We start from the raw sequence: 57,671 nt of genomic DNA on the forward strand, positions 1-57,671 counted from the left end.
GAGAAATTAAATATTACAGGGGGATATTCTAATTTTCAGTCGTTTACCAATATCAAGAATCAGTTTGATTACATCAATGAAGTTTCTCAGGGAGATAATCTGGATACTTTAAACTTCCAACAAATTTCTCAAAATGCAAATCTTAATGTCAATTACATTTTAAAAGATACAGAAGCCAAGAAGCAAAACCTAAATATGGCGCTGTCTTTTCAAAATGCCGAAAACAGGCAAGATGGTCGTACAGTAGAAAATGGAGATTCTAATTTTTACAATGGTAACACATCATATACAATAGGATACCCAGAATCAGATCTTAATATTTCGGCTGCTGTAAATGTGAGTTACAGTACCATAGGTGTAGATAATAGCTTAACCTATGGTCCTATGATAACTGTAGGTAAAAAGTATTTTGATAAAAAGTTGAGAACTACAGGTTCGATAAGCTATAATCAAAGTAATAGTAATGGTGAAAAGCAAGGCGAAGTAACTAACATAAGGCTCGGGAGTAATTATACCTACAAAAAGAAACATAATTTTAACCTTAATCTACTAGCACAATTTAGAAATGCAATAACATCTAGTAGTCGGGATTTTACAGCAACATTTGGGTATAATTATACTTTTGATAAGTTTAATCCTAAGATAAGACTATCTAATTGGAAGAGAAAAGGTAAAAAAGAAAAGGTCAAAAGAAGTAAAAAGCCTAAGAATAAAGAAGTACTCCAGTTTAGATATCGGGATTCATTGTATCAAGGTACTATGGGCGAAATTGATGCAAAATTGGCTGATATTCAGAACCATTTGAGTTTTGATCATATTCCTGAGTATAAAAGACGAGAACTAACCATACTACGACTGGCTGTAGCAGATGAAAGAAAAGCAGATGAGTATAAGCCAAAAGCCATTACTTTTTTAAAAGAACTGTATAGCTACGAGGATTTCCTTGCTGGATATAACAGATTGGTTTTTGAAGTACTCATTGAGCTAAGAAAAGATATGCAACGTCTGGATTATGCTTTTGAAAAAGGTTTTGTAAAAGCAAAAATTGCTGTTGATAATCATAGCTTACATGGTAAAACCAAGGAAGAATTAGAAGCAGTAACGCCAGAGTTAAAAAAGAGGTATGTAGAGCTTCAACAAAATTCTAAAAATGCTTTAGCGAGATTGATAGGGCATCGTTGGACACTTCCGATCATAAAAAGTTATACCACCTTAAACAAAGTAGAGCATCCTGATGAGTACCTCAAAGAGATCATGGAGCAAGAAAAAGATAACATATTCCGTATGGTAGATAAGAAGGAAGGAGATCAAAAGCTTCAGTTGTATATGATTACACAAATTATTGATTTCTATCTTAAAAAATCTCTTAATTATACAAACCCCAATACATTCGAATTAAGATATATCGAAAAAAACTAACCTATGAAGAAACGATTACTTACTCTATTGATTTTATTGTATAGCTTTGGTCAAGCTATAGCACAGCAATACCCAATAACTGTTATTCCTCAGGTTAATTCACCAGCTCCAGTTAACCTATACAATTATGCGGATGCTACAACTATCAACAGTCCCATAAACGTCAAATTATTACTTAGTGATGTTACTATCTCTAATGAACAAATACGATTAAAAGTTTCTTTTGAAGGAAATGGAATTTCTTTTCAAAGCAAGGATGTGGTAATAGGAGCCCCAGTACTGTTGGTTAGCGGAGCAGAAACCTTGGAACTCAAAAACGCACAGTTGGCTCCATACTTTGAACTTCAAAATATACAAGGAATCAATGCTAATGTATATGGTAGCACCATTCCTGAAGGGAGTTATCAGTTCTGTTTTGAAGTTTTTGATTTTTCAACAGGTCATCGTTTATCATCTAAGAGTTGTTCGACTGTTTATATATTTAAAAATGAGCCCCCTATATTAAATCTTCCTTTTAAAGGAAGCAATATTGAAGTTACCGAGATTGATAATATAGTTTTTCAGTGGACACCAAGACATATTAACGTAAGCAATGTAGAATATGAATTTAGTATCGTAGAGATCTGGGACGATACTGTAGATCCACAAACGGCTTTTTTATCGGTTCCTCCAATTTTTGAAACTACGACTAGATCAACTTCGTTTGTTTATGGTCCTTCTCAACCACTGCTATTGCCAGAGAAAAGATATGCCTGGCGAGTACAGGCAAAAGCACTGCAAGGTGCCGAAGAAATAGGTTTGTTTAAAAATGAAGGAAAAAGTGAGGTCTTTTGGTTTTCTAGAACATCTCCTTGCGATATACCTATTAATGTATATGCAGAATCCAAAGGAATATCAAAAATTAATGTTTTTTGGGACGAAGACATATCAATATTCCAAGAGTATACCATAGCTTATAGAGAAGCCAATAAACCCAATGCATATTGGTTTACTAAACGTACCAATAGTGGTTGGGCTACTATATGGGATCTCAAACCAGGTACAACATATGAGTATAAAGTAAAAGGAAAATGTAAGTATCAATACGGTTCTTATTCTGAAGTTCAGGAAGTAACTACAGAACTCACAGAAGATGAAACCGCAAATTATAATTGTGGTATTGTACCCGATGCGATTGCTGTCACCAATCGAGAGCCACATCCAGGATTGCAGATCGGTAGCCGCATAACAGCAGGAGATTTTGTGATTACTATTGTAGAGATAGAAAGTCAATCCAGTGGACGAATTACAGGACGAGGATATGTGAAAATACCCTATCTGAAATATGCCAATTTTGGAGTAAAGTTCGATAATATTCTGATCAATTCAGAAAACCAATTAGCAGAAGGAGAAATCATCACATTGTATGATCCAGAGTATGGTGAAGGAGAAACAATGACAGTAGATATTAGTACTGAAGTTGTAGAAGTGATTAGTGAAGAAGAAGGAGGAATAAATCAAACACAGGTTGGTTTTCAGATAGAAAGTATTACCGTAGACGAAAATGGTGCTGTTATAGTTACTGGAGTTAATGGTGAAGAAGCAGTTCTTCCCGAAGGTAGTGATGTTGAAGTTGTAGATAGCAATGATAAAGTTTGGACAGTAAATGAAGAAGGCGATGTTCAGGATTATGGAGAAATTGCAGAAGGAGGAATTCCTAGCGGAAGTAATACAGACGGAGTAACGGATGATGACGTTTTTCAGATTTCTGCTACCAATGTATTAGTTACATTTAAAGAATCAGGATATTACCATTTTGATCAACTACCTAAAGGAGCAGAAGAAGCACTAGGCAAAGAAGGCTTGTATCCTTCAATTCCCAAAAAAGGAGGAGGAACCTACTCTCCTCCTTTTAAAGCGATATCCGACCTAAATGGTAATGATATTGTTCTTGCCAAAGCTGATTTTATAGATGATTCTGCTACCACAGAAGATATCGTTTTCAAAACTGAAAGAGGAATATTGATTCCAGCAACATGGAATGGCAATACAGCTACACTTACTTTAAAAAAGGCATTTGATGGTGCCAAAACAAAAATTCTGGCCACCGTAAAACCCAAAGAAGAAGGAGGGAAACAAACCATTGCAGGAGTACTTAATCTAGTACATTTAGGAGGTCAGGAATTTGATGATGTTAAGGTGGTATTGATACCTGTAAATGATGCTGTAATAAATCGTGAGGTAGAAACGAAGATAGAAGAGATTTATAGCAAAGCAGGTATCAAGTTTAATGTAACCACTGGAGATCGTTTGAATATGCCCGATGATGTGTGGAGATTAGGTGGTGTACCAAGTAGAATCGATGTTGGAGATAGTGAAGCATTAACAGGGTATAGCCCAGAGACATCTGCTATTAATAGATACTTTATGACCCATGGTGATTATAATAAAAAAGCCTACTACATTTTTATTACCAATATTAAAGGATCAGACTCACCATCATTACCAGAATTAGAAGGTTTTATGCCGCATAAAAACCAGTTTGGCTATGTGTTTAATAAAGCAGAAGATGATGCTATAACTGCCGCCCGCATATTAGGGCATGGGGTATTTGGTTTGGACCTTGCCTTTAAAGAGTATGGTACCGCTAAAAATGCTACTAATTTCTTAATGGATTATAGTAATGAATCAATCCTTAACCATATGGATTGGGAGAAAATCCATGACTCCGGAATTAGGATATATGAATTTAGAGAAAATGAGGTTGACATAGATTATAGTAGTACTGCATACTTCAAAGATACTGGTATTGGCGGAAATTCTGGAAAGAACAATACTTTTTCATTTTTAACGCCTACGGGAGAGTTAATAGTCGTACCAGAAGATGTTGCCAATGTACAGTTTTACTACGGGTATTATGGAGAGTCTTTGCAAGGAGATTTAAGACGATTCATGAATTTTACTCCGGGAACACTCAAAAGTTTTAAAATTGATGGAAGAACCTATGAGGCAAAAGTGCAATTTTTAGATGATGGTTCAGCAAACTTGCTAGGGTATTTCGCAGGCAAAGAAAACCCCATAAAGTTTGATAGTTCTCAATATAAAGCCGGTATGGATTCTTCTACTCCCATCATTATGTCTTATGACGGAAAAGACTTTGTATTAGCACGATTGGTAAGGACTTTTGACAAACCAATGCCCAAATACGATAGTAGTAAAACTAACAAGCTAAAGAAGATCTATGAGTTTCCAAGACCCGCAGGAGGGATTTATGCTTCGGTTAAAGTGGATAATTATAAGAGTTATGGTTCTGATAAATTTGTCATTACTGATAATATAGCTAAAAAAACGTACAAAGAATATATTTACAATTCGGGTAGCGCTGATGTTTTTATTCGTAACAAGATAGCAGAGTTAAAAGCGGCATTTCCTGTATTGGTAGATAACGCCACCAGCAAATTATTTGATAAGTGGAATAAAAATGAAATATGTAGTAACCCTCTATATAGCACAGCTAAAACATACAAATTTATAAAGTTTTTATCAGATAAGTATTGTGATTGTGATACAGGGTATGTTGACCCTATGGCATCCAATCTTTGTACAGATAAACCAGGAGTACAGATTCCGGATACCAAAATAGAATTCCTCCTAGAATATTTGGCTTTTTTACAACAGACAATGGATCAGGAAATTCCATCTGTATATAATGCATTACAAGAGATCAGAAATAATGTGGATGTTGTAGATACGATGGATAATCGCGAGTTGGTTAAAATGTTAAACTTCGCTACAGCAGAAGATATTAAAACACTAGAATCAAAGCATGTTATCAGGATATTATCCAGAATGGCACATGAGGGGATTTTTGAAATGGGCGATCTATCTCAGCATAGTGAAGAAGGTGTTTTAAGACTTATAGAAAACATAAATCCAAAAAATTCCTCAGACGTAATTCAAGGTTTAGAGGCTCCAAATATTTATAACCCAAAAAAATATCTATACAAGCAAATTTTTCATAAGGTTGATGATAAAGTATTAGGCTTCCTTAGTGGTGATAACAATAGGGTTAGACTTATTAATGCGTTTGCTATACTAGCATTACAAGCCACAGAACTTCATCAGGAAAGGTTGCGATCTGTATTTAAAAATATAGACGGCAGAACATTTATATTAGAATATCAAAATATAATTAAGAGAGCCGCGATTACTGCTATTGAGGCCAATCCATTAAATCCGACACAATATAATAGGTACTTTAAAGAATGGAGTGAACCATATAATGATATTGATGTTAGATATGACTCAGAAACAGGAACTTTTGTAGGAATACAACAGGAAAAAAGAGGGTTGTATTTTCCAGAAGAGGTATTTCGTACCAAAGAACCAATGCGACCCTTTGATTTTGTCTTTTTTGTAAATAAATCAAACATAGATGTAGTTAAAGGATTGGAAGGTAATAGTGCAGAAAAGAGTTTAGCTCCAGCCATTGTACTTATGTTTGCTGATGTGTCTGCAACAAACCAGACAGTAGCTCACAGTATTGTTGCAGCCCTAGATGGACTTACTATTGCTAGTGGAGTCGGTGCCTTGGCAAAAGGAGCCAGAGGAATTCAGAAAGCCGTTACAATATTAGATTTAAGTGCAAGTATGGCCAGCTTAACTGGTACTGCACTAAGTGATACCGATGTTCTGAGTCCAGAACTAGCCCAAAAAATTAGTGATTACACCTTATTATATTCCGTAATACGTATTGGAATAGATGGAGGGATGTACATAAGTAAATTAAATACCTCGCCAACATTACAAGGTGTGTATGACAATAGGGGAGCTTTTCCTGATCCTCCACCTGTGTCAGGGGTTTTGGACGATCTTGATAGGTTAAAAATTGATGAAAAAATAGCACTTGCAAGCAACGAAATAACCTACAGATATATTGACTACTATCTAAAAAAAGGAAGGTCTTTATCCAAAATAAACAGTTTAAAAGAAAGAATAACTAAAGCTATTTCTGACTTAGAAAGCCTGAGAGGAAAAAAAGTTCCTGCAAACTGGAAAGATGATTTACCTTATAATATTGTACAGGATTTAAATAAAAGCAAAAAACTGGAAACGCTTTTTAAACAAGCTACCACAACACAAAGACATAACTATATAAAGGCATGGGGAGTATTGGGTATGTCACCTCAAATACGAGTGAAATCGGAAAACCTAGAGGTTTTAGTAAGGGTGAGTACCAGATTTCAATATCAAAATACAAACTCATTTGATGGTCTTCGAAAATTGTTGGCAGAAGGTGCTCCTGCCAGCAAACAAAAGATTATTGATGGCTTGAATAAGATGGATAAAATGTTTGATGCTGATACTCCTGTTGTCTTTGGCGGAACAAAAAATGGACAAGTCAAAGCATCTTATAAGACCAGTGATGGGTCTAAGGTAGAGATAGCCAGAATTAATAAGGATGGTAAGTTGCTAAAAAACGTAGTATTAGGTCAAACACAAGGTACAACCGTAGTTGGTAAGTATAGAGGAATGGAAATTCTAAGAAATACCGATGGCATTATTGGATTTAAAATAACAAGTGCTCGGGATATGCAAATCCGACTCAAAAAATTCCCTGACCTGCGACTCAGCTTTACCAAATTGGATAAAGCTCTAAAATCACAGTTTATAGAAGATTTTGCCAGTGCTACCGATGATACTTTCAAAACACTTAAAAATGAAAATCTACTCGATGCTTGGAAAAACAATGTACGTAGCAAGAACCTTGAGGTATTACGAAACTCTATTGCCAAAGGAACTTTAAGAAACGAATATGATTCTAAAGTAACAGGCTTGGCAAATTTAAAAGAAAGATTGCTACAAGAAGGGAAAAAAATAGAAGAAGTAGCCAAAACAGTATTTGAAAAAAGAAGGACATTAACCATAGAATATAAACATATAACACCAGATGATTTTCTGGAATGGATTTTTAAAAGAAATGACATCACCTATGTTCAAACCGGTAAAGGAGATAAGTGGGGGGCAACATTTGATGGATTAAAAAAGTCCATATCACGTAAAAAAGATATTGATTTGAATAATGCAACTCCATCACAACTAGATGAAATATACGAGGCAATAGCAAATGGAGCTTCAAAAACTTCAGGAGCTACCAAACAACAGTTAGGGGATAACTTTTACAATTTCTTCGAAAAAGCAAAAAATCAAAACCAAATAAGTACAGAAGAGTTTGATGCCTTTGTAAAGGTTCTTCATAAATACAGAATGAGATAGAAATGAAACGAGCCATAACAAGAATTTTTGATACGCACAAGAATGATTATTTGGTGAGTTCTATGTGCCATCTAAAATAATATAGGATAAACACATGAAACAACTAAACAGGTTTTTAAACACAAAAAAGGTAATCTATTTCAGAGCATTGAAAGAGCTTATCACAGAAAATGAACAAACACTATCAACCGATAGAGGAGTAGAGAATGTGGTTGGGATATATGATATTTTGGAAGGTTCATTATATGCCATATTGAGTTTAGAAAATAGAAACTACCTCTTTCTAAAAGATGAAATGGTAGAAATCACAGAATCTATACATGTAGAATGCCACGAAAATTGGTCTGTAAATGACCCTAGTCTTTTTGAAGTGTTTCATGAAGGATTCAGCCTGGTAAAAGTAGAATATATGAATGAACATGAAGGAGTCTTATTACCATGTGATACAGATGAAAATTGGGAAGAAGTAAATTTTGGCTATGAATTAGCCATATTGGTTAACAAGGCAAAAAGTAACCCAGAAGTTGCTCTGTTCCCAAACACAGAAACCACAGATGTATAACCTGGATTATAAACAGGAGAAACTATAAAAATAATGTCACACAGTTGTTAAGATAATTTAGTCCCAGCTTATGAATAAAATACTACAATTAACACTATTCGTATGTCTTTGTTTGCATACAACAAATATGTTAGCAAGAGACATATCTTTTTCTATGGTTAATGAAACCAATGATAAAAAGGAAGAGAAAACAGAGCCCGTAAAAGATAGTCTATATACAGATGTTACTACTGTTGATAACAAACAAATATCTAAAAAATACCAGGCAAAAGTACTTAGAGACTTTAAATCATTGAATCAATTTGATATCCCAGTAAACCCCAGTAAAAAAACATTTGGATTATTAGAAACCAAAGAAGGATTTCAGTTTAATGGAATTAACGCCACTCAGGATAAAAAATGGCTTGAAATGGCTCAAAATGTCTTTAAAACAATTGACGAAACCGAGAATTACATCAAAGAATTAACCAGTGAAGATTTAAGTGAATTGCCAGTTGCTATTAAGCCAAAAACAATTAGCAATGTAACCTATACAGTAGGAATAGCAAAAGCAGTTTTTAAACCATCATTTACAGAATTGACTGTTTTTCTTAAGGTAGAGTTTCCAGAAAGTACATCTCCGTCAAACGATACTACAACTACCAAAGAAGAAAATAATGTATTGATTCTTGGAGCTTCAAATATTAAACTCTCACATGAAGGAGGAATTATCGGGGCTGCCAAATTGAATTTGATTTCGCAATTCACTACCAATATTAATAGTGGTGCTATACTTCTTACGTTAAATGGAGGTTTTAACGAACCTGGTACTTACGCTACGATCGATTGTTTTGGATTTAAGGAGTTTGGGATAGATGCCAATATTAAATTTACTAATGGATTAGTATTTCCGGTAGATAAAGATGGTAAAAAGAAGACAGGATATGTAGAAAGTGACTTTAAGATTGTCGCTAGTGACTGGAACGATATGGTGGTTAATATTACGCTTCCTGAGTTCGGAATCACAGGATTAGAAGGAACCACATTTAGACCTGGTGAAGCAGTATTTGATTTTAGTGATTTACGTAACGATGAAGCGACACCAACAGCTTACTTAGATAAGCACTATAGTGAGCGTACTAATTTATGGCGAGGAGTATACATTAATACATTAGAAGTCGTATTGCCCAAAGCTTTTGAAAAAAAGAATGATGATAAGCGTATTGCTTTTGGAGCTACTGATTTGATTATAGATGCACAAGGAGTTACCGGTAAATTTACCGGAGATAATATATTTACCTTAGAAGAAGGGACGGCCTCTGGATGGGATTTTTCATTAGATCATTTTTTACTAGACATAGAAGTAAACAAATTAAAAGCAGGAGAATTTGCCGGAGAAATTGTACTACCTGTGTCAAAAGTAGATAAGGTAAAGTATAGTGCAATCATTCAACCAGATGAATATAGTCTTACTGTAGAGAGTACCAAAGATATAAGCTTTGATGTGTGGAATGCCAATGTTACGCTGACCAAAGACTCTTATATAGAAATGAAGGTCAAGGATGATAAATTTAGACCTAAAGCAAACCTTAACGGCTCAGTGAGTATTGTATCCGGCTTGGGTAAAGAACAAAATGCTTCTCCAGATGTTCAAAAAAGTACAGTCGATTTCAAAGGAATAGTATTCGAAGAAATGGTATTGCAAACAGAATCTCCAAAATTTTCTGTAGGCTATTTTGGATATCAGGGTGATATGAAATTAGCAGACTTTCCTATTACAGTCAATGAAATAGGGCTTAAAACACCTTCGGGAAATCAAGCAGACCTTGTTTTTGATTTTAGTATTAACCTGACATCCGAAACGGATGGAGGTAATGGAGGAGGAGCCAAACTAGCCATCAAAAGTGTTTTAGATGAAACCGAAGGTCGAGATCACTGGAAATATGATGGAATTGACTTGGAGAAAATAGCCTTACAGATGGATATCACAGGTTTGGAACTTAAAGGAGCCCTCATGATTTTTGAGGATGATGCGACTTATGGAACCGGGTTTGCAGGAACGGTAGGGGCTAAGCTTACCGCTGGGATGAGTCTGGAGGTAGAAGCAAAAGCATTGTTTGGGCGAACTCCGGATTTTAGATATTGGTTTGTAGATGCCAGTACAACATTACCGCAAGGTATTCCTATCTATCCGGGGTTTGCATTAAACAAATTCGGAGGCGGATTTCATAACCGGATGAAGATGGCAGGAATGACCAATGATGCAAACGCAGCGTATAGTCAGGTGGGAGCTTCATTATCTGGAGTTGTTTATGAACCAAGTAAAGAGAGTGGTTTTGGGATGAAAGCCTCTGTAGGAATAACCACTCAAAATTCAGAAGAACTATTCCATGCAACCCTCGAATTGGGGATGGTATTTCTTAAGTCAGGAGGACTACAAGACGTTTATTTTAAGGGACATGGCGAAATGCTAACCGGTCTACCTACAGATTTTTATGATCAAATAGAAGATCAACTAGGATATTTGGCTGATGGTGCTGATATACCTAAACCAAGTTCTGATGCGTCCATGAGTGCTGATGTTTTTATAAGATATGATTTTGTAAACGATGTCTTTCACGCCAACTCAGAGGTATATGTCAATTTTGGACCACTAAAAGGTCGAGGACCCAATGGTCGTGCCGGATGGATGGATTTTTATGCCGGACAAGGACAATGGCATATTTTGGTAGGAACCCCCACTGATCCACTAGGGGTAACAATAGATATAGGTGGGGTAAATGTAAATAGTAAGAGCTATTTTATGACAGGAGATAATATTCCCGGGAGCCCGTCACCACCGGATATAGTGGCAAACATACTAGGAACTGATACATCAAAACTAGAGTATGCCCGAGATCTTAATATGCTCGATTCGGGTAAAGGGTTGGCGTTTGGTGCCGATTGGAGTATGAGTACAGGTGATCTGCGCTTCCTTATTTTTTATGCAAAATTCAATGCAGGAATAGGTTTTGATATTATGCTCAAAGATTATGGAGAAGCCCAATGTAAGGGTTCTTCTGAGCAGATAGGATTAAATGGTTGGTATGCCAATGGGCAATCCTATGCCTATCTGCAAGGAGATGTAGGGATGAGGTTTAAATTATTCGGAAAGAAAAAGAAAATTACAATCTTCTCAGGAGGAGGAGCCCTGCTTATGCAAACCAAATTACCAAACCCCTCATGGCTTAGTGGACATCTGGGAGGAAGCTATAATGTGTTAGGAGGATTAATAAAAGGGCGATTCAACTTTAAAGTAGAACTGGGAGAAAAATGTGAAATCATTAATGAAGGAGCACTAGAAGGAATTACTGTAATAGGTGATATGTCACCAAAAGAAGGAACTACCGATGTAGATGTATTTGTAGCACCACAAGTACCTTTTAATTTACAAATCAATAAAGTATTCGAATTGCGTAGTGGAACAGAGGATCGTAAGTATCGAATACTCATGGATAAGTTTGAAGTCACAAAAAATGGGCAGCCCATAGCTGGTAAAATCGAGTGGAATACTAATAATGATATTGCGACTTTTTATTCTCATGAGATATTACCCCCTAACACAAGCCTTAAAGCCTATGTTCAAGTACATTTTGAAGAATATGTAGGAGGGAAATGGGAAACTATAAAAGACCAGGGAAAGATAACTACAGAATCCAAAGAAGTGAACTTTACTACTGGAACCGCTCCAGAATCTATACCTCTAAGCAATATTGCTTTTATGTACCCTATGGTAAATCAAAAAAACTTTTTTACCAAAGAGTATAACAAAGGATACATTAATCTAAAACGTGGGCAATCATATCTGTTTGATGGTACAAATGATTGGGGTAAGACAATGACCATGAGTACCAATACCGGAATATCATTAGATACTTCGTTTGGTTATAATACAGCCAATAAACAAGTTACATTCAATATCCCTGAAGGAATAGCTACACAAACCAATTATAATGTAAAAATAAAGTTGGTACCCCAAGAAGATAATGGTTCTGATAATGTAACAGAGAGCTATACCACACAAAAAATTGGTGGTGATGAATCAGGTAATGAAGTAGAGATAAAATCAAGAGCAGCAGAAGAAGTGGTTATAAAAGGAGAAGAAAGAGCACTACTAGCTTTTGATTTTAGTACCAGTCAATATACCACTTTTGATAAGAAGATAAGAGCTATGAAAGGCAACAAAGATTTGTATAAACATGTTACCTATCCTTATGGTCTTACGCTATTAACCGCAATAGACCCATTAGAACCTTTTGATCTGGCAGAATTAGCAGGTAATAAATACTCTGGTAACAAACCATTAATTGTGGCTAGGGCTATTATGGACAATTCGTATTACCAAAATGAAATCTATCCATTACTATATCAAAATTATCCTATAGGTGGTACAATCTCAGTCAGTAGAGATACAGATAAGATAAGTGTTCCTCCGGTAGAAGGAGTAGAGCCCATGTCATGGTATCTTACTTATTTAGAAAATGGTTACACTGGTGAAACTAGCTTGTATAATCCTTACCGATATAACCTTGCTCAGTATTTCTATCAGGATTATGAAGATTTGAGATACCAATTAGTGAGCTCTAATCTACTCTGGGAGACTATGCCTCAATACAGGAAATTGATTATAGAATCTTTTCCAGTAATACGAAAAGGAAAGTACAAAACCAAACTGCGGTATGTACTACCAGGACAGGTAACCAACGGAGGAGATCAGACCATAAAATTCACCAATCCTATCTACGAATAATGAATAAATTACTAACATACATATATACAGTAGGACTGGTTGTTTTTTTACTTCCTTATCAGGGAAGAGCGCAAGACCCTATAGGAGATGAAGAGCCAGCAGTAAAGGTTATCGGTACTGCTACCAAAGATGCCATCATGCTTCGATGGTCAGCCAATACCCCCTTGGGTTGGAAACATGCCAATACCTACGGATACATCATTGAGAGAAGAACAATAGCTATAGGCGATGAAATAGTAAAAGAACCTATTATCAAAAAACTTACTTCAAATCCTATAGTTCCCAGACCGATGATGGATTGGGAGGATTTTGTGACAAACAATGATAATGCTGCTATTGCTGCCCAAGCCATCTATGGCGAGGATTTTAATGTATCCTTAGAAGAAGGAGGCAATGATATTATGAGTATCGTTAATCAGGCAAAAGCCCTAGAGCAACGTTTTTCTTTTACACTATTTGCATCAGATCAGGATTATGAGGTAGCAAAGTATGCCGGATTAGCTTATGTTGATACAGATGTAAAACCGGGTGAGCGATATTTGTATAAGGTATATACAGCCATCCCTCAGGAAAAAATGGAAGTAAAATTCGGAGGGGTATACCTTGGGTTAAGTGATTATCGCCCATTACCCGAGCCACAAGATTTTGTTGGGATCTCTGGAGATAAAAACATCATGTTAAGTTGGAATTTCAAATTATTAAAACGAGAATATACCAACTACATTATAGAACGATCCGAGGATAATGGAAGTACCTACCATCCCTTGAGTGATAGACCAGTTGTCAACCTAAACGAGCGCAAGAAGAATCCTTCGGATCGTATGTTTTATATCGATAGTCTATCACAAAACAATAAAGAATACCATTACCGTATAAAAGGAGTATCACCCTTTGGAGAGGTGGGTCCTGCATCAAATGTAGTCAAGGCAAAAGGAGTAAAAGCATTACAACACAATCCTTCTATTACTCAAGCCAGATTGATGGATGATAACAGTAGTGCAGTAATTAGCTGGGAGTTCCCTGAAGAAGGATTAGCATCTGTGGCTTATTTTGAGTTAAACAGATCAGATCAGATTAAAGAGAACTATCAGGTAGTGGTGGCTAATATCCCCAAAGACACCAGACAGCTAGAATTCAAGAATCTGGATGCAATCAATTATTTTACCATAACAGCAGTTGGAGTCGACGGCACAAAACGTATTTCTTTCCCAAAGATGATACAGCCGTCTGATAGTACTCCACCGGCAGATCCAATTGGGCTACGGGGGGTGATTGACTCTACAGGAGTCGTCCAGCTCAATTGGACTGCCAATACTGAGGCAGATTTTTTAGGCTATCGTGTTTTTAGAGCCAATATGGAGAACGAAGAATACACCCAGATTACTTTTAAGCCCATACCCGATAGTAAAATTATAGATACCATTAATATTGAAACACTTAATAGCAAGATTTACTACAAAGTACAAGCCTTTGATAAGCGATATAACCCCTCTGATTTTTCAGAAGTATTAATGCTTAAAAAACCAGATATAGTTCCCCCAACAAAACCTGTTTTTAAATCTTTTAAAGCAGATCAGGGAGTAGTAGAATTATCCTGGATTACTAGCAGTAGCATTGATGCCATAAGAACCTTAGTATATAGAAAAGAAAAAGGAAAAGAAGGCCCCTGGCAGTTGGTAACAGAAGCTGATTATCCCCAAGATGAGTTTTCAGATACCACTGCGACCCCCGGAATTACCTATCTATATACTTTGGTTACTATGGATGATTCTGGATTAGAATCAGAACCCGTGACTCCACTAACAATCAGCCTACCCGATAATAAGCAAAAACCAAAAATCGACAGGTTTACTGCAATAGTAAACCGAGAAGAAAAACAAATCGCAATCAACTGGAAATACAGATCACCTGATGTGATAGAGTTTATGATGTATAAGGCTGAAGAAGGAAAACAACCTACACTATACAAAGTGTTTGATAAGAGTCAAAGTCGATTTACAGATAAGCAGTTGATCATCAATACCAAATACACCTATTTGTTACAAGCCGTATTTGGCTCCAGAGCAAAATCTCCAATAAAAAAAATAGAAGTAGAATATTAAAGCAAAGGATATGAAAAGAATAATACTCGTTTTTATAATAGTGTTTATTTCACTTGGTGCTTATGCACAGACGTATACTATTACTATCGATGGTAAGGTAGGTAATGGTAAATCTAATTGTTTTTGGGGAGGAGATATTGGATTAAAAAAAATTGTAATTCATTTTGCGGATGGAGCCGAAGAAGAAGTTTTTTCCAAAAAAACACCTGTATTAAATAAAAATTATAGAATAGTTAGAACATACAGTGTACAAAAGAAAATAATAGAAGTTAAATTTCACACAATAGCAAGACAACAAAATTGGTTGGGTTGTAGTACATTTAATCCAAAAAAGCCAGCGTATATTTTTTCTAATTGTCATTACAAAGAATATAAAAAAAGTGATATATATCATCCTGATATTAAAGGAGAGGCGATCATATCTTTAACTCCTAATATGGAGTTGAATTTTATTAGCACAACTAATTCTATTGCATGTAGTGATAAAGAAATTGGGATTCAAGCAACTTCTGGATTCAGTTTATTGGGAGGTCTTTATAATTGGGAATTCCTTGATGTTATAGATACTCCTGCAACATGGAAACCAATTCTTAATAAGAACGGGGAAAAAACTATTTTTCTTAAACTTAGTGATTTGTACCTTGATACCAAAGATCGGAGAAAAGCCATTAATAAAAACATAAGGGTTCGACTTAACCCCAGTTGTAATAAAAATAGAGCAGTCACAAATGAACTCACGATTAAATATCTGCCAACGGCACCAAAAGTAGCCCAAAAACCGGAAATACTACCGCTTGAGTGTTCTTACAGTAAATCAGCCGGTATAAGAATGTATTTTAAAAGGCAGATTCATAATTTTGAGGCTGTAGATATTAATTTATTAAGGAAACTAGATCATGAAACGACATACGTTTCTTATGATAATAATATTAATATTCAGCAATTTGGTGTAGTATTACCAAGCTCACCTTGGTTACCACGTAAATATTCTTATAATTGGCAACCAACTTCTGGCAAAGAACTTATAGCTGGACAATACAAAATTGAAGTAACTGGATATACCAGAGGAGGAGATAGTGCTAATCCTTTTTGTGAAATGTATGAATATGAGTTTGAGGTGGAAGCTCCTGATCCTGTAGATTTTACAGCAGAAACTACCGGGCATCAAACCTGTTATGGTACTGATAATGGGAAGGTGAAAATAAAGATAACTTCTGGTGGTGCAGGAGATTATGAATATTCTTTCAATAATTGGGCTACGGCTACTTCCTTTACAGGACCAGAAAAAGAAGTAACTGGGCTGGCACCTAATACCTATAGTGTTCAGGTTAGAAAAAAGACTAATCAATGTTTGGCGTTAGATGCTCAGGGCAATCCCAAAAGGATAGGAGTCACTATTAGCGGTGCTACACAAATAACTCATAAAATAGAGTTAATCACCCATCCTGGAGCTCCCCAAAAAACTGATGGCAAAATTGTATTCTCCTCGGTTAGTGGAGGTACTCCTTTTAATAGCGTTATGGGAGATTATTATACTGCAAGGTTGATGTTGCATGGTTCTCCTTCGAGTGCTATTGATTATACCGCCTACACCAATGGTTTTGAAATACCAAATCTACCCGCAGGAAACCATATAATCAGATATACGGATAATAGTTCAGGATGTATTTCTGAAATAAAGCTACCAGAGATTAAAGCTCCTGCTCCCATTACTTTTGATATAGAGAAACAAGATCCGTCTTGTTCTGAAGCAAATGGGAAATTAAGAATTGTCAATATCAAAGGAGGTTACCCTCCATATAAATTTAAATGGAAAAGAAATGCAATACCTTATAGTGAAAGCCCTACAGTTATAGGTAGAAAAGGAAACTATGCAGTCATCGTAACCGATAAGAGATTGGGTTGGAAAGAAAAAACAAATATTGAATTTGATAATATACCCGATCCTATAAAGATCACAAATATTGAGGTAAAAAAAACCATACGATGTCATAATCGTAAAGCCGAAGTTAAAATTTCGGCAACAGGAGGATCTAAAAAATATTATTTTGGAGTCAAAGATCTTGGGGGTTGGCATTGGCAAGTCAGCAATACATTTGAGCTATACGGAAGTATAGAGGGGCGCACATATACTTTTCGAGTAAAGGACAGAAGTGAAGAGAAATGTATATCAGCTATTTCTAAGTCTATAGTGATTAAGGCTCCACCCAAAATTAGATTTAAACCTATAGAAGTTACTCACAATACTGTCTCTGGAGATAATAAAGGGGAAATTAAAATGGAAATTAAAGGAGGGGTTCCTGAGTATAAAACACTATTATGGAGAAGAAATGGAGCTCCTATTTCATATCGCGGTGAACTTACTGAAGTTGATACAGGAGTCTACACATTACATGTTAAAAAATTAATTGCAGGAACATACACATTAACAGTCATAGATGCAAATGATTGTAAGAGGGTATCACAATCTGTAGAAATCACTGATCCTATCAACCTTACGGTTTCAACGGTAGATGTTCCTTGTTTTAATGCAAATACAGGAGAAATAGTGCTAAACCCTCAGGGAGGAACACCTCCATATTCTTTTTCTATAGATAATGAGGAGACCTATATTTCTGTAGATGATCTTACTAATAACACTATAGAGGGATTAGCAGCCAGAGATTATCATGTGTGGTTACAAGATGCCAAAGGACGCAAGATAGCTAATGCAATATCCGCAACCATTACACAACCCGATAAAATTATTGTTTCTCAGGCTTCATTAGTAGACGTTACCACAGTAGATGGAACTAATGGGGGTATATCAATTGATGTTGCAGGAGGGGTAGATCCTTATAGTTTTTTATGGAGTAAACAAGATGATGTAACTTTTGTAAGCAGCGATAAGGATATCACTAATCTATCATCAGGATCATATACTGTTTCTGTTACAGATGGGAACAATTGCATGGTTCAAAAAATATTCGAGATAAGAGAACCATTACCGATTGGGGTAGATATCACCGTAACTAATCCTGTTTTATGTCATGATGATGCCTTGGGAGAGTTAAAGGCGACCGTATCTGGTGGATATCCAATAGAATCAGTGCCTTCAGATTTTGAGTACAGATGGTACAAGGTAGAAAACACAGTAGATACCGCATTGAATACGGATGTTTCTTTGAATAGTCTTAAAGAACTGGGAGCAGGTACGTATAAAGTGGTGGTTAAAGATACTCAGGGAGCCACCGCCGAGACTACCTTGAATCTTACAGAACCAGAAGACCTTAAGGTAATACTGACCACTCAAACCGATCTATCATGCTATGACGAGGCTACCGGAAGTATTGATATTACAGTGACAGGAGGTCCTAAGGATCCGGATACCGGGGTATATCTGCCTTATGCTTATAGCTGGACCAAGGTAGATGACCCCGATTTTACGGCAGCAACAGAAGATCTTACCGGGATAAAAGCAGGTAACTATAAAGTAGTGGTTGTTGATGATAACCTGTGTACAACTTCGCTAGAGGTAACGATACAACAACCGGAAGCTTCTTTATCGATTTCTAATGTTGTAGCAACAGGTCTCACAGGATACCAAACACAAAATGGTAGTATTACTCTGGATATTACAGGAGGGACAAAACCTTATAGCTATGAGTGGAGCAATCTGGATGATCCTGTATACACCGCATCAAGCGAGGATATATATGAACTAAAGAAAGGTACCTATCAACTCTCGGTAGTGGATAGTAATCAATGTTCGATCTACACTACTATAGAAATTGAAGAACCAGAAAAATTAGAAGTAAAAATAACACCATTAGCAGCAGATCAACAAATTAGATGTGCAGGAGAACAAACAAAGGTACCATTGGTTACGACGACCTCAGGGGGTGTTGGGGAGTATGTTTATCAATGGTACCATCATACAAAACCGGATATAGTGCTGTTTACCACAGCCAATACCCCTTCTACCGTAGTGGCAGGAACATATACTGTGATTGTTACAGATGATAATCAAAATACCCATAGTGATACATATACAGTAGAAGAACCAGAGGAATTAAAGTTTACTGAAACGGTAACCCATCTAAAATGTGCAACAAACACCAACGGAAAAATAGATGTCACGATTCAGGGTGGCGTGGCACCATATAGGTATTTGTGGAGTAATGGCGAAGATACACAAGATATTGATGGACTTAGCGCAGGTAACTATACCCTAAAAGTAACGGATGCAAATGATTGTAAATATGAGAAAATGATAGCAGTAACAGAACCCCAAGCATTAAATGTAGTTGGCAATATTATACGATTTTACCCTTCAACAAATGGAGCAAATGACGGTAGTATTACAGTAAATATTGAAGGAGGTACTTCTCCATATACATATGAATGGAAAGATGACAATGGGATGATCCAAAACGCTACCACTAATGTCCTCAGTAATACAGGAACAGGTAAGTATTCTTTAACAGTAATTGATAGTAATGAATGTAAGTTAGAGATTAAGGATGTAGATACATTCGAACCTCCGGCACTAGAAGTCTCAATTCAAACCGCTAGCGTAGTATTATGTGCCGGTAATACAGATTCAGGTAGTCTTAAAGCTATAGCAAAAGGAGGAAGACCTTTTAACAGTACAAAACAATATGAGTACCAATGGTATATTGCGGCTACACATACTCCAATAGGTACAGATCACTCAGTACTAGATGAGATAGAATCCGGCGACTATTATGTTGAGGTCACAGATGCTATAGGGCATACCGTTACCAGTGCAGTATACACATTAGAACAGCCCGACGCTCTGGAGATGATATTTGATGTAGATTATACCAATTGTGGAGATGGAAATGACTGGACGATCATTCCTAAGATAAAAGGAGGAACCTCTCCTTATCAGTATGCTTGGAATACAGGAGCTGTCAGTGATCGATTGGATAATGTAATGGTAGGTAGTTATAGTGTTACGATTACAGATAGCAGAGGATGTAGCCTTACCGATGAGATACATCTTACGGCTCCGGGAGCATTAGGAGTATCTCCAATATTGACCATGCCTTCTTGCTATAATGCCTGCGATGGATCCATTTTACTCGGGGTAGAAGGAGGTACATTGCCCTACACATATGAATGGAGTAACGGTGCTGTCCAAAGAGATCTTAAGGCTATCTGTCCAGGAACGTATGCAGTTTTGATTACGGATAGCAAAGGTTGTCAGATCACCCACGAGATAACTTTGGACAATACTGAAGAGTTGATTGTTGATCTGGGAGAAGATGTTACCTTATGTAAAGATCAGCGCATTGAGATCAATGCAACGATTACAGATCCTAATGCTACTTACCAATGGTCTTCATCTAATGGGTATAGCAGTACAACACCTTCTATAGAGATTAGTGATCCGGGTAGCTATCAGGTTATCGTAACCAATAGTAAAGGATGTCTGGCAGTAGATAGCATTTTTGTCGATAGGGTTACGGATGTTATTGACGCACAGTTTTGGGCTTCGACCTATGTCTATACTGGAGATACCTTTGTAATTGTAGATAATAGTGATCCTTTTCCTGATTACCTGGAATGGGTATTCCCTGAGGAAGCCATAGTAAGTTATCAGGATGGTAATTATGCAGAGTTATCTTTTGATACTCCAGGAGAGTATGAGATTACATTACAGACGTACCTTGGGTTATGTAAAGCCACTACGACCAAAAAGGTGATCATTATCGATAAGGCACTAGAGGAAGAAGATGATGATGAAAACGAAGAAGGAATTCATAGTTATATTGATTATCTAATCTATCCTAACCCAACAAAAGGGAAGTTTACAGTAGATGTGAGTTTGCCCAAATCACAAGATGTTCACCTTAGGATACATAACATTGTCAATAATCAACTGATAGATTCTCGTAGCGGTAGTGATAAGGATACGTATTCTTTTGAGTATGATATGTCATCGTTAACCTCAGGGGTATATTTTCTTTTATTAGAAACAGCTTCTGCTCGTCAGGTTAAAAAATTGATTATTGAGTAAAGATGTTTGTTATGTAAGAATAGGAGTCCAAATTGTCTATCTGAGCTTGTCGAAAATAGACAATTTGGATACTTCAACTATCAATTACGTCTGGGCTTACATTATAGTATAAAAAGCAGTTATTATGAAATTGTTACAAAAGACATATTGTGATTCTTTACGAGATCACTATGAAACTTATTTTGGAGTTAAAGGTACCAGAAGAAATTGGGTAATTAGACCCACAGGAAAACTACCTGATGATTTTTATGTACTCGAAATTGAACTGGACAGAAAGAATAAAAAATGGGTGTATCTGACTGTCGGAATGTCAATGGATAGGAAAGATGATAATTTGGTAGAGTTATTTGTGTACTCTTCAGAACAAAATGATTCAATAGTAGAATTATTAACCTTAAATGCTTCCTGTCATAGAAATTCAAAACCCTTGGGGCTTCATTACACTGTAAATATTGGGCAACCTTGGCTTAGAAATTCTAAATGTAATCATGAATTTATCTCATCACCTCATTTGGAAGAATCAAAACTTGAGATGTTTCGATTTCAGGATAAAATATTTCATTGTTACTGGCTGATTCCAATTACCAAAAAGGAAAAAGATTTCAAAGTTGAAAAGGGTTATAAATCCTTAGAACGCCTTTTTATAGATAAAGAACTGGATTTTATGAACCCTGATAGAAAGTGTTTAATTGAAAACTAATACATAAAAGTAATATATAATAGTATAAACAAGCACTGATAAACGGTCAGAACGATAGAGAGGTAATATTAGCCGACATTACTATTTCCGATCTATTGCTATTACTGACCCGCGCAAAGGGTTGGGGTTTCAGCGCACCGCTGAAGCTTCTTCCTGATGCGCTGGCTTGTTTTACTCTTGCAAGGGCGACTGCCCATGTGCCGATGGTCGATGTTTGAAATGCGAGGACGCACCTCGGTAGTGTGCTGAGAGCGTTTCTTGTGCCGATGGTCGATATTTGTAGTGCGGGGAAGCACCTCGGTAGTGTGCTGAGAGCATTTCTTGTGCCGATGGTCGATGTCTTATAATGTAATGAGGGTATCCGGTATGCAGATGATCAATATTTTTGTTACCAGATCATCTGTTTTGATGTGGAAATCAGATAAGTTGTTGGTTTTAACTTATTCAAAAAATGTATGATATGTTTTAAAAGATTGCTCAATTTCCAAAACGACGGCATTTGCTTGTTTTGAGTCATCAATATTTGAAAGCTTTTGGATCAGTTTCATATGAGGATGCAGCCATTTATGCAGTTCATCATGACTTTCACCTTTCATGGTACAGCTCTTAATTAAATCATTGTTTAGTTGTTTTAATTCTCCCGCTAATGCTTGGTGGGTATTATTATTTTTTGCCAAATAAGTACTTAAAATTTCACTCCCTTTATCAATGTGTGGTTTCATTTCTTCATTGACCTTCCATTTTTTACCATTATTTAACTTTAGATCATTTGTCGAGGTATTAGTATTACAGCTAATCAATAGTATTATACTTACTAAAATGTAGATTGTCTTTTGCATTCTTGTATGGTTTTAAAAATTTGAGATGATATTAACCTTCTACTATTTAATAAAAAGAAAATATAAGAGATGAACAAATCTAACTTATTTTTTAATGATGTTATAGTACTTGTACTCTGAATACTGTAATAATAAACCTCGATTATGCATTATAAAATCTTCTACAGCTTCAAACTGCTTCATAATATATGCTCAGTTCAAGTAATGAGACCGAATTTTTCTTCTTTACATAAACAAAGAATAGCTAATTTTCTTTTACCACATATTCAAAGTATAGAAGTTACTAGATATATCTCAAAATCAAACATAATTTTTCAGATTAAATAACCGATCTGTTAGTATATTTGAAGAAACTTTTAAAAAACAAAGTTGTTGGAAATTTCTGTAGCATATCTCGATATTCTTAAAAAAGAAGGAGATAAAGTATTGGCAATTTGCCAAAACCTCAATACTAATAAAGAATTTAATACAGCGGTATCTTCTGTGATTGATAAAAATTCAAAAGCAATAAGTTATAAAGCTGAGCATATACTATTATATGATATTCTTAAAATATTTGAAGGATATCTGGATCTAAGAAAAGATGCTTCTGAGGTACCTGTAAAAGTTAAATTTATTCTGGTATTTTTTTATGAGAAACTACAAGGCAAAGATTTAAGTACTACATATGATCTCAAAAAACTTAATGAGCTTCCGCTATCACCACAGTTTAATAAGAATGTAAATATCATTCGAAATACGTCCTTTTTTAAGCCGGTTGATGAGATGAAACAAGAATTTATCTTACCAGCTACTTTGGCAAAAATTAAAAGTGAGTATATGTTGGGTGTAAACTCATTTATAAGCAGGTATACTTCATTGATAGTCAATGCAGATGGCGTGATAACCGATAAGGAGCGAAAATTTTTGACACAAGTATCAGATAAAGTAACAAAGCCGAAGATCTTTGTAAAAAAGGCAAAATACAATGAAGTACCAGAGAATGACACTCTTGAGATAGTACTTCAGGAACTTGATGAGCTTATAGGGCTTAAAAACATCAAAGAAAATATCCAGGACCTTACGAATTTTCTAAAGGTTCAAAAAATTAGAGAAGAAAAAGGGCTAAAAACATCCAATAATTCGTTACATGCTGTTTTTATGGGACCTCCCGGAACAGGAAAAACTACTGTTGCTCGTATGTTAGGTAGAATATATAAGCATCTGGGATATTTAGAAAAAGGGCATTTAATAGAAACAGATAGGGCAGGTATGGTAGCAGGATATGTAGGGCAAACTGCGATCAAAGCAGATGAAATCATTAAATCTGCTCTTGGTGGTGTATTGTTTATAGATGAGGCATACTCACTTACTTCTGGGGGACTTAACGATTTTGGAACTGAAGCTATAGAAGTTCTCCTCAAACGTATGGAAGATCATAGAGATGATATCGTTATTGTAGTGGCAGGATATCCAGACGAAATGCAAGAATTTATACAAACAAATCCAGGTCTTCAGTCACGATTTAATAGATATTTTGAATTTGATCACTTCACTCCTGAAGCATTGCGAGATATATTTAAACTCTTTGCTAAAAAGGCTGATTTTATACTTACCGAAGATGCAGAAGAAAAACTTATGGAAATTCTGGATAGAATTCACGAAAAAAGACATAGAGGTTTTGGTAATGCAAGAACCATTCGAAACTTATTCGAAAAAATTATAGAAAGACAAGCCAATAGAATTGTTTCAATAACGCCCATTACCGAAAAAACATTAATGACATTAAGAGAAGATGACATACCCGAAATATTAAAAACAGTAAAAGAAATTATTCTTTTTGATGAAGATGAATAAACTGAGATATACTTAGGGTATAACCGGTATTAATATGTTGTAAACGTTGTGAGTAGGTGCAATAATATGTAAATGAACAGAGTTGTTATCTTTTTACGACAATTATAGTACAAAAAGATGTATTTTAGAAGTATCATAGATGGACTGTAACATTTTGCATTCGGATAACACTAATACAATAAAAGTAAGAACTAACACAAAAATCATACAAGATCATTTTGTTAAATTACATACTGTATACAATTTGATAAGGGTAAGAAAAACGATAATATTTGTAAGAATTTATTTAAATTTACCTCTTAGATCAGTATTTTAGCATAATGAGTTTATCAAATCAATTTTAAATGGCTAAAGAAAAATTTAATTGGAAAGGTCTTTTTATTAATGAAGAAACTTCTGAAGAAAATAAAAGTAAAGAGAGTTCACCACCATCACCATCAAAATCGAGTTCAACTTCTTTTCCTGAAACAAGTAAACCGGTTTCAAAATTTCCAGAACATCCTCCAAAATCAACCATAGTAAATGATAGTATATTAAATACTGTTATAGAAATGTATGAGTCAGGATTTGAGTCTTTGAATAAGCCTGGATATGATTTTTACGAATTTTTTAAAGCGATCAAAGCAGTTGGATCTAATGACCCTTCAGTGTATAAGATGGCTTTAACGATGGCTCAGGGAGTAGATTCAAACGTAACAAAAAATGGACTTCTAACTCAGGCTGATTTTTATATTAAAGAGATAGAAAAAGTACATAAGCAATATGAGACTCAGGGAAATTCTAAGAAATCAAAAATCCTGAATGCTCAAAAGACAAAAAAAGATACACTTAATGCTGATATCTCTACATTAGAAAAGAAACTAATAGAGATTCAGAATCAGATTAGTGTAAAGAAAGATTTGCTGCAATCTGTAGATGCAGATTTAATGTCTGAAGTATCAGAAATCGATCAAAAGATAGTTGCTAATGATAAAGCAAGAACTAAGATTTTAGAAACAATTATGGCCGTTGTAGACGGTATTAAAAGTAATATATAAGCAATAGATTAATGGATCAAGAATCAAAAAGCCACTTATTAGATCTACCTATTCTGAAACATTTTGATGATGAAAAGGGAGAAATATCTTTAAATCCTAATAATTGGAGAAATGGCGAAAAAGGATTAAATGCATTTCTTAAAATTGCATTGTTTGCAGGTTTGGGATATGCAGCATGGGTATATGTATTACCACCCTTGTTTACTGCATTAGGACAAGTAATAGCGCTTGCAGGAGTAGCGGTATTTGTGATATTTTTTATCCTTATGCTCCCCGTAATTTTAAAATTTCTGCGTAGAGTAACAAGAGGAATCCATAAGTCATTAATAAAACATGACCCTTTTGGAGAATTGCAGGAGCAAAAGCAAAAAATGCTAATGAACAGAAAGGTTTTTAAAGAATCTAAAGCCAAAATCAGAGCATTAAAAAGTAATATGGAGCTTGAAGCTTCTAAAGCAGAAAAAGAATCCAAAGAGTTCCAAGATCATGTAGTAACACTACAAAAGCAGGCAGAAAAGATAAGAAGCAAAATGGAAGCTATCGTATCTCAGAAAGGAAATGCAGGTAAAGATACAGATGAGTATGTAGAATTACATAGCGCTTTGGCAAAGAAATTGTCACAATCCCAACAGATTGCTCATCAATTAAAACAAAGCAAAGGGTTTATCCAAAAATACGGTAGTAGAGCCAATGTAATGGGGAAATTGGATCGAAAATTAACTCTGGCCGGTACAGCAATAGATATCAAAATATCTGACTTTGAAGTAACGATAAAGATGTTAGAAAAAGAATATCAATTTGCCAAATCAGCAAAAGCAGCAACAGACGGAGCTAAATCAGCTATGCTATTTACCAAAGATTGGGAATTAGAATACGCACTTGATGTTATAACAGAGACCATTGCTATGGATATTGCAAAGACTCAGGAAAATCTATCCGATATCGATATGCTAACTTCTAAGTATGATATGGATAGTGATGAGTTGTATTCGCAATTGGATACGCTGGCAGATAATATAAAAACAGGAAAAGATTATATTCCTGATGCTAAGAAATATAAAAATCCAAACTATAAGCTTACCGCTGAAGATAAAGAAGCTAGTGGTGGTTTTGGAAACATGTTTGATTAAACATACTTACTAACTAACTAATTCAAGTATAAATTATAATAATAACAGAATGGGTAAAATCTTAAGAACAAAGAAACTCACAACACTATCCGAACTTCTAATTGTAATTATTCTACTAGGAGCTATCTTGGGTGCAGTGTATTATTTTGCACCAGGTCTTAGAGTAGGAGAAGCAAAACAATTAGATGAATTAAATATTAATAAAGAAGAAGTAGATAATGTAACTACTTCTGAGAAATTAGAGTTACCATCGACAAGCTTGTCAAGCAGTGTAAAGGATAAGCCTCTTGTAAGAATTGCGGCTTACGCCTGGAATGCTCAATCCGGTATTATCGTATCTAATGGAGGACCAAAAACTACCAAAGGTTCTCTAATGGAGCAAAACGGAGTGAATTTAGAAATCATCCGTCAGGATTGGCTTTCTGAATTGAGAAATATGCAAATGAAATTTATCGAAGAATTTGATCGAGGTGAAGAATTTCCTGATGCCGATAAGAGTGCGTTTGCCATTATGATGATGGGAGATGGAGCTCCTTTTTATATCAGTACCATGCAACAAGCTTTAGACGATAAATTTGGTAAAGATAAATACCATGTACAGGTGGTTGGAGCAGTAGGACTTAGTTATGGAGAAGATAAGCTTATTGGACCACCAAGTTGGAAAGTTGATCCTAAAAGTATGAAGGGATCATTAATCTCTGCTGTACTTGGTGATGGTGACTGGGTAACAGCTTTAAACTATGCTTTTGCCAATGGTTTAAAAGTAAATCCAGATGTAACAACTTATGATCCAGATGCTGTAAACTTTTACCCATCACAGGATGATGATTATATAAAATCTGCAGAAGAACTTATCAAATCTCAGAAAGCAGGGTGGACGGTGCCACTTAAAGAAGTGAAGAACGGAAAACTAACAGGAAAAACGATCAACAAAAAAGTAGATGGATGTGCAACCTGGACACCAGGTGATAAAATGGTTTTCGATGCGCTTAATGGGTTTACAGATATTATATCTACCCGAGAGTTTAATAATCAGATGGCTACTACTGTTATTGCAGTAAAAGAATGGTCTGTAAAACACCCGGATATTGTTAGTAATATTTTGAAATCAGCATTAACCGCTTCTAATCAAATGAAGCAATATGATGAATGGCAAGTAAGAGCTTCTGAAGCAGTAGCTAAAACCTATGATATGGAAACACCAAAATATTGGTATGACATGTTTAAAGGTCAAAAAGGAAGTAAAAATGGTATTGATTATAACATGGGAGGATCAAGAGTATTTAACTATGCAGACGTAATGCAATATTATGGAATTACTGATGGAACTAATCGATACAAAGCGGTATACAATCAAGTATCTTCATATTTGAGTGAATTGAATCCATTTGGTTTTAATGAGTCCGTTAAAAGAATTGTACCTTATGATGAGGCAGTAAATCTTTATTTTGTTAAAAATATTAATGATATTGATGCTGGTTCAGCTTATAAGGCAGATTATACCAAAGAAGCAGAAGAAGTATTAGCGTCTGGTGAGTGGAATATTAATTTTGATACTGGAAGTGCAAATATTTCTGGATCATCAGCAAAAACCCTAGAAACTATTTATAATCTATTAATCCAGGCAGAAGATACAAAACTTAGGTTAGAGGGGCATACAGATGATACCGGTTCTACAGAAGCAAACTATGATTTATCACAACGACGTGCGCAATCAGTAGTAAACTTCTTAAGAAGCAAAGGGATTCCTCAATCACGTTTTCAGTCTGTAATCGGAAAAGGAGAAGATGAACCAATTGAAACAAATACTACCGCTAGTGGTAGAGCAAAAAACAGACGAGTGGTTATTACATTATTGAAATAACAAGATGATATCGAGGTAATAAAAAAGCCGTCCTGATGCATGCAGAATAGACGTTTTGCGTATTGGACGGCTTTATTTTTTTAGGAATTAGCTTTATGAAACATATATTCAAACCATTCGAAAAAATCAGTAAAAATAGTAGATTACTAATCATTCTGGTATGGGTAGTTGCTGTTTTGGTCTTTTGGTTTATTTCAAGTATGGGAGAACGACATTTGTTTCCATCTCCCCAACAGGTACTCACAGGTTTTACAGAACTCTATAATGAAGGTTTGGTAGTACACATAGGTAGCTCTTTATTGCTTTGTATAAAGGCAATATTGATCGCGGTAATCATTTCTTTATTACTTACTTATTTGTCTACGATACCTGTAGTAACCCCAATTGCAAGGATGCTAAGTAAACTACGATATCTTCCGCTTACCGGTATCTCCTTTTATCTAGCTATTCTGATTAGTGATGCAAGAACAATGCAAGTTTGGGTATTGGTAGTATTTATGGCTACTTATCTTACTACATCTTTATTAAGTATGGTTAGCTCTATACCACAAGAAGAGTTTGATCATGCTAGATCTTTACAATGTAATCGTTGGGAAGTATTATGGGAGGTAGTTATAAAGGGAAGAATAGATTATGTAATTGAAGTAATTAGACAAAACCTAGCTATTGTATGGATGATGCTGGTAACCGTAGAATCTATTCTGGTAGCAGCAGGAGGATTAGGTTTCTTGATAAAAAACTCGGATAAATTCATGAATCATGGTAGAATCATTGCATTACAGATTGTAATACTATTAGTTGGTTTATCCATAGATTTTGTCCTTGACTACCTTAGAAAATCATTTTTTAGATACTCAAAAATATAGTTTGATGAGTTACAGTACAGAAAATACATTATTATATGTAAACGATCTAAGTGTTGCATATGGGGATAAAACAGTAATAAAAGATATTAATTTTGTAGAAAAAGATGTTATTAGAGAAGGTAGTATTACCGGACAGGTAATTGCTTTTGTTGGTCGCTCTGGTCGTGGAAAATCTACTCTTTTTAAAGCCATGACAGGGTTGATTAAACCTACTACTGGAAAAATACTTATCGCAGATACTGCTACCGAGTCAGAAAATGATGCCAAAGAAGTGCGAGAAGGAGATATTGGTTTTGTAGATCAGAAATATACACTGTTTAGAAATAAGACCGTATATCAGGCATTACTCTTTGCACTTCGTAAAAAAGAGATGTCCAAAGAAGAAAAGCACGATATTATAATGAGCTATCTGGCAGACTGGGGGTTAGAAAAAGCCAAAGATCAATATCCTTGCGAATTGTCCGGAGGGCAACGTCAGCGTACAGCCGTTATAGAACAAATATTATGTTCAGGTCATTATATGGTTTTGGATGAACCATTTTCTGGTCTTGATGTCGGTAATATTGAAGATGTAAAAAATGCATTTAATTTAATAACCTCCACGCATGAGTTTAATACCATTATCTATTCTACTCATGATATTGAATTGGCAGTAGAACTGGCAGATAGTATCTATGTTATTGGTTACCCAACCATTGATGGTAAGCTGGGTGATTATGGTACTATTGTAAAACATGTAGATATGAAAGAATTGGATCTCGCCTGGAAAGATTTTGGTCTAGATCATATCGAAGTGGTAAAGCAGATAAAGGCTACTATGCTAAACTCTTAATGGATAGATCCTTTTTACAAATAAACAAAGGCATCGTACTGGTAAATGCTCTTTTAATATTGCATTAGAATATGCTATTGTTATAGTGCGTATAGACCAATAGAGTGTTTATGAAAAAGAAAGAAAACGGATCTAAATCAATAAAGAAACCTTGGCCCACAAAAGATGCAATGGAGCAGATATATAAAATGAAGCTTTGGGGCGGAAGTAATTCTGATTTTTACTCTGGAACGGGATCGCATCATCCTGAAATCATAAACCCGTATATAAATGCTGTAACATCATTTTTTACATCGTTTAAAGAACCACTTACTATATGTGATTTGGGGTGTGGAGATTTTAATGTAGGACAAAATCTGGTAAAGCATACTCAAAAGTATATCGCAGTAGATATAGTACCTGAGCTCATAGTACGGAATAAAGAGACTTTTAAAGAAAAAAAAATAGAATTTCACTGTTTGGATATAGCAGTAGATGATTTACCTTCTGGAGATTGTGTTTTATTAAGACAAGTACTGCAACACCTATCAAATGCTGAAGTGAAAAGTATTGTAGATAAGCTAGGTGATTTTAAATACATTATTTTATCAGAACATTTGCCTGATGGTGATTTTGTACCCAACAGAGATATTGTTTCGGGGCAAGGAATTAGATTAAAAAAACAAAGTGGTTTAGATGTTCTGGCACCGCCGTTTAACTTAAAGGTAAAAGAAGAGAAACAATTATCCTCAGTGACAACAAGTGATTATAAAGGGAGAATAGTAACTACACTTTATCAAGTTTTTTGATTACCTCTTTACTTCCTTTTAGTATTAAAAACCACATCGGCATTTACCCAATAGACTTCTCCTTTTGTGACTCCTTTCCATCCTCTATCCGATGAAGCGCTATACCTTTTTGAAAAGAAGAAATATTTACTGTCAGGAGACATATAAGGGCAGTAATAAATCCAATCTTCGGTTGGTGATTCACCAAGGTCAAAATAAACAGGCTTTTGCCATTTGTTATTTTTTTTGAATGATATGGCAAACCCCTTTTCATCGCTATACGTATTTGCAGTGATCAAAGAGGTTTCATCGGGGGTAACGTAAGTGCTTCGTTCACTTTCTTCAGAATTGACTTCAGGTCCAATATTTACTGGTATATCAAACTTTCCTTCTCCTAAGTATTGAGCACGATAAATATCTCGTTTACCAAATCCCCCTGGGCGGTCAGATGTAAAATAGATGCTTCCATCAGCAACAACTACCGGATATGATTCTGCATAGTCACTTGTCGATATTGGATATCCAACCTTTGAAGCTATTTGCCATTTTCCATTTACTTTTTGACTTCTATAAATGTCCGGTTTAGATGTATTGGATCTATCTTTAGGGCTTATTCCCAAAAAATACATTGTATGGCCATCTAACGTAATCGAAGGGTCTATAGCTACAGATACTGACTTTTGATCAGCATACATTTGAATTGGTTGAGGCGTAGTCCAGTTGCCCTTTATTAATTCTGAATGGTGTATAACAAAACTACCTTCAATAATTCTGGTGAAAAACAACTCAGTAAAAGAAGAATTAAACACCGTATTAATTTCTACACGGTCAGTATTTATCAGTGATGGCGAAAACAGTTTTGGCGTAGTACCCACTAGTTCCTGACCCAAATAAGGATTATGTGAGTCAGTGAATATACAGCTTTGTAATACAAAAGCTAGTCCAATTATTGATAAGAAATGATACCTGTTGTTCATATTACCTGGTTTATAGTTGCGAGCGATTGGTTATATATTGTACAGGGTAGAGAAGGGGGTACTTTTCTTATTTGTACACTTTCGTATTTTTTTTTACACTTTTTATAAAAGATTTGAAGGTCTTATAAAGATAAGTAAATAAAATTATTAAAATATTAAAAATATGGTATTTAGGTGTTGCAAATATCGACCTTCTTTTTTGGAAGAAATACATTATCATATAATAGGTTACAGAAACATCAAACCTACTTTTTCCTCAACTTGTTAATAGTATTAATTTTTGTAGAACTATCATTAATCATCGAAGATCAAGATATGTTTCGAGGTTTTATTCGGCAAATACGTCGTAGTGTGTCACTTTTTTTTCAAATTCAAGAAGATAATCTTTATCTCTCGGGTAGTATTTAGCAATTTGGTAATCATCCCCAGCAAAATTTTTGATAACATCTATGTTTTCCCAAAAGGTTATAAGGTTAAAATGAGCGATATCTCCTTCAACCCTCCTAAGAAAAGTTAGCTTAACAAAACCTTTAGTATTTTTATAATCAGGAATTGCTTGTGATTTCATAAAATCTGCGTATTCTTCAAAGTGTTTGGCTTTGGTTTTTCCATGCCATATTCTTGCAACCATATTTTTAGTTTAATGTTCACTACCATTATAGATCCACATTGGTTCGGTTTTACCCGCTCTTTCAAAACCTATTTTTTGATAAAAATCTATAGCTTTGCCATCAGCAGTTAGCATTTGCATATGAAATTTATTGTATTTTTCCTGCATTTTGGCCATTATCATTTGTCCAATTCCTTTTCCTTGGTGATTTGGACAAACCAGTAAATGTGGATAATAAACGACTAGATGCCCATCAGAAATTGCATTTCCTATACCAATCAATTTGTTTTCAGACCAAGCAGAAACCAATGAATGAGAGTTCATCAAGGCATTATATAAATCAACAGGTTTGTCGGCAGAACTCCATTTGTTAGAGCGATATAGCTCAATTATCTGTTCCTTGCTAATATTTCTAGTTTCGGAAATTTCAACTTTCATTATTTGCTAGATGTTTTTAGAGTAAGTGTAAAAATAAGAAAGAATGTCTAGGCTTATGAGTATAGTTTTTCTTTTTAAGAGATCGAGCTTAATCATTTGCCAATCTAACTCAAAAAAAAGCTCTGTTATGTCCATTTACGAATGAAGATGATTAGCACTGAATTAATTTTTACTGTTTTTTTAATTTTTTAACTGCTGGAACAATGAATTTTCCCAAAACTTCATCTGTATAGTTATGAGCATTCCGGTTGTTATAATTGACAGTAGTTACAACAACAGTCAAGTCTAAACCTGGAAACACCATGGCTTTATTACCTCCATTGCCCGACATATAATACGATTTTTCCTTATGAAATTCTTTAATCCACCATAAATACCCGTATTCTGTATTATCATTAATTGAAACTTTTGGAGACATAGATTTTAAAACCCATTCGGAACTCAATAGTTGTCTGTTGTTCCAGTTACCTTTGTTTAAATATAGTTGTGCTATTTTCAATAAATCTCTACTTCTTAGTTGTAATCCTCCCCCTGTCATAGGTATTCCTGTTGGAGTATATTGCCATTTGTAATTCCTTTTTTCGATACCTAATTGAGAAAATAATCTTTTATATGCATAGTCAGCTAAAGAAGTTTTACTAGCTTGATTGATAATACTACCTAAAACTACAGTACCCGAGGTACAATAGCTAAAACTTCTACCGTATTTTGAATCTTCAGGTTTTTTTATCCAGTCTGGGTATCCTTTTATTGGCAAATCCCAATAAAATTTATCCCAACTTTCTACAAGGTACATTCGTTCTTCATTACCTCTAGAAAATTGATTCCCGTCATTGCATTCTAAGATAGAACTCATCGTAAGTAAATCTTCTATGGTAATTGATTCTTTACGTTTATCATAATTTTGTATAGCGGACTTGTCAAAAAATGTTATTGCATTACTATCTTCTGAGGGGAGTAATTTATCATCAATCAATGTTCCAATTAAAGTACCAGTTATTGTCTTAGTGGCAGATCTTGTATTGTGCATCGAATTGACATTTTTTCCGTTGTAATAATTTTCGAATATGACATTACCATTGTGCGATACCAAAACACTTGTGATTCTCTCATACTTCCCCGAAAGGATTAGACTATCCATTTTTTGTAATAGTGGTATTTGATGAGAGTTTGTTTTGTCAAAATTAATTTGAGCATTACCAAAAAACAATGAGAATATTGAAAAAGTAAATAAAAGGAAACGCTGCATATTTGTGTAGTTATAATTATTACTCAAAGATAGTCGTTCGCTAAATTGAAAAATAGAATGAAATTAACATTTGCGACATTTGGATTGAAACTCTTTTGGAGTCATTCCCATATAGTTTTTGAAGGTTCTGGAAAAATGACTTTGATCAGAAAACCCAATTTCATAGGTAATACTAGAAAGAGATTTTTTTGAAGACAGCATAAGATCAATAGCTTTTTTTACTTTTAGCTGTCGTATATAGTCTCCTAAAGTTTTAGAAAAATATTTGGGTATAGCCCGAGATAAATGTCCAGGATGAACACCTAGTTGTTCTGAAAGGTATTTTAAACTTAGCGATTTTGTATCACTATGAAGAATTTCTACAAGAGAAGATAACCATAATGGTTTTTTTTCAAATGAATACACTTTTTCTGAATTGATATTTTCACACAATTCTGATGTTAAAAGTTGACAAGAAACTTCAGAATATGCATCAGCGCATTTAAACTCTGTATAAAGTTTTGATAATATATGGTGCAGTTTAGGGTTTTTTATAAGCTGACTACCTTCCCAAAGATTAATATCAATTTTGTTTTTTTGAAACCAGCTTTTTTCAAATTCAATATGAAAACCTCTAGCATACTTAGATTCTTTAGAATTAAAATGAGGTTCTTGCCAATTATGAAGAAGAAAGCTACCTGGCGGACAAATCGTTTTAGTCTTTTTGTTTACATCGTATAAATTTCCTTGAAGGACATACATAAAATAAGGGTTTTCATGAAAATGCCAGTCCGTTTTATCTATTAAATAATTATATTCTGAAAACAAGAGACCATTTGTTTCTAGTTCTGAGTGCATGGCTCCATAATATGTTCCTTTTGTTAATATTTTCATTTCAAAAAGTTTGCAAACATGTACTGTAAAATACGCTTTAATTTAATTTTATGTATCTTTTTCTAGTAGTTTATTCTAAGTCTCTGCTATTCCTCCAATAGCAATTACTTTATTGTTTTCCAATCTTATTTCAATTCCATGTTCTGTATCTAGTTCATAACGAATAGGAATTTGGATATTTTCATTGTCGAGTATTCTTATGTAAACAAGGTTCTTGATTTTTTCGAAATGCTTTTCTTTTGAATCTATGTTTAAGGGTTTTTCTCCGGACTTCTCTTCATTTTCATAGTAATGGGCATATAACAATAGATACCGCTCAAAAGTCTTGGTCATAATCTCGTCAATAATAGGATCCAGATTATTAATAAACTTTATATATGTACTTTCAAAATCGTTTAATTTATTGTCATTTGGCACTGTTTCAATTTCTTCTCCCTGATCATCAAATTCACTTCCTAAAAAAATGGTTGTATTAGCATTATCAAAATGTTTAGAGTTAAAAACAATCTCGGCTGAAAACCCAGCCCAGTCTTCTTCTATTTTTTTCCAGTATTTATGCTTTTTCATATGAGTTGTATATCGTTTTAGCTACCTAATAATTCTTTCAATTTTTCTGTTGCATTGGTGTTTTTAGGATTAATTTCTAAACTTTTTTGATAGTTTTCTATTGCCTTGTTATTTTGATCATCATTCATATAAGCTTCTCCTAAAGAATCATAAGCATAGTAAGACTCGGGAAAAGCAAAAACTTCGAATTTAAATAACTCTATAGCTTTTTTGTAAAACCCTCTTTTTATCATTTCATATCCTTTGGAATTTATCTCTATTTCAGAAAGCCCTGTTTTAGAATTTACCATCATTTTTTTCGAATGTTCAATCCCTTTATTTAGACAAGTATTGATTATTTTTTTAGTAAAAAAATAGCTATCTAGTTTTGGTGAACTACCTGCAATAGTTTTTTCTATAAAAAATCGAGCATCTATAAACCCTTGATTCAAATCTTTGTTAGTAAGAATGATTACGGTGTAATTTTGTTTTTCGAATATTCTCCATTCTGCACCAACACCAAAATGGCCACCACTATGACCATATATGCCCGAACCTTTTGCTCCTGCAAATTGCATTCCGTATCCATACCAGGCATTTTTTGGTTCTTCTTTCATAATGTTAGTATAGTCCTCATTTAAGAGTTGATTGTTTTTAAAAGCAGTAGCAAATTTATATAGATCATCTAGGTTTGAGTAACCGCCACCAGCAGGGCCACCTTTTACAGCACTCATAAAAATAGTCTTTTGAAATTTGTTTGGGTAAACATCAGATAGAGTATAGTTTTCAGCGGAATTTTCAATGGGGTGGTCAACATCATAGTTGCCCGTATTCTGCATATTTACTTTTGAAAAAATATGTTTTTCGATATATTTCTCATATGATGTTTTTGTAACTATTTCTATAATTCTACCCAGTATGATATAGTTTGTGTTCCTGTAGGCAAATTGCTCATTAGGTTCAAATTCTAAAGGTTGATTTTCATATAAGTAAGCTAGATTTTCTATTGTTCTAAACCGCTCCTTAGAAGTATTCAAAAATTTATCTAAGTGAAAATAATTTGGCAGTCCACTTCTATGTTGTAGTAATAATCTAATTGTTATAGAATCTCTAGCAATTTTGTTTGGGTAGTTCGGTATGAATTTTTTGATTTTGTCATCTAATGATAATTTTCCTTCTTGTACTAATTGAAAGATTGCAGCGGCTGTAAATGACTTACCAATAGACGCATAAGAGAATTTGGTTTTTGTATTGTTTTTGACCTGATGACCTATATGAGCAAATCCATATGCTTTTTTCAATAAAATGCTATCGTTCTTTGCAATTAGGAGTGCACCACTAAACCCCTCTAAAGAATCTAAGTAATTTTCGATTTGTTGTGCTTTAGAATCTTGATGCACTTTTATCTTTTTATCAAGACAGGATAAGAAGAGTACAACTATTAATATATAGTATAATTTATTCATTACTTTGGGATTGACAATTTTGAGTTATTTTTTTTAAAATAGTATATAGCTGCTGTAATTCTTTATCTGATAAAGAATGTAAGGCTGTTTCTCTGTTTTTCTTAATTACTGGTTTTAATTTGGCTATAGTCTTTTTTCCATTTTTGGTTATTTCTAATTTCGACTTTCGTTTATCATTCTTATCAACATTTTTTGTCAAGTAATCCTTGTCTATCATTAATTTTATGATGCGAGACATAGATGCGTAGTCTTTAAATACTAAATCTGCTACTTCGGATTGACTCTTATTATTAGTTTCAAGAATAATAAGAATCAAGGCTTGATCTACCGTGATATTGAGACCAGTTTTAGAAATATTCTGTTGGCTTAATCCGCGATAAGCTTTTATGGTTTCTTCAATAGAATAAAGTACTGTGGTGGTTGGTGTATTGAATTTCATATTTTGTTTGATATATCAAGTAAATATATTAAATTATTTGATATATCAAATAAAATATAAGGAAATTGGATCTGTTCTCTATTTAAAATGCAAGCTTGCGCGAGTAATTAATGTTATCATAACAATTTTTGATTTACTTGTGGTCTAATACTATATTGAGTAACATTTATCATTGTTAAAATCTTAATTTTGAATTATTTTTGTAGCATATACATCTTAAATTTTTTATTATGAAGAATCGTATTTTGCTTGTTTTTTTAGTGAGTTTGTTTTCTGGTATTATTTACGCTCAAAATTCTAATTCGAATATTAGCATAGGAGATGTTTTTGTTATAGGTGAAGCATCTAATAATAGTTATAAGCATATTGATTTTCCAAGTGCTAACTTCATTATTAAAAAAGGAGGAATAGCCAATTACAAGAATGTTAAAGGTAAAAAAGTTGAAGTGGTATCAATAAAAGAGAAGAAAGATGGAGGTTTAACTGCTACAATTACATTAGCCTCTAAAAAACTCTTTTTTAATAGTCATAAATATATAAAAGTTGATATTACAGAAGCAATTCACCAAAAGGAATTGGTAAGGATTTGAAATAGGGGTTGAATTAGGGAGCTTTAATTGCTTTGATTTTATACACAAGGTTGGTCGTTTAGTTTTCTACTTGCATACAGCATGTTGGCTGTAGTTAATCATCGCAATATTTTTCGTATTTTTCATAAAGGCTATCAAAATTTCGATAATTACTCAAATTTATCGTATCAAACTCGTCAATGCCTTTTTGTTTAGTAACGCCTATTGCACGTAAAGCTGAATTTATATCAACACCTTTCAATCCAAACTTATTATCAAGTTGAGTACCTATAATTTTAGCTTGCTTTGATTTCTTGTAAACTATAGCAGCCTGGTTTCCTATTCCTCCGTGATAATCTGTTCCTATTATAGTAAAATCACTTATACCTAATTCCTTTGCAATTCTTTCTATTGTCTGTATACAAATTAGATTAACTCCACCAAAATGTTCTCCATATTCATCATAAACATTCCATTTTTTGCCCCAGTATATTGTATGGCAGATGTCTAGTGGGATAATATTGAATTCTCCTTCTGTAAATAGTGGAATATCTAGATACAGTAACTTTTCTTTATCTGGTTTTTGACGTGTTATTAAAGCTTCAATATGATGTCCCATTTTTATAGTATATGTAATCTTTAATATATGTGTAGTAGCAGGGCAAAATGTTACCCTGCCTTTTCATTTTTCTACGTACGGTTGCTATTCTTGCTATACACAGACATTACATCAAACCAAAATACAACGATTCATCCATTAATACTAAGTTGTTGCGAGATTTCTGTTGTAAAACATTTTGTATTTGATAGCAATATTATCAACCAAGTTTATTTATTAATCTCTAGAAAAAAATCATTGCACATTGCACCGACTTTAGATTCATAATCCTTTACATTACTCAATATTATTACACCTGTTTTTTTATTCTTGTCTAGCATTAGCATTGATGAAAAACCTCCTGTGCCACCATCGTGAAGAAGTACTCTAAATATACTATCTTCATCTTCGATAATTCCCCAGCCTAAGCCCATGTATGAATCATCGCCTCTATCAAAAGTTTTTTCTTGAGGCAAATTATATAGAGGATCATCTTCAAAGTTTTTACGAATAAACTTAACCATATCACTTACTGAAGATTTTAAAGAACCTGCACCCGTCATGGTTTCAGCAAAATTCCAATATTGAATAATATTTCCATTTTGATCTCTTGGTTTTACCAATTTAGATGGATCTACATTTTCTAATAATGATGTTGTGCTGTTCATATGTAAAGGATTTAAGATAATGTTTTGCACCATTTCTTCATATGTGGTATTTCTTTTTTGAGCTATTGTGTATCCCAAAATACCTGTTCCTATATTAGAATATTCATAAGTTGTCCCGCTTACCGAATTTAAAACTACATGATTTTGTAGATAACTTTTTAAGTTATCCAGTGAATAATGGGCATAGGGATCATTTGGGTCAAATCCTTCTACTTCGTTAACATTGGTTGGTAAACGCGGTAGCCCCGAAGTATGATTTGCAAGTTGCTCAAAAGTAATGTCACCGCCAGCTTGTAATGTAAAATCAAATTGATCTTGAAGTGTTTCTTTTAAAAGAACTTCATTATTAGCTACTAAATCTGAAAGGCAAATACTTGTGAATACTTTGGTGATAGAACCAATTTCAAAAACCATATCTGCATTATTGGTAGTGCGCAATGCATTATTTTCATTAATTACCCCAAGAAATTCTGCATCTCCGTCCCGTACTAATGCAATAGCTACCTGCGTATTGTTTGGGAAGTCAGAAAGTCTTTTTTTTAATATGTTTACATATTTAGGGTTATTAATGTCATTTGACAAATCATTAGGTAAAGTAGCGTCGTCATCACTGCAACTAAAGGTGAGAAAACTAGTGATGAGTGATAAAAAAAATACTTTAATCAATCGTAGTTTTTTATTTTTTTTCTGATAATTTGATTGTTTTCCAAAATTCATTTTTCTAAGATTAAATTACTGTTTATGTTACAGCAAACCTATAGAAATGAGGAAATAACGAGGTTTCAAATTCTCTAGTTTGTATAAATTGGAACTTATCGATTATCTTTTCGGTAGTTGTTCGGTGTCATACCTGTCAATTTTTTAAACGAATTGTAAAAGGTAGTTTTTGACGAGAATCCACACTCCAACCCAATAGCCAGTAGACTGTAGTTATCGAATTTTTTATCTAAAATCAGTTCCTTTGCTTCCATTACTCGATATCGATTAATGTAGGTAGCAAAATTTTCGTCAGTAATAGAATTGACTATTTGAGAAAAATAACTTGGACTAATGCCCAACATTTCAGCTACAGTATTTCGGTCTAGAGTGGGATCTCTATAAATTTTTTGGTCAGAACAGAGTTTTTCCAATTTTTGGTAATACATGTTCTCTTTTGATGTTGGTTTTGGCTCTTTTGTAATTTTTGTACTCTTAGATAAAGTAGATGAATCAATAACAGAAGATAGTTTGACTTGCGGTTTATGATAGAATAGTATTGCTCTTATCTTTTCTTGATCGTTTGCTAGTTTTAGCTTGTACACTCCAGAATAGGCAATCCAGTGTACCAGAAGGGTGGTAAACAATGCTATGATATGCATTGCATTAGAGATTTCATGCTCGATAAACGGACTTAAAAGCAAGGCTAACAGCCACGATCCTAAAAATGCAACCTCAAAAATCCATAAAAAAGTTAACCACTTTTTTTCTTGATTTCGTTTTGAATATTGGATGTACTTGTATGTTTTTATTAAAACGAAAGGAATGAAGAAAAGGTTAAGTAGAAAAAGAATAACCTCTAAAATATCACTAATAGCGTTTATAAAATTTGCACTTCCAGTTTCCTTTATTTCTGTACTAATCTCGTTTAAAATGCTAGATACAATAGAAAATAGAAAAGGCGTAAATAACCAAATTAAATGCTTAGAGTGTTTTTGTGGATGATTGACCTGATGAATGACAAAGAGCATGATTAGTACAGGAAAAAGTAAGCCAGAGTCTATGATATCAATGATTATGAGAAAAGGGTAACTTTCAAACGTTTGTGTGATATCTAATACAAGATTGAGTAAGGACCAAGAAAGCGAAAAAATTGCAAAAGAAAGATACTGATTGGTCTTATTCTTAAAAAATGGTGAGTATAAAAGAACTAAACCAATTATAATTCCTTGAAAAATTGCAATATTTAGAAGTGCTAGTTTTAACAATGACGATGGGTTGTTTGTTTTTAATGTTTTACAAGGGTACAGCGTATAAATTCGTGGCAGAAAAATAGGTGATTTTTTCTGCGGGAGCACTAAAATAGTAAAATTTAATAGAATTCATATCTGTAGAAAAATATTGTGATGTGCCTATATATTGTTAGTTAAGGGCATTTCTTTTATATTGTATCGAATGTCCGTTATTTTTAGTTTTAACCAAGTCCATTTTCCTCTCTCCAATTCCCAACTTGCTTCACACTCAGTTGGTATTTTGATTCCATTTAGCTCTTCAATTCTTGTTGCAATAACAGTCCATTTTGTAGGTTCAGATTTATTAGAATCTTGATAGCGCATTGCAACAAATTTTTTGAAATTCCCGTTTTCGTCAAAGTAGAATTTACCTGAACCTCTTGTACCATTATACTCCATTGTTGCCATGGCAGAATAGTCGTCTATAGTCTCCCATTTTATATATTGACTCAAAGATGCTGAAGGAAACCAAACAATTTCAGCCAAATAGCGTTGTAATGTTGCCTGATTTATCTTTTTGTTACTTTTTGCGTTTGCAACCGGAATAAGTGAAAGAAGCTTTATCATCATTTCGCCTTTTCCATCATTAAATTTGTCTCTACCTACTACGCTTACTATTGAGTTCATTTTAGTAATAATATTCCAATTGAACGCCGGTGGTTGAATCGTAAAATATTGCTCAGCTTTTCCGCTGCTCCAATTTTCTTGTTCTGGATTTAATTTTAGCTGTAATTCTTGTGTTAGATATACATTATAAATATATTGGTTACCAATCACTCTGCTCGCATTCAACCATTTTTGAACAATAAGTGGTAAATCGTTTAGAGATTTTTCACTTATTGTTTCTTGACTTTTAAGTTGTGAACTTTCAAATATAGTTTTTCTTTCTTCTTTGATTTTTTTCTCAAAGTTGAAATTCGAAAATCTTAGAATTGTTGCCAACAAAATAATTGCATTGGCTATTGTACCAAATTTTGTATCCGACCAATAATGGAAAATCAAAGCCTGTGAAATAGCGATAGCCAAAAAAACACTGAACCACCAATAATTGTATTGAAAAAGAATTAAAATGATTGTAATGGCAAAAAGTAGAAATGCCAAGAACCAAAATAATCCGTAAGTTTTTGAAATTGGCTGCGAAATTGCATTAAATTCGGTTAAATCAAATGCTTGCAGAAATCCGAATGAATGTATAATTCCATGTAGTCCAATTATTATGATTAATACTATTCGCATTGTTTTTTTGATTGTGGCTAACCGTAAATAGTATGAGTAGTGACACATTGCATGGTATTTTCCTCTCAAAAGGACTACAAACCTTGGTGTTTAACATTTCTCTTGTCATTACTTATACAAAATATCGGCATTTTTTATTATTTTAAAAAAGTTTTTTTAAAATAATAGTCTAGCCTTTTTTCTTGTGAATCAATTGATTGTATAAAAATTTCATTTCTTAGATTATATCTTACATAATCACAATAATCATTTCCATTTTGAAAATCTAGACGATCAATTTTAACTACTTTCATATTTGGTCTTATTCCATTTTTAAAGGCATCAGATTCTTCGATTACAGACTGAACATAAACTCCCTTTTTGTAGGAGGTACCTAAACTAAAGCCAGCTAAGCCAATTCTGTCTGCTACTTTTTCGGGTTTAGAAAAGTAGAGATTTTTGTTTTTCCAATCAATAATAACCTTAAATCTTGACAAAAATTGATTTCCAATTGAAACGGTTTTTCCGGTTTTGATTAACACATTTTTAAGCTCTAAATCTTTTATTCTGGCAGAATCTGAATAAATGATCTCTCTTTTAACAGTAACTGGGTTTCCGATGATTCCACTTTGTTTGATACCTTTTTCTAATAATGGAGCTTTAAAAATACCTTTACTTTTTAGTATTGCAAATATTTCATTGCTCATAGCGATAGAACCATTTGAACCATAATCAACCAAAATATTCTTCACTTTTGATTGACCAAGATTTATATCTACAAAAATATTATATTGATGATCAGTCTTGAATGGGATGGTAACATATTTTTCATAATCCTTTCTTTCTAAAGATCTGAATACGCTTATAGTCTTTTGTTTTTGATCAATTACCCAATTACCATGCCTTATTAAATTGGAGCCAATAATGCCATCAATTTTCAAACATTTAATTAACGGGTTTGCCTCAAAGTCCCCAACAAAAGCAGTTTGATCCATAAACAAAACTTTACCAATACGAATAGAATCAACTTGTGCCCAATTAACCTTCTTTCTGTTCTGATCACTATCTACAATATTTCCCTTGCTGATTATTTTGAAATTATTTTCTTTCTGAAGCTTATTGGATATACTGAAAGGTGCACCTGTATCGAATAAGAAACGATATTTTTTCTTATTTATAATAACTGGAACGATTATCAGCCTGTTGTGAATTTCTATATCAACACTTTCTTTAATTTCATTATTAACAACATACCCACCACGTATGGCTTCTGTCCATTTAATTGAGCAACCAAATGTGGCAAAAATTAAAATTCCTGTAAGAATTGATATATTATAACTGTTTCTCACTCCTTATTATAATGTTGGTTTATTGCATGCGTTCTATCAGAGTAAAACATTACCTTTCTTTTGGGTTTGTTTACATATTGTTTATTAATTTTTCCTTTCTACAGGTATTGAGTCCTAACAAATATACAAGAACCATTCGATCCATTACATATTTGCTTTGATCATATATGATACATTGTTATACCATATGCTTTACTACTTTTTTATTATTAAAGCCAACCATAATATATATATACTAATGCAACAGTGTCAATAAATCCGTGAACAGCGATATTGAACCACAAATCGCTCTTTCGGATATGAAAAATAACAGCCAAAAGCATTCCTGTAATACCTGATAAAATCTGTCCACTTACTCCTTGATATGCGTGTGATAAACCAAAAATAAATCCAAATAGTAAAATGTTAATAGCAAGGCTAATTTTACTTGATCCAAAAAACTTGGTAAATTGTCTCATTAGGTACCCTCTAAATACAATTTCTTCACCAAATGCAGCTGAAACCCAAATACGAGCAAATAAGCTTAGTGTAGCGGGCAAGTTTCCCTGATAGGGTTCAAATACAGAAAAATCTATAGGTTGCCCTGTAAGATAGGTAACACTTGGCGTTAGTATATAACCATAAAACAAGAATATAGCTATACCCAATAGAGGTGCTACGATTAATAGATTCTTTATGTTTATTCCTTTACGTTGAAAACCTAAGGAGCCAAAAAGATCTTTTTTGTATTCTATTGCACTTGCTATTAATAATAATAAAGCCGCTATAATCATTTGAAAATATCCTGACAGGTATAAAACACAGCAAAGAATTATAGCGATTACTGGTGTCAATTTTGTAGTTAAAAAGGCTTTATTCATTTTTTATCGTTTTAAATTTTAAGCGAATTAATAACGATAAATCAAGAAAAAAGGGGATAAACCAGGTATTTGAACTGAATGGTATTAAAATAATAGCTGAATAACCATTGTATTTTATAGCTTACCCTTAAACCAGTTCATAAATTCTTGTTTTTTATATCTACTGATGTTTATTTGAAAAGCTTGCTCGCTGGCAAGACTAGGTTTAAGCAGCACGGATAATTTTCCATTTTCTATTGACTGTACTTGTTCAATAGAACGGATATGAAGAATAATTTGCCTATTTGCTCTAAAAAAACTTTGTTCACTGACTTTATTTTCAACTTCATTGAGTGTGAAATCTGTACTAATTGTAGTTCCATCTGTTTTTACAATATAAACTATTTTGTTTTCACTATATATAAAGGCAATTTCAGGATACTCAACTAAACTTATTTTACCTCCTTGTTGAACTTTAAGTGTACCTTTTATGGAGATAAGTTTGTGAAGTTTATAAATATCAATTGAAAATAAAAGAGCAATTCCTAGAGTACATATTAGTAGGGAGACTGAAAGCCCAGTTAGCAGATGATAAATACTGTATGATTCAATTCCATTAATCAAACCATTTAAAGTATAATATAAAAAGAGATATAGTATTGTAATATAACCTAAAGTTGAAAATAGGAAACGCAATAGTATTTGCGTGTTAACTTTTTTAGTGAAGTATTTATTTTTAAAATATTTAAAATTAAAACGGGCGATAAGAATTATTGTAATTCCTGAAATTATTGATACAACAATAGGGAATAAAGGAAATTTGTAGTTTTTATTAAAAGGAAAATTCTCTGGCTCAAAAAGGTGGTTTGATAAAATGGAAATTATAACAATGATAAGACTATTTCTAACCCAAAAATGTGAAAAATTAATGAATTTTTTAGAAGAGCTAATTATTGTTTTCATTAAAAATTTAATCTATCGTCTTGGTATTTAGACAAACTAATGTTGGGTACAAAAAACATAGGGTAGGTGGTAAGCACTTCGTTTATATTTGGTATTAAGCCAAATATAGTCTTTTGCTTTTATTTTTACTGTTGAAATGCCAAGTTTTATCTTTGATGACTTTGTAAATAAACAAAGACCTTTGGTAAGCCTATGTCTGCCTATTTTTTTACATTATTACTTGTTGTTATTTTTTCCTTTTTTCATAATGTTATAATCACAATTCTTATACTCCGAATATTCAATTTTATATTCGGATAGAAGTTGAGTAATTATCTCTCTAGTTTCATTATCATTGAGACCAATTCTTTGACCAAGATCTATTTCATTTAGTTTTCCGTTATTCTCAATTAAAGCGTTTAAATATCTGTCTTTATTTTCCATAGGTATTTTCTTTTTTTACAGCTATCATCATATGTGGGCTAAAAGGTAAAAGATAGCTGTCGTTTTCTGTTATTTTTATAAGTTCTGTCAATGCTTTTTTTCTTTTGATGTTTAGCATATTGGTAAAATAATCTTTGTCTAACCAAGCTATTCCTTCAACGGCGTAAGTGTTAATGTGGGTTAATTCTTGATTTATAAATTCGTCTTTTAGTTGTTCGGGTTTATGATAATATGCTTCTGCTAAGAGCCAAGGAAAAGTATCTGGTGGGTTGTGGATTCCCGACGTCAATTCCTCTTTACACATTTCAAAAAATGATTTTTTATGAATTAGCCCATTTAAAAGACCGACCAAAGTTGATGCCGTATAATTAATGGCAAAAGCTAATATAATCCCATCATTTTTTAAGACTCTTTTGGCCTCACAAATTGTTAAATCTCTATCCTCTTTTTTTTGAAGATGGTAAAGTGGTCCATGAAGTATTATTAAGTCGGCAAAATTGTTTTTAAAGTTCAGTTTTCTAGATTCGCCCAGTTGAATAGAAAATTTGTTTTTTAGCCTATTCGCTCTATTTTGGGCTAATTTGATATGTTTGGGAATTGGCTCTACCAAATGTACTTGATGTCCTTTTTTTGCAAGCCATTCTGAGTATTTTCCTGTACCGCCACCAATATCAATTATTTTTGATGATGAAGCAGGGATATATTTTTCTATGAGTAATTTGATTCTTTCAAATTCAAATACTCCCATTCCTTTGTTGAGCCTGGTTTCTTCGGATACTTTATTGTAAAATACTTCTATGTTTCTACTAATTAACTGTTTCTTTTTCATTTTTAATTCTTTGTGCTATTATCACATTTTAAAGTATTGAATTGAATACATTGTAAAGTGATAATACAATCGATTAGATAATCAACTATTTTGTTTAAGGCTTGGTAAAATAAATTGGATGTAACTATCTGTGCATTAAAAAAATCAGAAGATTTCTATGCGTTCATTCTCTTTTTTTCGAGATTGTCTTTTTAGAAAGACTCAGATAATATGTCGAATTAGTATAACAGATTACAAATATAGAAATTCTTCGTTATTTTTTGCCTGTTGGTTTTAATTAAAGGCTACGCTAAATATAAAATACGTTTTAAAACATGTTACATAATGTTAACTATATTTTATTATTTCTTGTATTCGGTGAATTTCCCTTTGTATTTATAATGTCCTAATGTAATTTCAAAATTGTCATTGAATTGTTGTAGTTTAACATTATTCTTTAAATAAAAGTTTCTTGTATTATTAAATTCGTGAGTGTTAATCTCAAATAATCCTTTTTTAAATGTGTTCTGTTGTGATTCAAATAGTTTTAATTGCTGCTAATAGTCAAGTATGAGGGTAGTGTAGGATTAGAAGCTTTTCACTTTCAGTTTGCCGATATGTTTGTTAATATTCTATTCGTTTTCGTCTTATATTCTAGTCCTCATTATGCTTATACAATGTTAACGGTTGTATTTTCTAACTCATTTAAATATTTAATATCAATCACCTTGTTAAATCTTCTTTGATATTGTCTTTTTGGAAAATATCTTATCAATAAATGGAGCAACATTTTTTGCAAGCCATTTTTAATCAATGACATTTTTCCGATTTTCCATGATTGCTTCACTATGTATTTAACTTTTTTTGATCGGATATTTTGGTATTCGGAAAAAGTATTACTCTCATTGTTTTTTAAACAAAGTCCTAAAGTATAGGCATCTTCAATTGCCTGACAGGCTCCTTGCCCTAAGTTTGGTGTTGTAGCATGAATAGAATCACCAATAAAAACAACATTGTTTTTAAACCAATCTTTATAATTGGGTTCAATGTCAGCCAATTCATTTTGCAGGATGTTACTTTCTGCTGTTCCATTCAGCAAATCCAATACTATAGGGTGAAAATCACGGTATGTGTCTAATAAATAATTTTTTATAGAAGTTGTTGAATTTTTACTGAAGTTCTTTTTTTTCTGAACAGCCAACCAAAACATTTCGGTCTCATTCAATGGCAGAAACAAAAACCGCAAGCCACCTTCAAAGAGTTCGTAGTATGTATGTTTTAAATCATCATTGATATCAAATTTTGTAATCCCCCTCCAAATAACCTGATTAGCAGGTCTTATTTCAATTTCGGGGAAAACCGTTTTCCTGATAGTAGAATTAATTCCATCAGCGGCAATCAAGGTGTCAAATTCTGAAAATGTATTGTCCTTAAATTTGATCTTTATATTTTCTTTATTTTCAACACTTTCAACTTCCTTGTTTAGCTCATATGAGTCTTTGTCCAGTTCATTTGAGAGTGTATCAATGATAGAAGCTCTGTGAATACAATAGACTTCTTCAGGAAAAGGAACTGTTTTTAGAGGCTTTAGCTTTTCGGTAGCCAGTATGGTTTTTTTGAGCAAATGTCCTTCTTCCCTTAATTTCTTTCCTACATTCAGCTTGTCAAATATTTTTAGGGCATTAGAAGCAATTCCAATTCCAGCTCCTACTTCTTTAAACTCTTCAGATTTTTCAAAGAGTTTGAACTTTTGATTGTTCCTTTGTAAGGTTAAAGCCATTGTTAAGCCTCCTATTCCTCCTCCAATGATTGTAATTTTATCCGTTGTTTTCATCTTCGTTTTATTGCCACTAACGCTAAATATATGAATCTGAGCAAGGCAAATACACCTAAACTCTACACTAATTGATACACATGCGTATTTATATTTCTTTGTTAAACTTATAAAAATCTAGTGCTATTGCAAAAAGGAAATGACCTTTTGATAAAGCATTAAATTTTGCTCTGATTTTATGTATAATGTTAACATTTTTTTTAATTATCCGCCAACACCACCAGTATTGTAATTTTTCCATTTCAAACCAGTATTGTATTTCTTTCTATCAGAAATGGCCTTAATGGACATTTCATAAATTAAGGTGACCAATTCTGATTGGATAAAAGAGGAATCTTTAATATAAACACTCTTTTTCATTGATGGTTCGTCTTTATGATAATCAGAGGAGGCATTTGAATGATTTAAATTTACAAGATGTAGATATTCAGTTTCTGTCTTGACATTAAGTGTATTGATATAATTTTCTAATTGAAATTGTAACTCTTTTCCAACTTTATTCAATTCCAATTGATTAATAAAATAATTATGGAGATTCTTTGAATTTAGAAGGTCCAATTTCCATTTTTCTTCTTTTTTATTCAGGTAATCATTAATGAAATCAAACAATTCAATTTTTAAGTCTTTATTTACTTTAAACATTACCAAAAAAGGTATTTCAAGATCTATAAACCTATAATCATCAAAAAAATCACCAATAGAAATAATCAGTTTTTTTGTTGAGAATTGATTTTCAAACCCTTCATTTACTTCAATTTTTAAGACTTTTTCGGATATTAGATAGGTAATAGTTTGTGTAATAAATAACTGAAGTGAAATACTTTTGGGATTTAGAAAAAAACTAATCTCTGAGGGATGGAACTTTTTTATTAAATCTTTTTTCAACATACCAACCAAATTATTGCCAACGTGTTTGTGTATGATTTCGTTGCGTGTTTCAGCAACTAATTTAGCAAATACAAACCGAATAGAAAATCCGCGAGGATTTTCGTAAGTAGGCGAATACTAGCAATGAATTATACGCGTTGTTGCCACACGTTTTTATTCAGTTTTTTCTCTTCGCAACCTTATATTCTCGGATAGAATTTCTTTCATTTCTTCATAAGTCATTGTATTAGACGTTTTCCAATCGTTCAGAACTTGTCTGTCTTCTTCTGGCATTGATGCTATTTCCATTCCAATCATTGTATATGTTCCATCTTTTTCTGGTAACGATGATTTGATAAATTCGTCCACTTCCAAAATTAAATTATAACAAATCTTCATATCTTCTGATTCATATTCCAATTCTTCGTTGGTCATATGATAAGAATGAATATAGGTGCTGACTTTGTACTGTAAATCTTTTGATTTTTTATAATCATAATACTCTATTCCAACATCCAATAATTCGCAAACACATTGAAGGAAATATTGATATTTTTGTTTTAAAACTCCAACTTTCCTATTAACTCTGTCAATTCCTTTAAACGGTTTTGAATCTATAATAATTTGTTCTCTTTCGCTTGCTGTAACTGAATGTAATAGAAAATTCAAATCCATTAATTCAAGTGCTATTCTACATTCCAGCGATGCATAAATTAATGATGATGAATTCTTATGAGTAGTTGCGATTTTTAATAATTCCTCAACCTGTTTTAAAAGATAAATCGGGTTATTTATTCGAATGTCAGGTTTGTAAATCATACTATTCCTCTTCTTCTTTTAATCTTCGAAGTTTTTCTTCTACAGGTAATTTTTTTCTAAAAACCTCTTTTTTGTTATTTTTTATTTTTTCCAACTCACTCAAAGTAAACTCAGAAAGTTTAACATTAAATGCAAGCTTGAAAAATTCTAAATCATCTTGAAATGAGGTAGGTATAATTGCAAGACCTTTTTCTGCTGTTTTTTCTAAATTCATTTGGTATGCACTTTTCCAAATTTCATCTAAATTTTCTAGAGCTTTATTATTTATATGTGATTTATATTCTTCTTGCACGCCATCAAGATATTCCATTTCAATTGTCAATAAACGACCACAAACTATTTCGAAAAGTTTATTAAAAGTAATTTTTAATTTTTCTTCGCGAGGTAGGTTTTCATCTAAACCATCTTCTTGATGTTTAGTTAAATATTTATTGATATCGGGATTGATTTCATCCAGAGATTCAAATGTTACTGCATTATGATTATGTGCAAATTGATTCCTAATTTCCATTAGTTTTAGAAGGTGATTGTAGTAAGTCTTATCTATTTCTTCTAAATCATACAACAAGTCAATCTTGGATTTAAATGAGAGCGCACTTGATTTATTCCCTAAGGTTTTTAAATCGTCTTTAAACAATCGTAAAATCGTTTTCATCAAACTACTAGAAGTCTGTTCGAGCCTTAAAACACGAGAAATCACAAAACTTCTTAGTTCCATATTTAAAGATGTCCATTTTTCCATTCGTGATTTTTTTAAATGTGTGGCAACAACAATATATAAACACCTTCCGTTTACAAACGTTTATAATCATTTGTAAACGTATAATAAACGGTTAATATACTGTTTTTTTAGTATGGAGATTAAAATTACAATAATATCCTATTTTGGACATTGATTTTTTTTGAATTTTATATTTATAAAGTAATGCATGGGCAGTATATGTCTAATTAGTTTAATTAATGAGCTATCTTATTTTGGGTTTTATTATTAGTTCATTGCTCAAAGGGATTAGGTTTATTTTACTATTTTTTTCCAGGCAATTCTTAGAATGATGAGTATAGCTACAAAAAAGAGTAGTAGATATTGAATTCTACCAACAAAGAAAACACCAAAAAACATTCGTTGCAATATATAGGTTATAACGAAAGTGATCCCTACAATTACAAATACCCCTGAGAGCTTGTCAAAACCAGGAATCCTGGACATAGGTACTGTTTTGTGAATAATAAATAACGACAAAAACATACATGCCACAGGAACATAATAGGTCAATACATCCATCTCTAGCAGATTCATTTTTAAAAAGAAAAAGCTATATAGAATGATAATCAGAGCTAACAAACCGGGAATAGTTGCGGCATAAACCAAAGCGCCATACATATAATTTAAAGGAGGTCTAAAGTTTCTTTGATTTACCAGTACTAGTCCTAATAATGATAAAACAATAACAACGGTAAAATAGATAAGTATAAGTTTTGGGTTAGTACTGAACCAATTGATAATATCTTGTAGGGTCATGTAAGCTTGGATTATGAGATGTAGTGATAACTAGAGACTATAAAATTATAATTTATACTGCTAATATAAAAGTTATACTCTCTTTTCTTAGGATTACAAAAAAATGGATCGATAAAGTACCCCCCTGTTTACGGGGTATTCTCTTTTCACTGAAAAAGGTGTTTGGCACCCTTACCAGATACCGCAAATTTGTGGTATCAATAACGATAAAAAATATCTTAATAATTAACACCAAAAAATAAATCATGAAAAAAGTAATTTTAAGTCTTTCATTAGTATTAGCAGTATTAGCAGTATCATGTAAGAACGAAGCAAAATCAGATACACAAGACTCTTCTGAAACGACAGAAAATACAGAATCAACAGAGAAGGCTGAAAAAGCTGAAAAAGAAGAAGGTGATACTTCAAAAGAGTCAGCTAGCGGAGTTCCTAGTTTTGGCGATGAAAAAGTTCAAGAATATGTGAATGCTTATGAAGCATATATCGAAGACTATAAAAAAGCAGCAGAAAGTAAAGATATGACTGCTTTTGCTGAGCTTGGAAAGAAAGGACAAGAATTGGCAACAAAATCTCAGGAAGTAATGGGGAATCTTTCTGGAGATGATGTTAAAAAACTAAGTGATTACATGCAGGCAAAATCTGCACAGTTACAAGAACTGTCTCAGAAAATGATGCAGTAAACTATAGTATAGATTCTTTTAGTTAGTGAGTTGAGTTGGCAGGCGTTGTTCTTTATTTGGAACGAGGCCTGCCTCTTTTTTTTTTGAAATACAATTCACATTATAAAATTAATCTCCATCATTATCGGTAGGAGTGATGATGATAGATAATGTACTGCCTACTTCATTATTCAATAGAACTACAAGTGTTTTAATAGCGTTATATGCTTCTTCTACAGGTTCTTTTTGTTGATCTATCGCAAGATGCAAAGGGATTGTGATTTTGTTTAGAGCTTCATAAATAAGATCAAATTGAGCTTTAATTCGGTCATTAATAGTTGAGTTTTTAGTGATGAATTCTACATTATCAGAAATACCTGAATTTGCCGAATTAAAATACACTTTTTCGATAGTTCTTATATTATTTTCGATAAGGCTAAGAGATATCTTACTTCTAAAAGCCTCAAGAATATTGGGATTGGTACTTGCTGTATTCTCAAGACCCGCTGGTTTACCTAATTTTGCCTTTTTGATAGTTTCGGCTACATTAAACATACCATTAAAAATCATATTTAGTGAACCTTGTAATCCCGTTTCTGTATTGGTTATAAAAGTGTTGGAATAATTTTCTCCATTTTCATTCCATATGTCAGAGAGTACTATAGCTTTTTCTTTTAGATTGGTGGCAATTACGTTTAAGTACTCAGTTCTTTTAGGGGTAGAAGAAAATAATACCAGAATATCTGCTGCCGGAGCGTCTGTTTTTTCAAATAATAAATATTCTATTCCTGTATGTCCTTTGGCTCTGGTACTTATGGTTTCTATATTTATTTCTAAATTTTGAGAAATAGTTTTGTCTATATCCTCAGTAAAAGTGGGCCAGTTAAACAGTAATTCGTGCATAAACAGCTCTTTTGGCCTTCCGATATTAAAGACATATATATTGGCATATGATTTTGCGGTTTCTTTCCATTGATTTTGTGCAGCTATTAATTTTTCTTCTGTTTGATCAGAGGTAAAACTAAGTATGCTTTCTTCTAGTGCTATTGCTTTATCTTTAAAATCGGATATTGAAGGTAATATAACATCGGTTGTAATATCTGAGAGCATCTCAGGAGTATTAAATATACTGTCGGGATTATCACTATTATTATCATCACTTTTGCAAGAGTTGATAAAAAGCCCTGATAGAATTAGAATGCTGGTACTTAGGAATCTTAGGTGTATTTTCATTTTTATAAAGAGTTTATAAACGCAATAAGTTCTTGTCGTTGTGCTTTGGATAAGTTTTTAAATTTATTTAAGCTGTTTTCAGCTTCTCCACCGTGCCATAATATGGCTTCTTCTATATTTCTGGCACGACCATCATGTAAAAAGAAAGTGTGATTATTTACAGTTTCTATCAAACCAATTCCCCATAGAGGTTGTGTTCTCCATTCTCTTCCGTTAGCACTAAAATCGGATCTGTTATCGGCAAGAGCCTCTCCCATATCGTGCAGTAAAAAGTCAGAATATGGACTAAAAACGACACCTTCGGTTAATGAGGTAGAAGGAGATTTTCCTGCTGTAAAATTGGTTTGATGACATGATATGCATTGAAGGTCGTTAAAAAGGACTTTTCCTTTTAAAACAGCTTCTTCTTTATAATCCCTGCGTATCGGAACAGCTAGAGTTCTTTGATAAAAAACAACTCTGTCTAATTGTTGGTCTGTCACCTCTGGTTCTCCGCCATTTGGTGCTCCGATACAGTCTAATTGAGCACTTTCGCAATTATTGTTGGGCAAAAAGGAAGTCGTAAGACCCATATCACCATGAAATGCACTAAAAACCTGTTGTTCCAGAGTAGGTTGATTGGCTTTCCAGCCGTATTTCCCCAATTTTAATTGTTTTTCTTTTACATCCCAGACATAATTTGGTTTTCCTGAAATACCATCATTATCTGCATCGTTTTCATCTGCATTGACCAATATTGCTGAGTCGGGTAATGCATCGATTAGCCCCATTCCAATGGTTTGGGTACCTACTCTGGGGGAGGTAAGTACTCCTTGTAATGATCCATACTGCTCATCATAGATTTCATATATTGGTTTTTGAAGGGTATAGCTCTCCCCATCTGGATATGTTCCTTCAATGATTTCGTAAGTAGCCCGTATTTTTGCTTCATGCAAAATACCACTATTAGCCTTATCCTGTATTTGAGTCCCGTAGTTAACAACGGGGTTCGGTCCTCCGTTTGGACCTGTTCCAGGAATACTTACTCTCATCAAAAAACCATTAGATCCGAGAAAATTATCAGTAATAGGAAGCCCACGACCATCTTTACTATGACAACTGGTACAAGCCCTACTGTTAAAAGTAGGTCCTAAACCATCTCTTGCTGTTGTAGAGGCAGGGGAGGACACCCATGCTTGATTAAACAGGGAATTTCCGATACCAAAAAATATTTGTTCTTCATCGGATAGACCAGGAAAGGCTCTTCCGAAGGCATTTGGAGTTTGAGAGTTAACGGTAAGTGTACCTGCTAAGAGTTCTTCTCCTTCTACATAAACAGCTCTATTTCCAGTATTGGGATCGGTATATTTATCATCATCACTACATCCAATTACAGACAGTAAGGAAAAACTTAAGATAAAACAATACAGTAATTTATTTTTCATAAAAACAATGTGGCTTTTTTTAACGAGAAAACCCCCATGCATACGCATGAGGAATTTCTCCACTTTTCAAAACAATAGCATCAAATTATCGAATGACTCTTATAATGTAATGTTTATTTTAGATGCCGAAGCACTTATTTCTTCTGCTTGATCTTTTAGAGCACCAACAGCTTGCATAATAACACCATTAGAAGTTAATGTTTCATCTGCTATAAGTTGATCAAATTTTTTGGTACTAATTTGATTAAGAATTGCATTGATCTTTGCAGTTGCCTCATCAGAAGCACTTTTTAGTTTTTCTGCCTGAGCAGCATCAGCTTGCTTTACCAAATCATAGATCGATGCTCCTTTAATACTACCATATTCTCCGAATATAACATTGTTTACACCTTTGGCATTTGTATAAATATCTCTATGGGTGTTATCAGAAAAACAAGAATGTTCATCTTCCTGGTTTTGCTCTACAGCAACAGCCATTCTTTCTGTAGATAGTTCTTCTCCTGTCATAAAGAAGATTCCTGAGAGCATATTTTTTATAGCTTCATCTTCTTGTAGTTTCAAGAAAGAGGTTCTGTATGTACCACCTTCTATCCATGTGTCAACAAGAGATTTAAGATCTTTAACCAAAATACTTGTTACTACCTTTAGGTAAGTTCCTCTTCGGTCTTGATTTTGATTGGTTCCTGTACCATCTGTTACATAATCAGTATAAGGTCTTTGCCCTGGCAACCCATTTGATGGGTCGGCAGAATCTTGCCCCCAAAGTAAAAATTCGATCGCATGGTAACCCGTACTTATATTCTTGTCAATTACACCATTACCTCCGGTTCCTTCATTTAAACCAATTAATGTAGTTTCATCAATTGTTGTAGCAACAGTATTGATTATACCTTCAGAAGTTACACCTCCGGCATTGTCACGAACATAATCAATATAATTTTCATCTAAAGGCCAAGCATTAAGTTGCCCTTCGGTTTTACCCTCATCAATTGGTCCACTAGACTCACGGTATGCTTCTGTTTGTCCGTAAGGTTCTCTGGCTTCTAACCAAGCACCTTTGGCAGCCTGAAGACTATTTTCTGTTGGGCTGTCTACAAATGCGTTAATGGCAGTTTGCATTTCTAAAGCTTTATCGTAAGAATCTTTATAGGATTGGTAAACAATATCTGCGTAGTTTTCGATAACTTCAGATTTTGATACAGTATTACCTAATGTGTTGTCATCATCGTCACTACATCCTGTAATACCTAGAACAGCACATGCAATTAAGGCTATACCTTGAATTTTAATTTTCATTTCACTTTTATTTAGACTAGTTATAAATACTAATACAAATCTAAATGTTAGCAGTGTAGTATACAAGTTTATTTAGATTAAATTTAAATTGTTTTTAAGAGGATTGATTGTTCAATCTATGAAGCCTTATCCTTTAGATAGAAGAAGAGAGGGGGAAACATATAAGAAATTAACAAGGTGGTACCTACCTTCATTACGGTGACCAAATGTGATAAGTCCTTTTTGAGATTTTTTTAATTTGGAAATTTTAAGGTATACAGATCAATCATTTGATTTTGAATGTATTTTTCAGGTGTATTTCGGAGTACAAAATTTCTAATTTTTTCGCCCACGGGATTAGTGATAGCTATTTTTGATGTTATTCGTGATTGTTTAACCAGTTTTTGAACTTTCTTTTTTCTTGTTTCAAAAAACATCTGAAAGGCTTTTTGAGTATCTTTTTGTTTCTGTAAGATATTTGCTAAGTAAAATGCATCCTCAATAGCTTGAGCACCTCCTTGTCCCAAATCTGGAGTCATACTGTGTGCTGCATCACCTATTAAGCAAATATGCTCGGTATTCCATGCATTCAATAATTCTAGATCATATAAATCGGTTCTTATAATTTGATCAGAGGGGGTATCATTAATGATCCCATTAACCATTGGATCAAATCCAGAAAACATTTTTTCTAATTTTATTTTTAGGTTATTTTTATCATCCTTGAGATTAGGGTTACTTTTTTTAACTGCAAACCAATACACTTTATCCTCTGCAATTTTAGAAATACCGAATTGTAGCTTTTGCCCCCAAAGAGTGAGACCTGTAGCATGTAAGTTTTGAGGTAGAACGTATGATGATACTCCTCTCCAACAAGTTTGCCCGGTATATCTTAATTTACTATCAGGAAACACGTGTTTTCTAATTTTGGAATGTATACCATCTGCACCTATTACTGAATTTGTTTTAATAAGGCTACCATCTTCGAATGTAATAGTATAAGAGTTAGCTTCTTCTTTTT

At 33.5% G+C, this 57,671-nt stretch carries 42 protein-coding genes and 1 pseudogene (1 of these 43 running past the window's edge); 16 read left to right on the forward strand and 27 right to left on the reverse strand.

The window, feature by feature from the left end; translation table 11 throughout:
* The 7 genes and pseudogenes from C1X07_RS25120 to C1X07_RS21675 form a co-directional block, all read left to right on the forward strand.
* Positions 1-1,419 (forward strand): annotated as a pseudogene (locus C1X07_RS25120) (hypothetical protein); the annotation flags it as partial.
* 3 nt (positions 1,420-1,422) lie between these two features.
* Positions 1,423-7,674, forward strand: coding sequence for a fibronectin type III domain-containing protein (locus C1X07_RS21650; RefSeq protein WP_103072139.1), 6,252 nt, complete (start codon positions 1,423-1,425; stop codon positions 7,672-7,674).
* A 94-nt stretch (positions 7,675-7,768) separates the two neighbouring features.
* Positions 7,769-8,236: a hypothetical protein gene (locus C1X07_RS21655; RefSeq protein WP_103072140.1), complete on the forward strand. Its 468-nt coding sequence runs from the start codon at positions 7,769-7,771 to the stop codon at positions 8,234-8,236.
* A 70-nt stretch (positions 8,237-8,306) separates the two neighbouring features.
* Entirely contained in the window at positions 8,307-13,004 is a 4,698-nt protein-coding gene (locus tag C1X07_RS21660) for a hypothetical protein (protein WP_128755354.1), read from the forward strand.
* Positions 13,004-15,106 (forward strand): fibronectin type III domain-containing protein, encoded by a 2,103-nt coding sequence (locus tag C1X07_RS21665; RefSeq protein WP_103072142.1) that lies wholly within the window; start codon positions 13,004-13,006, stop codon positions 15,104-15,106. The genes C1X07_RS21660 and C1X07_RS21665 overlap by 1 nt, the downstream gene beginning before the upstream one ends.
* Before the next feature lie 10 nt (positions 15,107-15,116).
* The gene (locus tag C1X07_RS21670; protein WP_103072143.1) at positions 15,117-21,131 is read left to right on the forward strand and encodes a T9SS type A sorting domain-containing protein; all 6,015 of its coding nucleotides are present in this window, start codon (positions 15,117-15,119) and stop codon (positions 21,129-21,131) included.
* A 124-nt stretch (positions 21,132-21,255) separates the two neighbouring features.
* Positions 21,256-21,831: a suppressor of fused domain protein gene (locus tag C1X07_RS21675; RefSeq protein WP_103072144.1), complete on the forward strand. Its 576-nt coding sequence runs from the start codon at positions 21,256-21,258 to the stop codon at positions 21,829-21,831.
* Positions 21,832-22,271: 440 nt separating this feature from the next.
* On the opposite strand, the gene C1X07_RS21680 is transcribed toward C1X07_RS21675, so the two are convergent.
* Complete coding sequence (locus C1X07_RS21680; RefSeq protein ID WP_103072145.1) at positions 22,272-22,670, reverse strand: hypothetical protein; 399 nt, start codon at positions 22,668-22,670, stop codon at positions 22,272-22,274.
* Between the two features lie 372 nt (positions 22,671-23,042).
* On the opposite strand from C1X07_RS21680, the gene C1X07_RS21685 reads away from it, so the two are divergent.
* The 7 genes from C1X07_RS21685 to C1X07_RS21715 all read left to right on the forward strand — a co-directional run bounded on the left by C1X07_RS21685 (position 23,043) and on the right by C1X07_RS21715 (position 31,023).
* Complete coding sequence (locus C1X07_RS21685) at positions 23,043-24,506, forward strand: AAA family ATPase (RefSeq protein ID WP_103072146.1); 1,464 nt, start codon at positions 23,043-23,045, stop codon at positions 24,504-24,506.
* A gap of 344 nt (positions 24,507-24,850) precedes the next feature.
* Positions 24,851-25,543, forward strand: coding sequence for a hypothetical protein (locus C1X07_RS21690; RefSeq protein WP_103072147.1), 693 nt, complete (start codon positions 24,851-24,853; stop codon positions 25,541-25,543).
* A gap of 11 nt (positions 25,544-25,554) precedes the next feature.
* Positions 25,555-26,673: a TMEM70/TMEM186/TMEM223 family protein gene (locus C1X07_RS21695; RefSeq protein WP_103072148.1), complete on the forward strand. Its 1,119-nt coding sequence runs from the start codon at positions 25,555-25,557 to the stop codon at positions 26,671-26,673.
* A 49-nt stretch (positions 26,674-26,722) separates the two neighbouring features.
* A complete protein-coding gene (locus C1X07_RS21700) occupies positions 26,723-28,537 on the forward strand; it encodes an OmpA family protein (RefSeq protein ID WP_103072149.1) in 1,815 nt (604 codons plus the stop codon).
* 95 nt (positions 28,538-28,632) lie between these two features.
* Positions 28,633-29,403, forward strand: coding sequence for an ABC transporter permease (locus C1X07_RS21705; protein WP_103072150.1), 771 nt, complete (start codon positions 28,633-28,635; stop codon positions 29,401-29,403).
* A 4-nt stretch (positions 29,404-29,407) separates the two neighbouring features.
* Positions 29,408-30,235 (forward strand): ATP-binding cassette domain-containing protein, encoded by an 828-nt coding sequence (locus tag C1X07_RS21710; RefSeq protein WP_128755355.1) that lies wholly within the window; start codon positions 29,408-29,410, stop codon positions 30,233-30,235.
* Between the two features lie 110 nt (positions 30,236-30,345).
* Positions 30,346-31,023 carry a class I SAM-dependent methyltransferase gene (locus tag C1X07_RS21715; RefSeq protein ID WP_103072152.1) on the forward strand — a complete coding sequence of 226 codons (678 nt, stop codon included), beginning with the start codon at positions 30,346-30,348 and terminating at the stop codon, positions 31,021-31,023.
* An 8-nt stretch (positions 31,024-31,031) separates the two neighbouring features.
* On the opposite strand, the gene C1X07_RS21720 is transcribed toward C1X07_RS21715, so the two are convergent.
* The 8 genes from C1X07_RS21720 to C1X07_RS21755 form a co-directional block, all read right to left on the reverse strand.
* Positions 31,032-31,979, reverse strand: a complete 948-nt coding sequence (locus C1X07_RS21720; protein ID WP_103072153.1) for a TolB-like translocation protein — start codon at positions 31,977-31,979, stop codon at positions 31,032-31,034.
* A gap of 328 nt (positions 31,980-32,307) precedes the next feature.
* Positions 32,308-32,610: an antibiotic biosynthesis monooxygenase gene (locus C1X07_RS21725; RefSeq protein WP_103072154.1), complete on the reverse strand. Its 303-nt coding sequence runs from the start codon at positions 32,608-32,610 to the stop codon at positions 32,308-32,310.
* Between the two features lie 9 nt (positions 32,611-32,619).
* The gene (locus C1X07_RS21730) at positions 32,620-33,027 is read right to left on the reverse strand and encodes a GNAT family N-acetyltransferase (RefSeq protein WP_103072155.1); all 408 of its coding nucleotides are present in this window, start codon (positions 33,025-33,027) and stop codon (positions 32,620-32,622) included.
* 169 nt (positions 33,028-33,196) lie between these two features.
* Positions 33,197-34,276 (reverse strand): serine hydrolase domain-containing protein, encoded by a 1,080-nt coding sequence (locus tag C1X07_RS21735; protein WP_206604268.1) that lies wholly within the window; start codon positions 34,274-34,276, stop codon positions 33,197-33,199.
* A 63-nt stretch (positions 34,277-34,339) separates the two neighbouring features.
* Positions 34,340-35,149, reverse strand: a complete 810-nt coding sequence (locus C1X07_RS21740; protein ID WP_103072156.1) for a helix-turn-helix domain-containing protein — start codon at positions 35,147-35,149, stop codon at positions 34,340-34,342.
* Positions 35,150-35,224: 75 nt separating this feature from the next.
* Positions 35,225-35,716 (reverse strand): DUF6985 domain-containing protein, encoded by a 492-nt coding sequence (locus C1X07_RS21745; RefSeq protein WP_103072157.1) that lies wholly within the window; start codon positions 35,714-35,716, stop codon positions 35,225-35,227.
* 17 nt (positions 35,717-35,733) lie between these two features.
* Positions 35,734-37,161 carry a serine hydrolase gene (locus C1X07_RS21750; RefSeq protein WP_103072158.1) on the reverse strand — a complete coding sequence of 476 codons (1,428 nt, stop codon included), beginning with the start codon at positions 37,159-37,161 and terminating at the stop codon, positions 35,734-35,736.
* The gene (locus C1X07_RS21755; RefSeq protein ID WP_103072159.1) at positions 37,154-37,600 is read right to left on the reverse strand and encodes a MarR family winged helix-turn-helix transcriptional regulator; all 447 of its coding nucleotides are present in this window, start codon (positions 37,598-37,600) and stop codon (positions 37,154-37,156) included. Before C1X07_RS21755 ends, C1X07_RS21750 begins: the two co-directional genes overlap by 8 nt.
* A 230-nt stretch (positions 37,601-37,830) precedes the next feature.
* On the opposite strand from C1X07_RS21755, the gene C1X07_RS21760 reads away from it, so the two are divergent.
* Positions 37,831-38,190: a dihydroorotase gene (locus C1X07_RS21760; RefSeq protein WP_103072160.1), complete on the forward strand. Its 360-nt coding sequence runs from the start codon at positions 37,831-37,833 to the stop codon at positions 38,188-38,190.
* A gap of 94 nt (positions 38,191-38,284) precedes the next feature.
* Here C1X07_RS21760 and C1X07_RS21765 read toward each other — a convergent pair whose 3' ends face one another.
* The 14 genes from C1X07_RS21765 to C1X07_RS21830 all read right to left on the reverse strand — a co-directional run bounded on the left by C1X07_RS21765 (position 38,285) and on the right by C1X07_RS21830 (position 52,059).
* Positions 38,285-38,788 (reverse strand): hypothetical protein, encoded by a 504-nt coding sequence (locus tag C1X07_RS21765; protein WP_103072161.1) that lies wholly within the window; start codon positions 38,786-38,788, stop codon positions 38,285-38,287.
* Positions 38,789-38,997: 209 nt separating this feature from the next.
* A complete protein-coding gene (locus C1X07_RS21770; RefSeq protein ID WP_103072162.1) occupies positions 38,998-40,152 on the reverse strand; it encodes a serine hydrolase domain-containing protein in 1,155 nt (384 codons plus the stop codon).
* Between the two features lie 95 nt (positions 40,153-40,247).
* Positions 40,248-41,399, reverse strand: a complete 1,152-nt coding sequence (locus tag C1X07_RS21775) for a helix-turn-helix domain-containing protein (RefSeq protein WP_103072163.1) — start codon at positions 41,397-41,399, stop codon at positions 40,248-40,250.
* Between the two features lie 144 nt (positions 41,400-41,543).
* Complete coding sequence (locus tag C1X07_RS21780) at positions 41,544-42,659, reverse strand: DUF6920 family protein (RefSeq protein WP_103072164.1); 1,116 nt, start codon at positions 42,657-42,659, stop codon at positions 41,544-41,546.
* 137 nt (positions 42,660-42,796) lie between these two features.
* A complete protein-coding gene (locus C1X07_RS21785; protein ID WP_103072165.1) occupies positions 42,797-43,987 on the reverse strand; it encodes a retropepsin-like aspartic protease in 1,191 nt (396 codons plus the stop codon).
* A 209-nt stretch (positions 43,988-44,196) separates the two neighbouring features.
* Positions 44,197-44,847 carry a CPBP family intramembrane glutamic endopeptidase gene (locus tag C1X07_RS21790; protein ID WP_103072166.1) on the reverse strand — a complete coding sequence of 217 codons (651 nt, stop codon included), beginning with the start codon at positions 44,845-44,847 and terminating at the stop codon, positions 44,197-44,199.
* Between the two features lie 114 nt (positions 44,848-44,961).
* Positions 44,962-45,789, reverse strand: coding sequence for a LytR/AlgR family response regulator transcription factor (locus tag C1X07_RS21795; RefSeq protein WP_103072167.1), 828 nt, complete (start codon positions 45,787-45,789; stop codon positions 44,962-44,964).
* A 216-nt stretch (positions 45,790-46,005) separates the two neighbouring features.
* On the reverse strand, positions 46,006-46,212 hold the full coding sequence (locus C1X07_RS21800; RefSeq protein WP_103072168.1) for a hypothetical protein: 207 nt from the start codon (positions 46,210-46,212) through the stop codon (positions 46,006-46,008).
* Positions 46,202-47,041 (reverse strand): class I SAM-dependent methyltransferase, encoded by an 840-nt coding sequence (locus C1X07_RS21805; protein ID WP_103072169.1) that lies wholly within the window; start codon positions 47,039-47,041, stop codon positions 46,202-46,204. Before C1X07_RS21805 ends, C1X07_RS21800 begins: the two co-directional genes overlap by 11 nt.
* A gap of 649 nt (positions 47,042-47,690) precedes the next feature.
* Positions 47,691-48,854, reverse strand: a complete 1,164-nt coding sequence (locus C1X07_RS21810; RefSeq protein ID WP_103072170.1) for an FAD-dependent monooxygenase — start codon at positions 48,852-48,854, stop codon at positions 47,691-47,693.
* A gap of 204 nt (positions 48,855-49,058) precedes the next feature.
* Positions 49,059-49,742, reverse strand: a complete 684-nt coding sequence (locus tag C1X07_RS21815; RefSeq protein ID WP_103072171.1) for a hypothetical protein — start codon at positions 49,740-49,742, stop codon at positions 49,059-49,061.
* 153 nt (positions 49,743-49,895) lie between these two features.
* Complete coding sequence (locus C1X07_RS21820; RefSeq protein WP_103072172.1) at positions 49,896-50,540, reverse strand: hypothetical protein; 645 nt, start codon at positions 50,538-50,540, stop codon at positions 49,896-49,898.
* Position 50,541: 1 nt separating this feature from the next.
* On the reverse strand, positions 50,542-51,282 hold the full coding sequence (locus C1X07_RS21825; RefSeq protein WP_103072173.1) for a hypothetical protein: 741 nt from the start codon (positions 51,280-51,282) through the stop codon (positions 50,542-50,544).
* Positions 51,283-51,555: 273 nt separating this feature from the next.
* Complete coding sequence (locus tag C1X07_RS21830) at positions 51,556-52,059, reverse strand: hypothetical protein (protein ID WP_103072174.1); 504 nt, start codon at positions 52,057-52,059, stop codon at positions 51,556-51,558.
* Between the two features lie 245 nt (positions 52,060-52,304).
* Between C1X07_RS21830 and C1X07_RS21835 the strand changes: the two genes are divergently transcribed.
* Positions 52,305-52,739: a hypothetical protein gene (locus tag C1X07_RS21835; RefSeq protein WP_103072175.1), complete on the forward strand. Its 435-nt coding sequence runs from the start codon at positions 52,305-52,307 to the stop codon at positions 52,737-52,739.
* A gap of 108 nt (positions 52,740-52,847) precedes the next feature.
* On the opposite strand, the gene C1X07_RS21840 is transcribed toward C1X07_RS21835, so the two are convergent.
* The 4 genes from C1X07_RS21840 to C1X07_RS21855 all read right to left on the reverse strand — a co-directional run.
* Positions 52,848-53,951 (reverse strand): imelysin family protein, encoded by a 1,104-nt coding sequence (locus C1X07_RS21840; protein WP_103072176.1) that lies wholly within the window; start codon positions 53,949-53,951, stop codon positions 52,848-52,850.
* Between the two features lie 2 nt (positions 53,952-53,953).
* Entirely contained in the window at positions 53,954-55,375 is a 1,422-nt protein-coding gene (locus C1X07_RS21845; protein ID WP_103072253.1) for a di-heme oxidoreductase family protein, read from the reverse strand.
* Positions 55,376-55,474: 99 nt separating this feature from the next.
* Positions 55,475-56,671, reverse strand: coding sequence for an imelysin family protein (locus C1X07_RS21850; protein WP_103072177.1), 1,197 nt, complete (start codon positions 56,669-56,671; stop codon positions 55,475-55,477).
* 233 nt (positions 56,672-56,904) lie between these two features.
* Positions 56,905-57,671, reverse strand: the 3' portion of a protein-coding gene (locus tag C1X07_RS21855; protein WP_103072178.1) for an FAD-dependent monooxygenase. It continues 388 nt past the right edge of the window; the window shows 767 of its 1,155 coding nt (coding positions 389-1,155); the start codon falls outside the window, past its right edge — the gene reads right to left on this strand; the stop codon is at positions 56,905-56,907.

Source organism: Aquimarina sediminis (genome assembly GCF_002895435.1).
Classification (GTDB): domain Bacteria; phylum Bacteroidota; class Bacteroidia; order Flavobacteriales; family Flavobacteriaceae; genus Aquimarina; species Aquimarina sediminis.

What these genes read in the sequence shown, in the direction of transcription:
- C1X07_RS21650 (WP_103072139.1), top strand. Translation starts at nt 1,423, where the DNA reads ATGAAGAAACGATTACTTACTCTATTGATTTTATTGTATAGCTTTGGT.
- C1X07_RS21655 (WP_103072140.1), top strand. Translation starts at nt 7,769, where the DNA reads ATGAAACAACTAAACAGGTTTTTAAACACAAAAAAGGTAATCTATTTC.
- C1X07_RS21660 (WP_128755354.1), top strand. Translation starts at nt 8,307, where the DNA reads ATGAATAAAATACTACAATTAACACTATTCGTATGTCTTTGTTTGCAT.
- C1X07_RS21665 (WP_103072142.1), top strand. Translation starts at nt 13,004, where the DNA reads ATGAATAAATTACTAACATACATATATACAGTAGGACTGGTTGTTTTT.
- C1X07_RS21670 (WP_103072143.1), top strand. Translation starts at nt 15,117, where the DNA reads ATGAAAAGAATAATACTCGTTTTTATAATAGTGTTTATTTCACTTGGT.
- C1X07_RS21675 (WP_103072144.1), top strand. Translation starts at nt 21,256, where the DNA reads ATGAAATTGTTACAAAAGACATATTGTGATTCTTTACGAGATCACTAT.
- C1X07_RS21680 (WP_103072145.1), bottom strand. Translation starts at nt 22,670, where the DNA reads ATGCAAAAGACAATCTACATTTTAGTAAGTATAATACTATTGATTAGC.
- C1X07_RS21690 (WP_103072147.1), top strand. Translation starts at nt 24,851, where the DNA reads ATGGCTAAAGAAAAATTTAATTGGAAAGGTCTTTTTATTAATGAAGAA.
- C1X07_RS21695 (WP_103072148.1), top strand. Translation starts at nt 25,555, where the DNA reads ATGGATCAAGAATCAAAAAGCCACTTATTAGATCTACCTATTCTGAAA.
- C1X07_RS21700 (WP_103072149.1), top strand. Translation starts at nt 26,723, where the DNA reads ATGGGTAAAATCTTAAGAACAAAGAAACTCACAACACTATCCGAACTT.
- C1X07_RS21705 (WP_103072150.1), top strand. Translation starts at nt 28,633, where the DNA reads ATGAAACATATATTCAAACCATTCGAAAAAATCAGTAAAAATAGTAGA.
- C1X07_RS21710 (WP_128755355.1), top strand. Translation starts at nt 29,408, where the DNA reads ATGAGTTACAGTACAGAAAATACATTATTATATGTAAACGATCTAAGT.
- C1X07_RS21715 (WP_103072152.1), top strand. Translation starts at nt 30,346, where the DNA reads ATGAAAAAGAAAGAAAACGGATCTAAATCAATAAAGAAACCTTGGCCC.
- C1X07_RS21720 (WP_103072153.1), bottom strand. Translation starts at nt 31,979, where the DNA reads ATGAACAACAGGTATCATTTCTTATCAATAATTGGACTAGCTTTTGTA.
- C1X07_RS21725 (WP_103072154.1), bottom strand. Translation starts at nt 32,610, where the DNA reads ATGGTTGCAAGAATATGGCATGGAAAAACCAAAGCCAAACACTTTGAA.
- C1X07_RS21730 (WP_103072155.1), bottom strand. Translation starts at nt 33,027, where the DNA reads ATGAAAGTTGAAATTTCCGAAACTAGAAATATTAGCAAGGAACAGATA.
- C1X07_RS21735 (WP_206604268.1), bottom strand. Translation starts at nt 34,276, where the DNA reads ATGCAGCGTTTCCTTTTATTTACTTTTTCAATATTCTCATTGTTTTTT.
- C1X07_RS21740 (WP_103072156.1), bottom strand. Translation starts at nt 35,149, where the DNA reads ATGAAAATATTAACAAAAGGAACATATTATGGAGCCATGCACTCAGAA.
- C1X07_RS21745 (WP_103072157.1), bottom strand. Translation starts at nt 35,716, where the DNA reads ATGAAAAAGCATAAATACTGGAAAAAAATAGAAGAAGACTGGGCTGGG.
- C1X07_RS21750 (WP_103072158.1), bottom strand. Translation starts at nt 37,161, where the DNA reads ATGAATAAATTATACTATATATTAATAGTTGTACTCTTCTTATCCTGT.
- C1X07_RS21755 (WP_103072159.1), bottom strand. Translation starts at nt 37,600, where the DNA reads ATGAAATTCAATACACCAACCACCACAGTACTTTATTCTATTGAAGAA.
- C1X07_RS21760 (WP_103072160.1), top strand. Translation starts at nt 37,831, where the DNA reads ATGAAGAATCGTATTTTGCTTGTTTTTTTAGTGAGTTTGTTTTCTGGT.
- C1X07_RS21765 (WP_103072161.1), bottom strand. Translation starts at nt 38,788, where the DNA reads ATGGGACATCATATTGAAGCTTTAATAACACGTCAAAAACCAGATAAA.
- C1X07_RS21770 (WP_103072162.1), bottom strand. Translation starts at nt 40,152, where the DNA reads ATGAATTTTGGAAAACAATCAAATTATCAGAAAAAAAATAAAAAACTA.
- C1X07_RS21780 (WP_103072164.1), bottom strand. Translation starts at nt 42,659, where the DNA reads ATGCGAATAGTATTAATCATAATAATTGGACTACATGGAATTATACAT.
- C1X07_RS21790 (WP_103072166.1), bottom strand. Translation starts at nt 44,847, where the DNA reads ATGAATAAAGCCTTTTTAACTACAAAATTGACACCAGTAATCGCTATA.
- C1X07_RS21795 (WP_103072167.1), bottom strand. Translation starts at nt 45,789, where the DNA reads ATGAAAACAATAATTAGCTCTTCTAAAAAATTCATTAATTTTTCACAT.
- C1X07_RS21800 (WP_103072168.1), bottom strand. Translation starts at nt 46,212, where the DNA reads ATGGAAAATAAAGACAGATATTTAAACGCTTTAATTGAGAATAACGGA.
- C1X07_RS21805 (WP_103072169.1), bottom strand. Translation starts at nt 47,041, where the DNA reads ATGAAAAAGAAACAGTTAATTAGTAGAAACATAGAAGTATTTTACAAT.
- C1X07_RS21810 (WP_103072170.1), bottom strand. Translation starts at nt 48,854, where the DNA reads ATGAAAACAACGGATAAAATTACAATCATTGGAGGAGGAATAGGAGGC.
- C1X07_RS21815 (WP_103072171.1), bottom strand. Translation starts at nt 49,742, where the DNA reads ATGTTGAAAAAAGATTTAATAAAAAAGTTCCATCCCTCAGAGATTAGT.
- C1X07_RS21820 (WP_103072172.1), bottom strand. Translation starts at nt 50,540, where the DNA reads ATGATTTACAAACCTGACATTCGAATAAATAACCCGATTTATCTTTTA.
- C1X07_RS21825 (WP_103072173.1), bottom strand. Translation starts at nt 51,282, where the DNA reads ATGGAAAAATGGACATCTTTAAATATGGAACTAAGAAGTTTTGTGATT.
- C1X07_RS21830 (WP_103072174.1), bottom strand. Translation starts at nt 52,059, where the DNA reads ATGACCCTACAAGATATTATCAATTGGTTCAGTACTAACCCAAAACTT.
- C1X07_RS21835 (WP_103072175.1), top strand. Translation starts at nt 52,305, where the DNA reads ATGAAAAAAGTAATTTTAAGTCTTTCATTAGTATTAGCAGTATTAGCA.
- C1X07_RS21840 (WP_103072176.1), bottom strand. Translation starts at nt 53,951, where the DNA reads ATGAAAATACACCTAAGATTCCTAAGTACCAGCATTCTAATTCTATCA.
- C1X07_RS21845 (WP_103072253.1), bottom strand. Translation starts at nt 55,375, where the DNA reads ATGAAAAATAAATTACTGTATTGTTTTATCTTAAGTTTTTCCTTACTG.
- C1X07_RS21850 (WP_103072177.1), bottom strand. Translation starts at nt 56,671, where the DNA reads ATGAAAATTAAAATTCAAGGTATAGCCTTAATTGCATGTGCTGTTCTA.